Here is a 57,671-nt window from a genome sequence, read left to right on the forward strand (position 1 = left end):
CGATGATCTTCGCGGCAATCGCCGCGGCTTTCTACACGGTCTTCCTGGCCATCCAGACGACGCGGCACCAAGCCTTCTTCGCCCAGCCCGTGCCGGAGGACGCCGAGGAGGATGCGCTGGCGCCGGTGATCCGGGAATCGGAGTCTCACGGGCTGCTGTTTCACATCCCCATGCTGCTGGTTACCCTGCTGCCCATCGTAATCCTCGCCGAGTATCTCGCCGTGATCATCGATTTCGGAATCGAGAAGAACGATCTTCCGGACGCGCTGGGCGGTATTGTGGTGGCCTTGATCGTGCTGACGCCGGAAGGGCTGACCGCCATGCGCGCCGCGGCGAACAACAAGCTGCAGCGCTCGGTCAATGTCTGCCTCGGCTCCTCCCTCGCAACCCTCGGGTTGACCATCCCGGCAGTGCTCGTCGTGGGGCTGATCGCCAACACGGATATCCATCTCGGCCTCACCGGGCTGGAGACGGTACTCCTGGTACTGACCCTCGGGCTTGCGGCGCTCACCTTCGGCGGCGTGCGGACCACGGTGTTGCAAGGGCTGGTGCATCTGTTGATGTTCGCCTGTTATCTTGTGCTGGTGTTCAGTCCCTGACGTTTTGCGAGGTCAGTCGCACTTGACGAAACCTATCCAGCCTCCGGCCTCCCCGGAGCAACCCACACGGCGCCGCCGCAAGCGGGGCGCGCCGACGCCGGCCCTGCATATCGGCTGGCGGGAGTGGGTCGGTCTGCCCGAGCTGGGCGTTCCCATGGTCAAAGCGAAGATCGACACCGGCGCGCGGACCAGCGCGATCCACGCCTGGAAGATGGAGCCGTTCCAGCGGGACGGTCAGATCTGGCTGCGGTTTGAGCTCCATCCGGAGCAGCGCAGCAAACAGGGCGCCGTCACCTGCGAAGCGCCGGTGGTCGACCGCCGACAAGTGAAGAGCTCCGGCGGCCACGTGACGAACCGCTATGTCATCAGGACGACACTTACCCTTGGAACGGGGAGCTGGCCGATCGAGTTGACACTCACCAACCGGGACCAAATGGGGTTCCGGATGCTGCTCGGTCGAACCGCGCTCAAACATGGTGTGCTCATTGACCCGGCGCGCTCGTTCCTGGCAAGTGCCGACCTTGTTCCGCCGCGCCGGAGACCGCGCTCGAAACCGCCCTCCGATTAACCCACTCACCCCACTTCCACGAGGCCTTCGATGAAAATCGCACTTCTGGCGCGGAACGCGAACCTTTACAGCCACAAGAGGATCGTGGAGGCCGCCGAGGCGCGCGGTCACGAGATCGAGATCATCAATACGCTGCGCGTCTCGATCAATATCAGCTCAGGGCGGCCGATGCTCTATCACCGGCTGCAGCATCCGCTGGAAGAGTTCGATGCGGTCATCCCGCGTATCGGCGCCTCGGTCACGGCCTACGGTCTTGCGGTGCTGCGCCAGTTCGAGGTGATGGGCATCTACCCCATGAACGAATCCGTCGCCATCGGCCGCTCGCGCGACAAGCTGCGCTGCATGCAGCTTTTGGCGCGCAAGGGGATCGGCCTGCCGAGCACCGCCTACACCAACGATCCGAAGCAGGCGGAGGACGTTATCAAGCTGGTGGGCGGCCCCCCGGTGGTGATCAAGCTGATCGAAGGCACCCAAGGCATCGGCGTGGTGCTGGGTGAGACCATGCAGTCGGCCAAGTCTGTGATCGAGGCGTTCCAGGGCGCCAAGGTGAACATCCTGGTCCAAGAATACGTGAAGGCGGGCGGCATGGATATCCGCGCCCTGGTGATCGGCGAGAAGGTCGTCGCCGCCATGAAGCGTCAGGGCCCTCCGGGCGAGTTCCGCTCCAACCTGCACCGGGGCGGCCATGCCTCGGCGATCAAGATCACGCCGCAAGAGCGGGCGACCGCCGTGCGCGCGGCCAAAACCCTGGGGCTCAATGTCTGCGGCGTCGATATGCTGCGCTCCGAGCACGGGCCGATGGTCATGGAGCTGAACTCGTCGCCGGGCATCGAGGGCCTGGAAAACGCCAGCGGCAAGGACGTCGCTTCGCTGATGATCGAGTTCCTGGAGCGGAACGCCAAACCCAACAAAACCCGTACCAGGGGTAGAGGCTAGCCGTCGAAAACGTATCAGAGTCGAGGGGAGCTTTTCGCACTGCGAAAGGCATGCTGCGTTTTCCACAGACTTTCCAGAGCCGAAAAACGGCCGTTTCTAAGGGGTTTCGGTCCAGCGAAAATAAATTCGCAAATGGATGAAACCGCCGGTCTCGGTCTGCGTTAATCTGCTCACCAAGCCTTGCGCCGAACTCTGTCTGATTGTGCGGCGCAGCACATAAGATGCTTGGCGAATGCGTCTACCTCTACGTAAACTGTTGTTTCGTCCGATGGGACGACCAGCGGAAAAGGAGGCTTCCGATGGAACTGACACAAGCCCTTACGGCGATAACGGCGCTGGGTTCGTTTGGCTTTCTGGCCGCTGTTATCATCGGAATCGTTTAAGGTTGGGGACATCTAGGCCGGGGCGCTAAACCAAAAGCCCCGATGCCGGATCAGTGGGTCTCTCGCAAGGTAGCGAGAGGCCATTTTTTTTGCCCATCTTCCATAGTCCGTTGCGGTACTGGCCTGCCCCTGCCCGCTATGCGAACAAGGCCGCCGAGATTTGGGGCCGAAGTGGGAGCGGATCGTGACGCGGTGTCTGATGCTCGACGTCGACGGGGTGGTGGTGAATGGCCGCCCCGAGGACGGGAAACCCTGGGCGACCGATATCGGGCGCGACCTCGGGATCGAGCCCGCTCTGCTGCAGGAAAAGTTCTTCGCGCCCCATTGGACAGACATCGTAATCGGGCGGAAGGATCTGCTCGAGGTGCTCGCGGCCTGCCTCCCTGTCCTGTCGCCCTCCGTCAGCGCGGAACGCTTCATCGCGTATTGGTTTGAGAAAGATGCGCGGCTGGATGAATCCGTTCTGGCAGCATGCGATACACTGCGTGACGAGGGCTGGCGCATCTTCCTGGCGACCAACCAGGAGCATCTGCGGGCCCGCCATCTGATGGAACAGCTGGCATTACGCGATCACGTCGACGGCATGGTCTACTCGGCCGCGGTCGCGGCGCGAAAGCCGGAGCGTGCCTTCTTCGATGCCGCTTCGGAACGTAGCGGTGCCGACCCAGACAAGATCCTTCTCGTGGACGATTCCGAGGCGAATGTCGTCGCCGCCCGCGACGCCGGCTGGGCCGCGCGTCACTGGTCAGAGGGTGACGACCTGCTAGCGCTCCTTGAGCAGCAGCAGGCCGGCTGACTCTTACGCCGCGTCGGCTTCTTGCGCGATCTTCGCTGGATCGTAGTTGAGGATCGGCGCGAGCCAGCGCTCGGCCTCCTCGACCGTCCAGCCCTTGCGGGCGGCGTAATCCTCGATCTGATCCCGGCCGATCTTGCCCACGCCGAAATAGCGGCTTTCAGGATGGGAGAAGTAGATGCCGGAGACGGCAGCGCCCGGCCACATGGCGTAGCTCTCAGTGAGATGTAGGCCGATCTCCTCCTCCGCGTTCAGCAGGTCGAACAGCGTACCCTTCTCCGTGTGGTCGGGCTGGGCTGGATAGCCCGGCGCCGGGCGGATGCCCCAATACTCCTCGGCGATCAGCGCTTCGTTGCTGAGCTTCTCATCGGGCGCATAGCCCCAAAGCTCCTTGCGCACCTTCTCGTGCATGGCTTCGGCGAAGGCTTCCGCCAGCCGGTCGGCCAGGGCCTTCACCATGATCTTTGAGTAGTCGTCATTGGCCAGTTCGAACCGGTGGGCGACCTCCTCCTCACCGATGCCTGCCGTGACGGCGAAGCCGCCGATATAGTCCGGCGCCTCGCCTTCTGGCGCGACGAAATCGGAGAGCGCCAAATTCGGCTTGCTCGACTCCTTGGACATCTGCTGGCGCAGCGAATGGAAGGTCGTCAGCTCGTCGGTACGCTCGTCGTCCTTATAGAGCACGATGTCGTCGCCGCGGGCGGCGGCCGGCCAGAAACCGACGACAGCATGGGCGGAGACCCAGTTCTCGGCGATCATCTGCTTCAGCATGGCTTGCGCATCCTCGAACAGGTTGCGCGCCGCTTCGCCGTACTTCTCGCTTTGAAGGATTTGCGGATACTGGCCCTTCATCTCCCAGGCCTGGAAGAACGGCGTCCAGTCGATATAGCGGGCCAGATCGGCGAGGTCGTAGTTCTTGAAGACCTTCGTTCCGAGGAAGCTGGGTTTGGGCGGCGTGTAGCCGGACCAATCGATCTTGGGGGCGTTGCCGCGGGCTTGCGCAATGGAGGCGCGCTTCTTCTGCTCCTGACCGCGGGCGTGGGATTCCGCCATCTTGATGTAGTCCTCGCGGACACGCGCGATTGTGTTCTTGCGCTCCTCCGGGCTCATCAGGCTGGAGACCACACCGACGGCGCGGCTCGCATCGGTCACGTAGATCGCTTGGCTGCGGCTATAGTTCGGGCTGATCTTCACCGCCGTATGGACACGGCTTGTGGTCGCCCCGCCGATCAGCAGCGGCATGTCAAAGCCTTCCCGCTCCAACTCGGCCGCGACGTGGCACATTTCGTCGAGCGATGGCGTGATAAGGCCGGAGAGGCCGATGATGTCGACCTTCTCTTCACGGGCCCGGTCCAGGATCGTCTGGGAGGGCACCATGACGCCGAGATCGATCACCTCGTAATTGTTGCACTGAAGAACCACGCCGACGATGTTCTTGCCGATGTCGTGCACGTCGCCCTTGACGGTGGCGAGCAGCACCTTGCCGGCCGCATCCCCTTGGGTGAGGCCGAGCTCCTCCTTCTCCTTCTCCATGTAGGGCATGAGATAGGCCACGGCCTTCTTCATGACGCGGGCCGACTTCACCACCTGGGGCAGGAACATCTTGCCGGCGCCGAACAGGTCGCCGACCACGTTCATGCCGGCCATGAGCGGGCCTTCGATGACATGGAGAGGACGCTCCGCCTTCTGGCGGGCCTCTTCGGTGTCTTCTTCCACGTAAGTCGCGATGCCGTTCACCAGGGCATGGGTGAGGCGCTCCTCGACTGGCTTCTCACGCCAGGAGAGATCCTTCTCCTTGCCGGCCGACGCCCCGCCCTTGTAGCGCTCGGCCGCTTCCAGCAGTCGGTCGGTCGCGTCGTCGCGGCGGTTGAGGATCACGTCCTCGACCAGCTCGCGAAGCTCCGGCTCGATATCGTCATAGACGGCGAGCTGGCCGGCATTGACGATGCCCATATCCATGCCCGCCTGAATGGCGTGATAGAGGAACACCGAGTGCATGGCCTCGCGCACCTGCTCGTTGCCCCGGAAGGAAAACGACAAGTTGGAGACGCCGCCCGACACATGGGCGTAAGGCAGGTTTTCCTTGATCAGACGCGTGGCCTCGATGAAGGCGATGCCGTATTCGGCGTGCTCCTCGATGCCGGTGGCGACGGCGAAAATGTTGGGATCGAAGATGATGTCTTCCGGCGGGAAGCCCACCTCCTTCGTCAGCAGCTCATAAGCACGCTTGCAGATCTCGAACTTGCGCTCAATCGTATCGGCCTGACCCTCCTCGTCGAAGGCCATGACCACGACGGCGGCACCATAGCGGCGCACCTTCCGCGCCTGCGCCAGGAACGGCTCGACGCCCTCCTTCATGGAGATGGAATTCACGATGGATTTGCCTTGGGCGCATTTCAGCCCGGTCTCGATCACCGACCATTTGGAGGAGTCGATCATCACCGGCACGCGGGAGATATCCGGCTCGGCCGCAATCAGATTCAGGAAGGTCTGCATGGCCTTCTCCGAATCCAGCATGCCCTCATCCATGTTGATGTCGATGATGGCGGCGCCGTTCTCGACCTGCTGTCGCGCGACCTCGAGCGCTGCCGGATAATCGTCGGCCTCGATCAGCTTCCGGAACTTGGCGGACCCCGTCACATTGGTCCGCTCGCCGATCATGATGAAATTCGTTGCGGCGTTATTGGTCATTACTCACTCTTTAGGCGTCGCCGGAGTCCCTCTCCCCGTCGGGGAGAGGGTGGCGCGAAGCGCCGGGTGAGGGGGAACAATCAATAACCTCACCCAGGGCATGCATCACACCTTCAATGTTCTCCAGCACTTCGTTATTCCAAATCCGGACGACAGAGAATCGCTGCTCTTCCAGATGCTGAGTTCGCTCTTCATCGGCTCGCTTGGTCAGTTCGGCGTGTTGTCCCCCATCAACCTCGATAATCAAGCGGAGCTCTTTGCTCATGAAGTCAGCGATATAAGGCCCAACTGGTACCTGGCGCCGGAACTTCACGCCCTTGAAGCGACGGTCCCGCAGTTCGAACCACAACTTCGTCTCCGCCGCAGTCATCTCTCTGCGTAGCCGTTTGGCAGTAGACGTGAGCTTCGTTTCCATCCCCCTCACCCAACCCTCTCCCCGAGGGGAGAGGGCATCGCGGTAAGTGCTGAACTTGCAGGATCCCCCTACCCCGCCACGAAGGGTTCCAGTCCCGACAGGCGCAGCTTGTGCTCGGGCTCCGGCATCTTTCGGGGCGCGAAGCCCTCGACCGCATCGGCGATGGCCTTGATGTGCTCCGGCGTGGTGCCGCAGCAGCCGCCGACGAGGTTCAGCATACCGTGCTTGGCCCACCCTTCCAGCAGATCTCCCATCATCTCGGGCGACTGGTCGTACTCGCCCATCTCATTGGGGAGCCCTGCGTTGGGGTAGGCGCTGACATAGGCGTCGGCCACGTGCGCGATATCGGCCACGGCCGGGCGAAGCTGCTCGGCGCCGAAGGAGCAGTTGAGCCCGATGGAGAACGGCTCCAGGTGGCGCATGGAATACCAGAAGGCTTCCGGCGTCTGGCCGGAGAGGTTGCGGCCCGACAGATCGGTGATGGTGCCGGAGATCATCAGCGGCAGCTTCACACCCGTCTCGTCGAAGACCTGCTCCACGGCGAAGCCGGCCGCCTTGGCATTCAGCGTATCGAACACCGTCTCGATGAGGATCATGTCCACGCCGCCCTCGATTAGCCCGCGCACCTGATCCGAATAGGCCTCGACCAACGCATCGAAGGAGGTGTTGCGATAGCCGGGATCGTTCACGTCCGGCGAGATGGACGCGGTGCGGTTGGTCGGGCCGATGGCGCCCGCCACCAGGCGCGGCTTGTCCGGCGTCTTCTCGGTCATGGCGTCGGCGGCCTCGCGGGCGACCTGCGCGGCCACGACATTCATCTCCTTGGAAATGTCCTCAAGGTGATAATCCGCCTGGCTGATGGCCTGGGCGTTGAAGGTGTTGGTGCCGATGATGTCGGCGCCCGCCTCCATATAGCCGGCATAGATCTCCTTGATGATCTCCGGCTGGGTGATCACCAGCAGATCGTTGTTGCCCTTCAGGTCGTGGGGGTGATCGGCGAACCGCTCGCCGCGATACTCTTCCTCGGAGAGCTTGTAGCTCTGGATCATGGTTCCCATGCCGCCATCGAGGATGAGGATGCGCTTCTTCACCTCGGACTTCAGATAGGCGATGCGTTCTTCGCGGGTCACGAGACTACCTCCGCTTGTTTTTCTTGTTCGGCCGCCGTCGGCCGCAGGCCCAGCAGGTGACAGATGGCATAGACCAGCTCGGCCCGATTGAGGGTGTAGAAGTGGAAATCGGTGATGCCCTGGTCAACCAGCTCCAGCACCTGCTCGGCGGCCACCGCGGCGGCGACGAGGTTCTGGGTCACCGGATGGTTCTCCAGCCCCTCGAAGCGCTGGCCCAGCCATTCGGGCACGTAGGTGCCCGACCGGGTGGCGAAGTTGGCGACCTGCTTGAAATTGTGAATCGGGATGATGCCCGGCGTGATGGGGATGGTGATGCCGCGAGCGCGCACCTTCTCCATGTAACGGTAGAAGACCTCGTTATCGAAGAAGAACTGGGTGATGGCCGCGTCGGCGCCAGCGTCGATCTTGGCCTGGAGATTGTCGATATCCGCCTCGACAGTGGGCGATTGGGGATGCTTCTCCGGATAGGCGGCGACATGGACCTCGAAGGGGGCGATTCTCTTGATGCCGGCCACCAGATCCGCCGCGTTCACATATCCGCCGGGGGTCGGCTCATAAGGCGCACCCACGCCGTCGGGGGCGTCGCCGCGAAGCGCCACCATGTGGCGCACGCCGATCTCCCAGTAATCGCGGATGATCTCGTCGATCTCTTCCTTCTTGGTGCCGACGCAGGTGAGATGGGCGGCGGGTTTCAGATCCGTCTCGTTCAGCACGCGCTCGATGGTGGAATGGGTACGTTCGCGGGTGGATCCGCCGGCACCATAGGTGACCGAGACAAAGTTCGGATGAAGTGGGCAGAGGGTGCCAATGGACGACCACAGGGTCTTCTCCATCTTCTCCGTCTTGGGCGGGAAGAACTCGAACGAGACGTTGATGTCGCCGTCGCACAGGGCGCGGCTTCTGTGATGATCGCGGTGAAGCATTACGCGGCGGCCTCCTCGACCGATGACGCAGTGCCGTCTTTGGCAGCTGATTTCGACTTTTCTTCGGACGCTGCGGCTTGCGATTTCTCGGCGAGCCACAGGGAAACGGTAAGCTTGCTCTCGTCACCCGCCTCGCCCGGCGCAAGATCCCGATGAGTCTTCAGATCGAGCCCGGCCTCGTCGCACCAGCGGCCGATCTGATCCGAGGCGAGCCCAAGGCGGCGATGCGCCTGCTCCTCGCGCAGAAACTCCAGCTCATGGGGTGCGAAATCCACGATCAGAAGCTTGCCACCGGGCTCAAGCACCCGGGCGGCCTCGGCGATGGCGACGGCCGGCTCCTCCAGGAAGTGAAGCACCTGGTGCAGCACGACCGCATCGGCCTCGCCATCGGCCAGCGGCAGATGAAACAGATCGCCATGGCGGACTTGGGCGTGGGCGAGCCCCGCCCCTTCCAGCTTCATGCGGGCATAGGACAGCATCTCGTGGCTGACATCGAAGCCGAGGGCGCGATCCGCTTGGCGCGCGAAGAGCTCCAGGATGCGGCCCGTGCCGGTGCCGAGATCGACCAGCAGGTCGAAGGGGCCCTGGCCCAGCGCATCCATCATGGCCTGCTCGACCTGGGCCTCGGCAACATGGAGGCTGCGGATGCGGTCCCATTCCCTGGCGTGGGCCTTGAAGTAGTTCTGAGCGGCTTCGGCGCGCGCCTTCTGGACGGCGGTGGCTCGAGCGGCATCGAGCTGGAGCACGGAATCGTCGGAATCGAGCCCCGCAACGATGGAGGCGGCGAGGCGCGCCTCGGCTGAGCCTTCGGCCAGACGGAAGAAGACCCAGCTCCCTTCGCGGAAGCGTTCGATCAGCCCGGCTTCCGACAAAAGCTTCAAGTGACGGCTGAGCCTGGGCTGGCTCTGGCCAAGAATCTGAGTCAGATCCTTGACGTTGAGCTCGCGCCCCGACAGCAGCGCCAGAATGCGCAGACGCGTGGATTCCCCCGCCGCCCTAAGGGCAGAGAGCGCGGGCTCCAGACTCAACGTCTTGTCGGCTGCATCTGACATAAAGATATCTTTATGCCTTTTGGCGAAGCGGGACAAGGGGGATTTCTTCGTGCGGCGACGGTGCGCGACATCACCGTGTCATTGCCCGGCTCGACCGGGCAATCCAGTAACCACTGCCCTGCCCTGTTCGCACAGCCAGGGGTTACTGGATCTGCAAATGCAGCCTTAAACGTGGATGGCCGGGACAAGCCCGGCCATGACGTTCTATGTGGATGCGGAGCGTGAAGCCCTGCCCCTAGTTCCGGGTCAGTTTCTTGTACTTGATGCGCTTCGGGACAATGGAATCGTCGCCCAGGCGGCGCTTCTTGTCTTCCTCGTACTCGGCGAAGTTGCCCTCGAACCACTCCACGTGGCTGTCGCCTTCGAAGGAGAGGATGTGGGTCGCCATGCGGTCGAGGAAGAAGCGATCATGGCTGATGATCACGGCGCAGCCGGGGAAGTCTTCCAGAGCGGCTTCCAGCGAGCCCAGGGTCTCCACGTCGAGATCGTTGGTGGGCTCATCGAGCAGGATCAGGTTGGCGCCCGACTTCAGCATCTTTGCCAGGTGCACGCGATTGCGCTCACCGCCGGAAAGCTGGCCGACGCGCTTCTGCTGATCCGGTCCCTTGAAGTTGAACCAGCCGACATAGGCACGGCTCGGGACCTCGCGCTTGCCCAGCTCGATCATGTCATTGCCGTCGGAAATCTCCTCCCAGACGGTCTTCTTCCCGTCGAGGTCGTCGCGGGACTGATCGACATAGCCGAGCTTCACGGTCTCGCCGACGCGGATCTCGCCCTCGTCCGGCTTTTCCTCGCCAACGATCATTCGGAACAGTGTCGTCTTGCCCGCGCCGTTGGGGCCGATGACGCCGACAATACCGCCGGGGGGTAGCTTGAAGGTGAGGTCGTCCACCAGCAGCCGGTCGCCGTAGGCTTTCGTGACGTCGTCGGCCTCGATCACTACGCTGCCGAGGCGCGGGCCTGGCGGGATCTGGATCTGAGCGTTGCCTTGGCTTTCCTTGCCGGCTTCGGCGACGAGATCCTCATAGGCGCGGATACGGGCCTTGGACTTCGCCTGGCGGGCCTTGGGGCTTGAGCGGATCCATTCCAGCTCGCGGGCCATGGCGCGTTGCTTGGCCTCGTCCTGGCGGCCCTCCACCTGGGCGCGCTTCTGCTTCTGCTCAAGCCATTCGGAGTAGTTGCCCTTGTAGGGCACGCCCTCGCCCCGATCGAGCTCCAGCGTCCAATCGGTGATGTTGTCGAGGAAGTAGCGGTCATGTGTCACCATGACGACGGTGCCGGGATACTCCTGGAGGAAGTGCTCCAGCCAGGCGACGGTCTCGGCGTCGAGATGGTTGGTGGGCTCGTCGAGCAGCAGAATATCGGGCTTCGACAGCAGCAGCCGGCAGAGTGCCACGCGGCGGCGCTCACCGCCGGAGAGCTTGGAGACATCCGCATCGCCCGGCGGGCAGCGCAGCGCATCCATGGCCTGCTCCACCTGGGAATCGAGATCCCACAGATCGTTGCTGTCGATCTCGTCTTGAAGCTCGGCCATCTCCTCGGCCGTCTCGTCGGAATAGTTCATGGCGAGCTCGTTGTAGCGGTCGAGCTTCGCCTTCTTCTCTCCGACGCCCTCCATGACGTTGCCCATGACGTCCTTGGAGTCGTCGAGCTGGGGCTCCTGGGGCAGATAGCCGACATTGATTCCGTCGGCCGCCCAGGCCTCGCCCATGAACTCCTTCTCCTCACCCGCCATGATCTTCAACAGCGTCGACTTGCCCGCGCCGTTGGGGCCGACCACGCCGATCTTGGCGCCGGGGAGGAAAGACAGGGTGATGTCGTTCAGGACCTTCTTGCCGCCGGGATAAGCCTTGGCGAGATCCTTGATGACATAGACGTATTGCGGGTTGGCCATGGGTCGCCAGCTCGTCTTTCTAAGAATGAATAGGAAAAGAGATATGCCTCGCCGCACTCTCTAACGAGGTCGCGCGCCCGAATCCAGCCCTGTTCGACGCTCAGCCGGAAAGCAGCTCCGGCAGGCGCTCTTTCAGCTTCGCGGCCAGGGCATCGAGGGGGTTCTCTTCGATAGGCGTGATCTCCGCGAGGTTCGACGCCAGCCGCTCCGGCGTCAGCTCGGCGATGGGCAGGACGCGGTACCAGTTCCGGTGCACGAGTAGGTCGCGATAGGCGCTTTCATCCTCCGGCAGGTGGGAGGCTTTCGGCGTGAGCCCCACCACGGGAAGGCGCGCGGAGATGGCTTCCGAGACCATGGAGCTGGAATCGGCCGTGCAAAGCACGATTTCGGCGCGGGAGAAGATGTCAGGCAGCGTGCTCGGGCCGGCCGTGCGGAAATCGACGAAGCGCTCGACGGCCCGTTCGTCCTTGGCGAAGTCGGCCAGCATGTCCGCCACGTAGTCGGGGGTGCGGCGGGAGGTGGAGATCATCCAGCGCGTGCCCCAGCGTTGCGAGATCTCTCCGATGCGCGCGATGAGATCCTTCCACTCCCCGCGTCCGAACCGGAACGAGGCAGCATTGCCGCCGATCAGGAGCGCCGCCAGCTTGGGCGTGCGGTCCGGGCCGAACTGGATGACTTCATCGGAGCGGCCGAGGCTGTCGGGGTCCATGGGTGATGGCTTCAGGGTCACCATGTGGCGGGGCGCATCGGCGTCGCGCTCATAGGACGAGATGACGAGGCTAAATTCCTTCGCGTCGAGATCGCGAAGGGACCCGCAGAAGATGCTCGGCCGGTCCAGATACCGGCTCACGCAGATATTGGGCATCAGGGTCTCGCCGCCGGCGGAGATGACGAGATCGGCTTGCGGTAGTTCCTCGGCCTCGATGCGATAGGCCATGCGCAGCATGCGGGGCGGAAAGAAGCTCTTGGCGTGGATGCGGGCGCGCAACCAGCGGGTCGGCACGATCCATTTGCGCCGAATCTCGATGCGGGTCACCTGGACGTCGCGAAGCCGCTTTAACGCCGCAATAACGCCTTCCGATAGGTGATAATGTCCAGGTCGCGTATCTGCGAGGAACAAGACTTTGAGGGGCGGCATTGACCTACAAAAAGCCTCTCAACCGGGAGAAAACAAACAAGAGGGTCGTTGGACCCAATAATAGGGTCTTGGGAACCGCACTCTGCCTCCCCAAGTGAGGCGAGTCGATCAGAAGCACGGAGATCGAGATGACGGATACGGCGCTCAGGCTCGGCAGCGAATGGATTTTGAAGACCATGGTCGCCATGGCCAAGGCGGATGGAAATCTGGACCTGGACGAGATCGACCTGATCCAGCGGCTCTATAGAGACCATGCCAAGGAAGATGTCGAGACGGACGAGATCAAGCGCATGGCCGAAAAGGGAGTCGGCGACGACTTCTACACCGACCTCGCCCGAGCGGGAAAAAGCCTCGACGAGCACAGCAAGGAAGAGATCGTCCGCTGTGCCTATCTGGTGCTTCTGGCCGACGGCGAAATCGCTGGCGCGGAGCGCAAGACCCTGCAGGAGATCGCCGCGGCCCTGAAGATTCCGGAGATCCATTTCGGCGCCATCTTGGAAGACCTCTCCATCTGGATGGCGGCCCAGCGGGCGAACGGCAAGGCGGTCGGCTAGAGCCGCGCGATAGGCCACCCGATTCAGATCTTCCCGCTCGCCCGATCACCGGCAAGTCTCTCTGTCCATTCAAGTTCCGAATCCGTAGCGTTTCGGCACCTCGCGCAGGAAGGCCTGCAAGGGCTCGGTGTCCTGATGAGCGACGTTGAAGCGAAACCAGATCGACTCGGGCGGCGAAACGCAGAAGAAATCTCCCGGCGCAAGGACCGTATCTTCCCTTAGAGCGTCTTCTGCGATGCGCCGAGCATTGCAGGTCTCTGTCGGTGTCACCTGCCAGCCGGCTGTCAAAAACATTCCGCCATCGGGTTCGGTCAGCAACTTCAGCCCGGCATTCTCCAGAACGAGCTTGTAGGCTTCCCGCGCTTGGGTCAGACGGGTAGATATCTGATCCACCGACCGTCGATGGTCCGGATCCGAAAGCACCTCCAACACGATGCGCTCGGTAATCTCCGAAGTGGTGAGGCCGGTCAGCATCTTCGTCTGAAGGATCTCATTCGCCAGAGTTTCGTTGCAGGCCAGGTAACCGGACCGCAATGAAGGCGCGATCGTTTTGGAATAGCCGTTGACCGATATCACACGGGACAGGCCGTCCATGGCGGCGAGCCATGGGTCGTATTCCGTGCCGAATTTGCGTGCGATATCGTCTTCGATCACCAGAAAATCGAATTGCTCCGCGAGCGAAAGAAGTCGAAAGGCATCCGTCGGGCGCAGGGTCGTGCCGAGCGGATTTTGCTGCACGGTGGTGACGAACATCGCCTTCGGCCGATAGGTTTCGGCCAGTTCCGCTGCGGTTTCGAGGTCGAGACCATCGGCGCCACGGTTCACAGGCAGCAACTTGCAGCCATGGCGTGAGGCCAGATTGTTGAAATTCGCATAACCCGGATTCTCAACCAGCACCGCGTCGCCGGGCCGGAGGCAGGTCCGCACCACCAAATCAATCGCATGGGTCACCCCATGGGTCAGCACGATCTGATTTGGCGAAACGGTCAGGGAGCGCTCGCTCAGCTCACGCGCAATATGCTGGCGCAGCCGGTCGAACCCCGCAGGATGCCCGTAATTGACGAGATGGTCGGTCTTCGACCGCGCAACGCGCCGCAAGGCATCGCCAACCACGCTCTTTTGCGAATACCAGGCGGAGGGCAACCATCCGCAGCCCGGCGATGCCAGCCGACGCCCGTGGGTGAACACATCGGAGCTTAGCCAGGAATCGCTGACGGTGGTGGCCTTCATGGGACGCACCGGGACGGGCATCGTGCGCCCATGCTGTAGCACAAAGTACCCGGCGCCACGGCGCGCCGCGACCACGTGCCGGGTGGTGAGCAGTTCGTACGCGGAGGCCGCGGTAAACGCGCTCACGCCCAGTTGCTTGGCGAGTTTGCGTACCGACGGAAGCTTCGTTCCAGCCGCCAGCGTGCCGCGCTCGGCCGCCTCTTCGATCTGGCTGCAGATCTGCTCCACGAGCGGATGATCGCTGTTCCGGTCGATGTCAACGAACACCGGCGGCAGTCCATGGCCGAGACGTGCGCGTCCAATCTCTTGGGCCGGTGCCGATTGGCTCTGCTTTTCCGTCTTGTTCGTCGCGACGTCGCTCATGGGAACCCACTCCTCTGCCCCGATACATCGCATGATATAGACCGGTACAGTTTGCTGCAAATCGTCGATCTGTACTGGCTTACTGTATTGGTTATGTCTGCTCCTAAGATTAGTGTTCCTGCGTGCTGCAGTTCATTGCTGCAGTAAGGACAGGTTGCAGATAGCTAAGAAAGAGGCGGCCGGAGATGATCATCGGCGTTCCAAAAGAGATCAAAGTCCAGGAGTACCGGGTGGGCCTGGTGCCCGCCAATGTGCGGGAGCTGACCGACCGCGGCCACAAGGTGCTCATCGAGACGGGCGCCGGCGCGGGCATCGGCGCGGCCGACGAGCATTACGAAGCGGCCGGCGCGCGGATCGTTTCGACCGCCGAAGAGGTCTTCGGCGAAGCGGACATGGTCGTGAAGGTGAAGGAGCCTCAGGCCGTGGAGCGCAAGATGCTCCGGCCCGGGCAGATCCTCTTTACCTATCTGCATCTGGCGCCCGATCCGGATCAGACCAACGACCTGATCGCCAGCGGCGCCACCTGCATCGCCTATGAGACGGTGACGTCGGCCAAGGGCACCCTGCCCCTGCTCGCGCCCATGTCCGAGGTGGCAGGGCGCCTCTCCATTCAGGCCGGCGCGCATTTCCTCGAGAAGGCCCATGGCGGAAGCGGCACGCTGCTCGGCGGCGTGCCCGGCGTGGAGCGCGCGAAGGTGCTGGTGGTCGGCGGCGGCGTTGCCGGGACCCATGCGATACAGATGGCGCTCGGACTGGGCGCCGAGGTGTGGTGCATGGACCGCGACGTGGACGTGCTGCGGAACCTTTGGCGGCAGTTCGGAAGCCAGCTCAACACGCTCTACTCCACCCGGGAAGCGCTGGAGGAGCATTGCACCACGGCCGATCTGGTGATTGGCGGTGTGCTGCTGCCGGGTGCCGCCGCGCCCAAGCTGATCACCCGGGACATCATCGACAACATGAAGCCCGGCTCGGTGATCGTGGACATCTCCATCGATCAGGGCGGTTGCTGCGATACCTCGCGGCCGACCACCCATGACGATCCCAGCTATCGGGTCGGCGAGGTCGTCCATTACTGCGTCGCCAACATGCCGGGCGCGGTGCCGCGCACCTCGACCTATGCCCTGAACAACGTGACGCTTCCCTTCGTGCTTGCGCTGGCGGATGGCGGGCTGGAGGCCTTGAAGGCCGACCCGCATCTTTTGAACGGCCTGAACGTGCATGACGGGATGGTGACCAACGAGCCTGTCTCGCTGGCTCTCAATCATCCCTATGTGGCGCCAATGATGGCACTGAAACCGCTGGCCGCCTGATCCAAGCCGCCTGATTTATGGAGTGATGTCTTGAACGAACAGATCCCAGCTTCCAGCAACAGGGACGGCCTGGAGAATTACTGGCTGCCATTCACGCCGAACCGGTATTTCAAGCGGAACCCGCGCATCATCGCCTCCGCCGAGGGCGCCTATTACACCCTGGCGGACGGACGCCGCGTGTTCGACTGTCTGTCGGGCCTGTGGTGCTGTCCGCTTGGCCACGCCAATCCGGAAATCGCCGAGAGCGTCAAGCGCCAGGCCGAGACTTTGGACTACGCGACGGCGTTTCAGATGAGCAATCCGACGACGCTCAGCTTCGCGGCACGGGTTGCGGATATGGCGCCGGCCGGTCTTGACCATGTCTTCTTCGCCAATTCCGGCTCGGAGTCGGTCGACACGGCGCTCAAGATCGCCGTCGGCTATCACCGCATGAAGGGCGAGGCCCACCGGACCCGCATCATCGGCCGCGAGCGCGGCTATCACGGCGTCGGGATGGGCGGCATCTCCGTCGGCGGCATGACGGCGAACCGCAAGATGTTCGCACCGCTCATGCTGCACGGCGTCGATCACCTTCCCCACACCTACGACCGCGCGCAGATGGCGTTCACCCATGGGCAGCCCGAATGGGGTGCTCATCTGGCGGAGGATCTGGAGCGGCTCGTGGCGCTGCACGATGCCTCGACCATCGCCGCGGTGATCGTGGAGCCCATGCAGGGCTCGGCCGGCGTGGTGGTGCCGCCGGTCGGCTATCTGGAGCGTCTGCGGGAGATCTGCACCAAGCACGGCATCCTGCTGATCTTCGACGAGGTAATCACCGGGTTCGGCCGGCTCGGCGCGAATTTCGCGTCCCAGCGCCTGGATGTGGTGCCCGACATGATGACCTTCGCCAAGGCGGTCACCAACGGCGTCATCCCCATGGGCGGCGTGATCGTCGCCGACGAGATTTACGACGCCTACATGTCCGGTCCGGAAGAGGCGGTGGAGCTCTATCACGGCTACACCTATTCGGGTCATCCCATGGCGGCCGCGGCGGGTCATGCGACCCTCGACGTCATGGAGCGCGACGGGCTTATCCCACGGGCCGCCGAACTGGCGCCCGTGCTGGAAGGCGCGGTGCACGAGCTGAAAGGCGCGGACGGGGTCTGCGACATCCGCAATTTCGGACTCGCGGCGGCGGTCGATCTGGAGCCCTTCGAGGGAAAACCGGGACTGCGGGCCATGCGGGTCTTCGAGCGTGCGCTTCAGACCGGGATGCTGGTGCGCTTCACCGGCGACACCATCGCCATGGCACCGCCCTTCATCTCGACCGAGGACGAACTGCGCGTCATGTGCGCAACGCTTGGCGACGCGATCGCCAGCGTCACGAGCCCCGACGCCTGACGCTCGACGCGATTTTTGAGCAACGCAGGCCAATAGACGGGTGCATCCGATGTGCGCCCGCAATGCCAATGAGGAGATTTGCAATGTCAGTGCAGGACGAGGTCCGCCCGACGGACAACGCTGCGGACGACGCCCCCGGCTACCGGGTCACCCATTACATCAATGGCGAGCGGATCAAGTCGTCGTCGGACCGCACGGCCGATGTGTTCAACCCGGCGCTCGGCAAGGCCGTAGGCCAGGTCGACATGGCCGGCGAGAAAGAGATCGACGACGCCGTCGCGGCGGCCAAGGCCGCCTTCCCCGCCTGGTCCCAGGTGCCGCCTGTTTCACGCGCCCGGGTCATGTTCCGCTTCCTCAATCTGCTGCAGGAGCACCGCACCACGCTGGCCGAGCATATCGTGCGCGAGCACGGCAAGGTGCTCGCCGATGCGCTGGGCGAAGTGGCGCGCGGTATCGATGTGGTGGAGTTCTCCACGGGCATGCCGCAGCTCCTGAAAGGCGAGTACACCGAGCAGGTCTCCCGCGGCATCGATGCCTGGTCGATCCGTCAGCCGCTCGGCGTCTGCGCGGGCATCACCCCATTCAACTTCCCGGCCATGGTGCCGCTCTGGATGATCCCGATCGCGCTGGCCGCCGGTAATACCTTCGTGCTCAAGCCCTCCGAGCGCGACCCCTCGCCGAGCTTGGTCCTTGCGGACCTGCTCGCCGAGGCCGGTTTGCCGAAAGGCGTGTTCAACGTGCTTCAGGGCGACAAGGTCGCCGTGGACGGTCTTCTGACGCACGACGATGTCGACGCCGTCAGCTTCGTCGGCTCCACGCCGGTGGCCGAATACATCTACGCGACCGGCACGTCCCACGGGAAGCGCGTGCAGGCGCTGGGCGGTGCGAAGAACCACATGGTCGTCATGCCCGATGCCGATCTCGACAAGTGCTGCGATGCGCTGATGGGCGCGGCCTACGGCTCGGCCGGTGAGCGCTGCATGGCGATCTCCGTTGCGGTGGCCGTCGGCGACACGGGCGACAAGCTGATCGAGAAGCTCGCCCCGCGCATCCGCGACATCAAGATCGCCGAAGGCAATGTCGATGGCGCGGAGATGGGCCCGGTGATCACCGGCGCCGCGAAGGAGCGCATCGAGAGCCTCATCGCCAAGGGCGTGGAGGAGAAGGCCGAGCTCGTGGTCGACGGCCGCGGGCAGACGGTCGAAGGCTATGAGGACGGTTTCTTCTGCGGCGGCACTCTGTTTGATCGCGTGACGCCGGAGATGACCATCTACAAGGAAGAGATCTTCGGCCCCGTGCTATGCGTGGTCCGCGTGCCAGACCTTGCGACCGCCGTGGAGGTCATCGAGGCCAACGAGTACGGCAACGGCGTCGCCATCTTCACCGCCGATGGCGGGGTGGCCCGGGAGTTCACCCACAATATCAACGTCGGCATGGTGGGCATCAACGTGCCGCTGCCGGTGCCCATGGCGTTCAACTCGTTCGGCGGCTGGAAGCGGAGCCTGTTCGGCGACCAGCATATCTACGGTCCCGAAGGCGTGCGCTTCTACACTCGCCACAAGGCCGCCATGCAGCGCTGGCCCGACAGCATCTCTAAGGGCGCCGAGTTCGCCTTCCCGGAGATGAAATAAGCGTCTTGATTTTCGAGGATTGGCTTTGAGGGGTGAGTGTTTTGCTCACCCCTTTTTTGTGGCGGCGCCCCTGCCGTGCAACGCAACGACTCGATGGGTCGCGGGGCACCCGGCAGAAGTGCCCATCGCCTCCTCGTCAGCGGGTGCGGCGCTTGGGCGGCATGAGATCGGTGATGGTGCCGTCGAACATCTCCGCCGCGAAGGCGAAGGTTTCCGACAGGGTCGGATGGGGGTGGATGGTGGCGGCGATGTCGATGGCGTCGGCGCCCATCTCGATGGCGAGCGTCGCTTCGGCGATTAGATCGCCCGCATTGGTGCCAACGATCCCACAGCCCAGGATGCGATCGGTTTCGGGGTCGAACAGGGTCTTCGTCATCCCCTCGTCACGCCCGAGCGACAGCGCGCGACCCGACGCGGCCCAGGGGAATTTCGCCTTCTCGTAGGCGATGCCCTTGGCTTTCGCTTCGTTCTCGGTGAGCCCCACCCAGGCGACCTCAGGATCCGTATAGGCCACGGACGGGATGACCCGCGCATCTAAGGCGGCTTTCTTTCCTGCCGCCACTTCCGCGGCGATCTTGCCCTCATGCACGGCCTTATGAGCCAGCATGGGCTGGCCGACGATATCGCCGATGGCGAAGATGTTGGGCGTCGCTGTGCGAAGCTGCGCATCGACGGGGATCAGTCCCCGCTCATCGGGTGCGATGCCGGCCGCTTCGAGGTTCAAAGCGCCGCTATTGGGCGTGCGCCCGACGGCCACCAATACCTTGTCGAACTGATCAATGTCCGGGGCGCCCTTGCCGTCGAAACGGACGGTGAGCGTTTCGCCTGTCTCGATCGCGGTGACCTTGGTCTCCAGATAGATCGCCGCGTAGCGTTCCTTGATGCGCTTCATCAGCGGAGCCACGAGATCGGCATCGGCCCCGGGAATGAGCTGGTCCATGACCTCGACGATGGTCACCTGACTGCCGAGGGCATGATAGACGGTCGCCATCTCCAGGCCGATGATGCCGCCGCCGATCACCAGCAGCCGCTCCGGGACATCGGCGATCTCAAGCGCGCCGGTGGAATCGAGGATGCGCGGCTCGTCCACAGGAATGAAGGGCAGCGTCGCGGGGCTGGAGCCAGCGGCAATGATAGCCTGCTCGAAGCGAATGCGCGACGTGCCGCCCTCGCCCGCCACCTCAAGCTCGCGCGACCCGGCGAAGCGGCCGGCACCGTGCACCACCTTCACCTTGCGCTGCTTGGCGAGCGCCATGAGCCCGCCGGTGAGCTTCTCTACGACCGACTCTTTCCAGCTCCGCAGTTTCTCAAGCTCGATCTGCGGCGCGGCGAAGCCCAGCCCGTGCTCGGCCATGGCTTCGGCGTCCTCGATGACCTTCGCGGCATGAAGCAGCGCCTTAGACGGGATGCAGCCGACATTAAGACAGACTCCGCCGAGCATCGGCGACCGCTCGACCAAGGTCACGGACTTGCCAAGATCCGCCGCGCGGAAGGCAGCCGAATAGCCACCGGGGCCTGCGCCCAGAACGAGGATCTCCGTTTCGATATCGTCGGTGTCGGTCATGGGTGAGCGTGCGGGACTGGAGACTGCGGTCAGAGAATGAGCTGGCGGATATCGCCGAGCAGCTCGGTGAGGCGCTTGGTGAAGCGGGCCGCATCGGCGCCGTCGATGACGCGATGGTCGTAAGACAGGCAGAGCGGCAGCATGAGGCGCGGCTCGAAGTCCTCGCCGTTCCAGATCGGCTTCATCTGAGCGCGGACCACACCGAGGATGGCGACCTCCGGTGCGCTCACGATGGGCGTGAAGTTGGTGCCGCCGATACCGCCCAGGCTAGAAATGGAGAAGGTGGCGCCCTGAATGTCAGCCGGAGCGATCTTGCCGTCCCGCATGCGTTGGGAAACATCGGACAGCTCCTCGCTCAGCTCAAAGATGCGCTTACGGTCGACATCCTTGATCACGGGCACCACCAACCCCTCCGGCGTGTCTACGGCCACGCCGACATTGAAGTAGCGTTTGAGGATCAGCGCGTCCTCGTCTGGAGAGAGCGACGCGTTGAAATGGGGGAATTCCTTCAGGGCGACAGCGCTCGCCATGAGAAGGAAGGAGAGCATGGTGACGCGATAACCCTTCTCGCGGGCTTCAGCGTCCAGCTCCTTGCGATAGGCGTCGAGGGCGGTGATGTCCGCCTCGTCCGTGTGGGTCACATGGGGGACGTTGAGCCACGCCCGGTGCAGATGCGGCCCCGAGAGCCGTTTCAGCCGGGAGAGCGGCACGGTCTCGGTGGGACCGAATTTCGCGAAATCCTGGGGCGGCACTTTCGGGATGCCGGTGCCCTGCCCGGCCGCGGCCGCATCGCCGGCGAGTGCGCGCTTCACATCATCCTTGGTGATGCGGCCTTTCTCGCCCGTGCCCTTGAGCTGGGTGAGATCGATGTCGAGCTCCCGGGCAATCCGGCGCACGGTCGGACTCGCATGCACCTCGCCTGGAATGGGCGCGACTTCCGGCGGAGCGCTCTCGGCAGATGTCTCGGGAGAAGGGGCCGAAGGGGGAGCCGCCATGTCGGGTCGGGAGGCAGCCGCCCGCGCATCCGATTCCTGCTCGTCATTCTCGTCCGGCGCGTTCCGATTGACGTCGGCAGAGTCTTGAGCAGGTTCGGACGGCGCTCCCCCTTCGGCTTCAGCGACGGCGTCGAGGGTCAGGATGGGAGCCCCCTCGCTCACCGAGTCGCCAATCTTGACGAGGAGCTCGACTACCTTCCCTGCGGAGGGGGCGGGAACTTCCATCGTCGCTTTGTCGGATTCCAGCGTGATCAACGGGTCTTCCGGCGCCACCACATCGCCGGGCGAGACCAGAATTTCGACCACAGGGACGTCGGCGAAATCGCCGATATCCGGAACTTTCACTTCGATCATTTGACCGTGAACCTCTGTCGGATGGTCGGAACGGGAGCGCGGATGCGTGCGTCGCTACACCGTCACCGGATTGGGCTTGTCGGAGTCGATGCCGTAGCGGGAAAGCGCTTCCTCGACGGTCTTGCGCGGGATCTTGTCCTCGCGCGCCAAGGCGCTGAGTGCGGCTGCGACAACAAAATGCCGGTCGACCTCGAAGTGGAAGCGCAGCTTGCGGCGGAAGTCGGAGCGGCCGAACCCGTCGGTTCCCAGCACCCGATAGGCGCCGGGGACATAGGCGCGGATCTGCTCGGCATAAGCCTTCATGTAATCGGTGGCGGCGATCACCGGACCTCGTCCCTTGGACAGCTCTTCGGTCACGAAGGGCGTGCGCTCTCGCTCCTTGGGATGAAGCAGGTTCCAGCGATCGACCGCTTGTGCCTCGCGGGCAAGCTCGGTGAAGCTGGTGACGCTCCAGACATCGGCGGCAACGCCGAACTCCTCCTTCAGGAGATCGGCGGCGGCGATCACCTCGCGCAGGATCGCGCCTGACCCTAAGAGCTGGACGTTGAGAGGTCCCCTCTTCCGGCCGGCCTTGAGCCGGTAGATGCCCTTGATGATGCCCTCTTCTGCACTGTCGGGCATGGGCGGGTGCTGATAGTTCTCGTTGAGGAGGGTGAGGTAGAAATAGACGTCCTCCTGCTCCTCCACCATGCGCCGGAGACCGTCGCGCACGATCACCGCGACCTCGTAGCCGAAGGTCGGATCGTAGGAGACGCAGTTTGGGATGGTGGCGGCGATGAGGTGGCTGTGGCCGTCCTCGTGCTGCAGGCCCTCGCCGTTCAAGGTGGTGCGGCCTGAGGTGCCGCCGAGCAGGAAGCCCCGGGCGCGGCTGTCGCCGGCCGCCCAGGCCAGGTCTCCGACACGCTGGAAGCCGAACATCGAATAGAAGATGTAGAACGGGATCATGGCGACGTCGGAAGTCGAATAGCTGGTCGCCGCAGCGATCCAGGACGACATGGCGCCCGCCTCGTTGATCCCCTCCTGGAGCATGCGCCCCTTGCGGTCTTCCTTGTAGAACATGAGCTCGCCGGCATCGGACGGCCGGTAGAGCTGCCCCACCTGGCTGAAGATGCCGAACTGGCGGAACATGCCTTCCATGCCGAAGGTGCGGCTTTCGTCGGGCACGATGGGCACCACGCGCGGGCCCAGGGTCTTGTCGCGCAGCAGGCTGGAGAGGATGCGCACGAAGCTCATGGTGGTGGAGATCTCGCGGTCGCCGGAGCCCTTGAGCTGGCCTTCGAACAGGCTCAGGGGCGGCACCTCCAGAGACTCGGTCTTTGTGCGCCGGGCCGGCAGGGGACCACCCAGCGCCTCGCGCCTGGCGCGCAGGTAGCGCATCTCCTCGGAGTCCTCGGCGAAGCGGATATAGGACAGGGTCTCGATGTCCTCGTCGCTCGCCGGCACCTTGAAGCGGTCGCGGAAATGGCGCAGCGCCTCTTTCCCCATCTTCTTCTGCTGATGGGTGATCATCTGGGCTTCGCCCGCCTCCCCCATGCCGTAGCCCTTGACGGTCTTGGCGAGGATTACAGTCGGCTGGCCCGTATGCTCCACGGCGGCCTTGTAGGCGGCATAGACCTTCTTTGGGTCGTGACCGCCGCGGGTCAGGCGCCAGATCTTCTCGTCGGACCAGTCGGCGACCATGGCAGCGGTCTCCGGATACCGGCCGAAGAAATTGTCGCGGATATAGGCGCCGTCCTTGGACTTGAAGTCCTGGTACTCGCCGTCGACGCATTCCTCCATCAGCTGATGGAGCTTGCCGGTGTGGTCGCGGGTCAGGAGCTCGTCCCAGCTGGTGCCCCACAGCACCTTGAGGACGTTCCATCCTGCGCCGCGGAAATTGCCTTCCAGCTCCTGGACGATCTTGCCGTTGCCACGCACCGGCCCATCGAGGCGCTGCAAATTGCAGTTCACCACGAAGATCAGATTGTCCAGGGCCTCGCGGCCCGCCAGGGAGATGGCACCGAGACTTTCAGGCTCGTCCATCTCCCCGTCGCCGCAGAACGCCCAGACGTGACGGTTCTCGGAGTCCGCCAAGCCGTGGGCGTGCAGGTACTTCAGAAATCTGGCCTGATAGATGGCCATGATTGGACCGAGCCCCATGGACACGGTCGGGAACTGCCAGAACTCCGGCATGAGCCAGGGGTGGGGGTAGGACGAGACGCCCTTGCCATCCACCTCCTGGCGGAAGTTCTCAAGCTGCTCCTCGGTCAATCTTCCTTCGAGAAAGGCGCGGGCGTAGATCCCGGGAGAGGAATGGCCCTGAAGGAAGATGAGATCGCCGCCATGGTCTTTCGACGGCGCATGCCAGAAATGATCGAAACCAGTATCGTAGAGGGTCGCCGCCGACTGATAGCTCGCGATATGACCGCCGAGCTCCGACGACTCCTTATTGGCACGCAGCACCATGATGGCGGCGTTCCAGCGGATGGCGGCATGGATGCGCCGCTCGATCTCCGGGTCGCCCGGATGGGTCGGCTCCTGTTCCGGAGAGATCGAGTTGACGTAGGCGCTCCGCGCGGCGAAGGGCAGATGAGCACCGCGCTGGCGGGCCGTCTCCACCGTGCCGCTCAACAGCGCATCGGCCCGGTCGACGCCTTCGAACTTGAGGACGGACGAAATCGCATCCGTCCATTCCTGCAGCTCTTCCCGCTCGTCCTCGGAGCCTTGCGTCTCTTCGGCGATGGAATCTTTCGCGATGTCCTGCATGCCCTCGGTGCCTTTTCGGTCTTACCGGCGCTGGTGCGTTCCCCCTCGGTCAGGCGTGCTCCCTTGAGGGGGCTTGGCCTGTTAGGGGTGGTAAAGCACAAAGCGTGCCACGCTCTCCGCGGCTCAAAACGGATTGGTGAAATACTTCGCAATGCATTGAAATCATTGACTTATTTGAATCCCTCGTGAAGCCGCGCGATTGGGGCTCCAACGAAAGGGCTGTCCGCCACCCTTGAGGTGTGACACCGCGGCGATACGGGGGTGACAAGCCGGAAAGGGCCGGACGCGCAGGCTTCGAGAGCGGTTGGGATCGGGGCCGCCCGGCTTGGCTCAGTCGTTGCCGACGAGAAGCAGATGGACGGCCTTCGGGCCGTGGGCGGGGCGGACGATGATGCCGCCGACATCGGCCGTCCGGGACGGGCCGGCGATGACGTTCATGGCGCGGGGCCATCCGTTCGACTCGTCTCGGAAGCGCTGCCAAGCCTCTTCCGGATAGGTGACGATATCGGCGGTCCGCAGCACGACCACATGGATGTCGGGCAAGAAGTTCAAAGTGGCCGGGCTATCCGGACCTGACCGGAAGATCACGCTTCCCGTCTCGGCGATGCCGGCGGCGGCGAGGGTCACGCTGATATGCTCTTCGAAGCGGCCGGCGCCGATATTGGCGAGCCAAGGCTCAGGCCATGGAAGGTCGGCGAGAGCTGGCGCGATGCTGATATCGGTCGATACGCCCGCATCGCTCATCACGCGTCCGACGGCCGGCACCAGAAGATCCAAAGAGACGATGGGCTCGACGGTCAGTCCGTTTCCTTCCGCCTTCGCGATGAAGCGGGAGACGCCATCGTCGTCGAGCGCCGGAAGCGGACCGGATTGGGGCGATGCGAGCCGCCCTTCCAGCTCGGCGCGGGAGGCCCGGTCCGCACTGCCCTCCCCGACGGCGTTGCGGATGCGGGAGAGGATATGGTCGCGGGACCGCTCGCTCACGACCGCTTCGTCTGGTTCGACCAGGCTGCGAGGAAGGTCTCGGATTCCGGAGCCGGGAAATCCCGGGTTGCGGTCCATCCGCCGGCGAACGGCAAATGGCGGAAGCGTCCGCGCTTGTGTCCGAGCAGACCGAGCATCTTCACGCCCAGCCGGGTCAGTCCGTGATAGAGGCGCGGGCGGGCCGCAAGCCAGGCCCAGAGCCCGATGCCCCACCGGACGGTCTGTTTGGTGAACCCCGCCTCCCACTGTTCGTGGCGCAGCCGGCGCAAAAGATCGGGGAGCGGAATGTCGACGGGGCAGACCTGCTGGCAGCGTCCGTTCAGGGTGCAGGCGTTGGGCAGATCGCCCGCCTCCTCCAGCCCGGCGATCATCGGAGTCAAGACAGACCCCATGGGTCCGGGATAGACCCACCCATACGCATGGCCGCCCGCCGAGTGATAGACCGGGCAATGATTCATGCAGGCGCCGCAGCGGATGCAGCGCAGCATGGGCCGGAACTCGCTCTCCAGCATCTTCGTCCGGCCGTTGTCGATCAGCACTACGTGATACTCTTCCGGCCCGTCGAGGTCGCCAGCGCGCTTCGGCCCCGTCATGAAGGTGGTGTAGGCCGTGGTCTCCATGCCGAGCGCGCTGCGCCCCAGCATGCGGAGCAGGACGCTGACATCGTTCAAGGTCGGCACGATCTTCTCGATCCCCACCGTCACCACATGGACGGGCGCGAGCATGGAGGCGAGGTCGCCATTGCCTTCATTGGTGACGATGACGTTGGAGCCGGTTTCCGCGACCAGAAAATTGGCGCCCGTCAGGCTCACATCGGCGGCGAAATATTTCTGCCGCATGACGTGGCGCACCTGGGCGATCAGCGCCGCCGCATCCGTCTCCCGCTTGTCGAAGCCGTAGACGCGATGGCGCTCGTAGAACAGGTCGGCGATCTCCTCCACCGTCTTATGAATCGTGGGCGTCACGATGTGGCTCGGCGCCTCGTGGGCGAGCTGCACAATGTATTCGCCCGCATCGGTCTCCAGAACCTCGCAGCCTTCTGCCTCGAGCACGGCGTTGAGACCGATCTCCTCCGACACCATGGACTTGCCCTTGGTGACGACCTTGGCGTTCGCATCCCGGCAGATATCGCGGATGATCGCGCAAGCCTCGTCGGCATCCGCCGCCCAGTGGACATGGCCGCCTTGGGCCTTCACGGCACTCTCGTAGCGTTCCAGATAGAAGTCGAGATTCGCAAGCGTATGGGTCCGAATATCCCGGGCGGCGTCCCGCATGGCAGCGTATTCGGGAAGTTCCGCGACGCGCTTGGCCCGGGCGGCGACGAAGCCGCGTTTCAGACCTTCGGACGCTGCGCGAAGGCTGGGGTCGAGAAGCGCTTCCGAGGCGCGTTCGCGAAACCGGCTGCTCTCCACCTGCATCATGTCTGCTCCGGCTCCCCGATCGCAGGAATGTCGGTCATGCCGGCCAGGACTTCGGCGGCATGAAACACCTTGGTGGGCTTTTCCAGACGCTTCAAACGCCCGGCGATATTGAACAGGCAGCCAAGATCGCCACCGAGCACCGTGTCGGCCCCGCTCGCCTCCACATTGGCGACCTTGTCGGAGACCATGTGGGTGGAGATCTCCGGATACTTGACGCAGAACGTGCCGCCGAAGCCGCAGCAGGTTTCGCTGTCCTGGATCTCGGCGAGGCTCAACCCTTCCACATGAGAGAGAAGCTCGCGGGGCTGGTCCTTGACGCCGAGTTTACGCAAGCCAGAACAGCTGTCGTGATAGGCCGCACGGCCCTGATAGGTGGCAGGGGCCGGGGTGGCGCCGAGCACATCGGTGAGGAAGGACAGGAGCTCGTGGCTGCGCGCGGCGAGATTCTGCGCCGGCGCCTTCCATTCCGCATCGTGCGCGAACATCTCCGGATAGTCCTTGCAGATGGTCGCCATGCAGGACCCGGACGGTCCCACCACGTAGTCGAATTCGGAAAACGCCGCGATCACCTGCTTGGCGATGCGCCGGGCGCCTTCGTCGTCGCCGCTGTTATAGGCCGGCTGGCCGCAGCAGACCTGCTGGGGCGGAACGGTGACGCGGCAGCCCGCATCCTGGAGTAGCTTGACGGAAGCGAATCCGACATTGGGCCGAAACAGATCGACGATGCAGGTGACGAACAGGCCGACATGAGGCCCTTCTGCAAGCCTCTCCCCTGCGCTTTCGGGCGACGTGCCCTGCCCCTTCGAGCTGCTTCCAGATTGCACCATGGCTTCGACTCCCGGCGGCCGCACAGCCTGTCGACGAATAGATACGAAAAGCCGGGCCATCACCGGCGCGCCCGCTACGTTTGGAGCAGCGCAGCTCTGGTAAAAAAAGTAGACCAAGCTTGATCGCTGGTCCAGTCTGTAACACCATAGTCATATTCAAGCCAAGGATTGACCGTGAAATCTTAGGGTTGCCTTGGCGCATGAATGGTTGGGATGATCGTGAGATGGAACCGATAAGGCAGCCGAAGATCGCCGAGGCGATCGCCGATCACATCGAGAAGCTCGTCCTGCAGGGCGTGCTGCGCCCCGGCGAACGCCTTACGCCCGAGCGCGAGCTGGCAGAGAAGCTCGACGTCTCACGGCCCTCCTTGCGCGATGCGATCGAGCGGCTGGTGGATCGCGGTCTCCTGACCCGCTCCAAGACCGGCACCTTCGTGGCGGAGTTCCTGACGCCGCTGCTCAAGCCCCTCGCCTCGCTCATGGAGAACAATGTCGAGGTCACGGAAGACTATTTCGAATTCCGGGAGATGATGGAGCCGCAAGCCGCGCGCTATGCGGCGCTCCGGGCTTCGGAGGTCGACCGTGAGGCGATCGAGGCTTGCATCGCGCGGATGAAGGAGGCCCACGCGCTCGAGGATCCCGAGCAGGAGGCCCAGGCCGATGTCGATCTGCATCTACTGATCTACGACGCCGCTCACAACGCCGTGCTGCTCCATTTCATGCGGGCTCTGGTCGAGCTCCTGCGAAACAACATCTTCTACAGCCGCCAGCAGCTCTATCAGCGCCGCTCCGTGCGTCCCCAGCTGCTCGCCCAGCATCTGGCCATCGCCGAGGCTGTGCTATCAGGCGATGCGGAATCGGCCGAGCGCGCCGCGGCGGAGCATGTGCGTTTTACATACGAGAATGTGAAGGCGATCCGTCGGGACAGCTTGCGTCTGCAGGCATCGCTCCTGCGCGTCGATCGGGAGGATTACGTCGCGCGATAACAACCAAACGCCCAAATCAAACCAATTAGAATCCAGGGAGGGGCGACATGAATGAAACAGGCACGAAGCAGGATGAGCTGGTGAAATCGCGAGATCTCGCCTGCTTCAGCAATTTTGGCGATGCATCGCTGCAGGAAGAAGGCTTGAGGAGCCAATGCGCTCACCTCATCGAGACCTCCTGGGAACGGTGCGTCAGCGAGTACAAGCTCGATCGGAGCCGCCACAAGGGGCCTGAGATCGTCACGGCGGTCGAGTATCGCAGCGCTGCGGATCCGCTCGATCTTCTGACCCATGTCGCGCGCCCGCATATCGAGCGCCTGCTGGGGCGCCTCTCCTCCTCGCCTTACGTCGTCATGCTCTCCGATCCGAACGGCATTGCGCTGGACGTCCTGGGCGACTCTCCGCCGGACAAGGCAATGCGGCGCATGGGTGTGTGCACCGGCGCGCTGTGGGGCGAGGATTTCGCCGGAACCAACGGCATCGGCACCTCGCTTGCGACGCGCTCGCCGGTCACCATCCACCGGGATCAGCACTTCTTTCCGAGCTACGAGGGGCTCACCTGCACCGCCGCCCCGATCTTCGGCTCCGATGGAGAAATCATCGCAGCCCTGGATGCGTCATCTATCGCCGACCTTCCCCACGAGATGCAGTTCTTCATTCTCGATTTGGTGATGCGGACCACCCGGCATATCGAGCGCAGCTATTTCCTGGAGCGGAACCGAGACCGGACGATCCTGCGCGTGGAGGCGGGGCTGGCCCGCGCCGAGGAAGGCGTCGGTCTGATGCTTGCCTTAGGCGACGATGGATGCCCGCTGGAAATATATGACGGGCACCGCCCTGGCTCGCCAATGCTGGACCGCCAGCGCATCATCGGCAATCCGCTCTCCGGATTCCTGGAAATCACATGGCAGGACGCCAGCCCGCCCCCTGGCGAGAACGCCGACGCCTTCGTCGAGCGGATCGGTATTGCGCATGTGAAGGATACCGGGCAGCCCTGCTTTGCCAGCATGATCACGCCGAAACGCCGGCGGAGCCTCGGCAAGCCGGCCAAGCCATCGTCCCAGGCCCTTGCCGTGAAGCGCCCTACCCTGGGTAAGAACGGCGGACTGGATCTCGACACCCTGGCCGGCCGCGATCCCGTCATGGGCAACAATGTCCAGACCGTCCGGAAGCTGGTGGACAAGCGCCTGCCGATCCTGCTGCACGGCGAGACCGGAACCGGCAAGGAGGAGTTCGCGCGCGGCATTCACGAGGCCGGGCGCCGGGCGAACGGTCCCTTCGTCGTCATCGACTGCTCGTCGATTCCTGAGAACCTCATCGAAAGCGAGCTGTTCGGCTACGAGGCCGGCACCTTCACCGGTGCGCGCCGGGGCGGCCGGACGGGCCGCATCGCGGAGGCCAATGGGGGTACGCTGTTCTTGGACGAGATCGGCGACATGCCCCTGACCCTGCAGACGCGGCTGCTGCGCGTGCTTGCGGAGGGCGAGGTTGTGCCGCTGGGCACCGCCAAGCCGATCAAGGTCGATTTCAACGTCATCTGCGCCACCCACCGGGACCTCGCTGAGATGGCGGCCGATGGTCGGTTTCGCCAGGACCTCTATTACCGGCTGGCGGGCATCCGCCTGAACCTTCCGCCGCTTCGCGACCGCGCCGACCGGGCGGACGTCATTCTGGGAGCTTTGGCGATCGAAGCCGCCCAGATGGAATTCGACGCACCGCCTCGCCTGTCCGACGAGGCTCTGGAGATCCTTCTCGCCCAGACCTGGCCCGGCAATATGCGCGAGCTGCGGCTTGCCATGCGCTATGCCCTCGCCTGCACGAACGAGGCCGAAATCGCGCCGGAGCGCCTTCCGCACTGGCTCAAGACGGGGCCTGAGAAGAAGTGCGAGGCTCCCAGGACCACGGCGCCTGCCGCGGACGATCTGGAGGACGTGCTGATGCGCAACGATTGGTGCGTTTCCGACGCCGCCAGCGAGCTCAATGTCAGCCGCCAGACGCTCTACCGGTGGCTCAAGCGCCAGAATATCGAGCGCCCTGAATAAGGGCCCGCGCTCCCACTTCCATCTTCGCTTCTCCAAGCTCGACACCCGGCAATAGCCGCGCGTGCCGAACTGCGCGCGTCGGCCGCTTTCTACTGTCTGCCTTCCAACTGAGCGACCGCAGACACAAAAAAAACCTCCCCGGCGAGAGCCGCCGGGGAGGCAGAGGTTGAGCGAAGATACGAGGTATTATTTTTCGTCGGGAAGTGCGAACACCCAGACGGAACCGCCTTCAGGAACCGACTCTTCCCAGCCGGCCTGCTTGGCCATCTTGCCCTGGATCCACTGAGCGTCGACGCCATAGCCGGACACAACGGCGATGTACTGCTTGCCGTCGATTTCAAAGCTGCTGGGGGGCGAAATGATGCCCGACGGGGTCGGGAACTCCCACAGCAGGTCGCCGGACTTCGCATCGTAAGCGCGGAACATCCGATCGTTGGTGCCGCCGACGAAGATCAGATCGCCCGCGGTGGTCAGGATCGAACCGAAGTTCCACGATCCGGCATAGGTCTCTTTCCAGACCTCTTTCCGGTCGTTGACGTTCCAAGCCTGGACGCCGCCGATATACGGGAAGTCCTTGTCGGCTTTCAGGTCGAGCTTGTTGATGTCCACGCCCGCGGACCACTGGCCGGGAATGATCGGCTGAACCAGACCGGTCAGGGTCATGCAGTGGTTGTCGTTGAACGGGATGTAGAGCATCTGGGTCTTCGGGTTGTAGGCCTGGTAGAACCAGTCCTTGCCGCCCCAAAGGCTCGGGCAGTATGTGGCCGTCTTGCCGGTGCCAACCTTGGCTTCTTCGTTGTAGGTCGGACGCCCGGTCTTCGGATCGAGCTTCTCGAACACGTTGTTGTGCACGTACGGAACGGCATGGTCGAACGTGATTTCGCCGTCCTCAGCACGGTCGAGCCAGTAGAGGTAACCGTTACGCTGGGCCGAAATCAGGCCAGAGACCTTCTTGCCGTCTTTCTCGAACTCGACGAGAGACGGTGCGTTCATGGCCGCCCAGTCCCAAGAGTCGTTCCAGTGATACTGGAAGTGGCCAGCGATCTTGCCGTCGTCCGGATTGATGGACAGAACCGACGTCAGATAGAGGTTGTCGCCGGGGCGCTGATCGCCAGGCCAAGGCGCGCCGTTGCCGACACCCCAGTAGATGACGTCGTTTTTGACGTCGTAGTTGCCCGGCATCCACATGGTGCCGCCGCCGTCTTTCCAGGCGTCTTTCCACTTGCCGTCCTGGGGCCAGGTGTCGTGACCCGGCTCGCCCGGTCCGGGCACACTGTAGGTGGTCCAGAGTTCCTTGCCGGTCTCGGCGTCGAAGGCCTTGATGAAGCCGCGCACACCGAACTCGCCGCCGGACGGGCCGACGATGACCTGGCCCTTCACGACCAGCGGTGCGGAGGTGATGTAGGCACTCTCGGTCTGCCAGTCGCAGACTTCAGATTCCCAGACCAGCTCGCCGGTCTTGGCATCCAGAGCCTGGAGCATGCAGTCGATGCTGGCGACATAGACCTTGTCGCCCCAAAGCGCGACACCGCGATTGGTCATATGAAGCGCGCCGAAGCCTTCGGGCATCTCGCGCGTGTAACGCCACAGGGTCCGGCCGGTCTTGGAGTCGAATGCCAGCACCTGATTTTCCGGCGTCGCGACGTACATGTAGCGGCCGTTGACGATGGCAGGAGCCTCATGGCCCTTGTCCTTGCCCGTGGCTGCGGACCAAACGGGACGAAGCTTGGAGACGTTCTCGGTCGTGATCTGCTCGAGAGGCGTGTAGCTCCAGCCCGCGTAGTTGCCCTTCGTCATGAGCCAGTTTTCCGGCTCGGGATTGGCGAGCCGTTCGTCTGTGACGGGCTTGTATTCCCCCGGCCCGTCTGCGGCGTGTGCCGCCGGGACCATCGCCACAGCAAGTAATGCTGCATAGGTCAGCGTTCTCATCAGGTTTCTCCTTGGCGTTTCCGTTGTTTTGCGGAGAGGTCTCTACGCCCCCTTCTCGCGCTATCGCGGTGGCCCCAGCCGACCGATAAAGTCAGCAGCCACCGTTAGTTCGCCAGCCCCCTCTTTCAGAGGAAGGATGGCCAGTCGTCGGGTTGCCGGCCCTTCGACAATCGCGCCGCGATTGCCCGCATCGAAAGTCGATCCATGGCAATTGCAGACGAATTCGTGTTCGGTCTCGTTGATGTCGGAAATCACGCAGCCGTTGTGGGTGCACACCGCCGAATAGGCGACGATCTCGTCTGCCGCCAAGGACTCGGTGTCCTTCTCCACGTCATCGGCAGGCAGGCGCGCCACCAGCAGCAGGTTCAGACGAGAACCGTTGCGGACCTCTTTGGTCTTCGGGTCCATGGGATATGCAAGCTTCGGCGGCTCGCCGACCTTGATATCGGCCGGATCGATAACTTCGTCCTTCGTCCCGCCGGTCAGGTATACAAGCGTGTCACCGATCTGCGGCAGGATGCTGTTCGCGTCGGTCGAGGCTGCGACACGCGAGGCGCCAAGCGGAGCAACCGCCAAGGTCAACGCGCCGAGCATCAAGTTCCGCCGGCCGCAATTGATGGGGGCTTCGTCTTCGTGGCTTTGCGGAGTCCGGTCCGCAGCCTTTCTCTTCTCACTCACCGTACGTTTCCTCCAACTCTTATTCCCGGGGCCATCGGCCGTGTCCCAACACGCCGGCTCCGGTGCTCTACGAAGGCTCCCGGATAGCACAGGCCGAGGGCCTACTTACCGGGGTGCGACCTTGTCGCGAGCGTCTTTATGACGCTTATTTAGCAATTCGCGTGCCAATGACGTTCATCGTGGTGAATCATAGGGTTATCTGAAGTCTTTGCCCTTAAATCGTGCTTCTGAGCGGCTGATTTCACACTGGGTGACACTTCGCCGTGTCACATCGGGGAAGCCCGTCACACGAATGTGCGGGACAGCCGCGGTTGCGGCCGCCCCGCACCGTCTACCTAGCCGTGCTTGAGGTAGACGACTTGGGTTTCGGTGTATTCGTAGAGACCGTGCTTGCCGTCTGCGCCACCGATGCCGGATTTGCGCCGGCCGGCGTGGAAGCCCTGCATCGCCTCGAAGTTCTCGCGATTGATGTAGGTCTCGCCGTATTGCAGGTCGCGAACCACACGGAAGGCCGTGTTCAGGTCGTTGGTGTAGAGAGACGAGGTCAGCCCGTATTCGGAGTCGTTGGCCAGAGCCACGGCCTCTTCGGCGCTGTCGACCGTCTGGATGGGCAGCACGGGGCCGAAGATCTCCTTGCGCATGATCTCCATGTCGGACGTGCAGTTCGCCAGGACGGTTGGCTCGTAATGGAAGCCGCGTCCCCGGTCGGCAATGGCGCCGCCGGTGATCACCTCGGCCCCTTCCCGGCTCGCGGTGTTGACCATCTCGGCGACCTTGGTGAGGCCCACCTCGTTGACCAGCGGTCCCATCTGCAGATCCTCATCTGCCATGGGATCGCCGTAGCGCGTGCCGCGCATGAGCGCGGAGATGCGATCGATGAAGGCATCGGCCACATCCTTCTGGACATAGACGCGCTCGGCGCAGTTGCAGACCTGGCCCGTATTGATCACCCGAGAGTCGTAGATGGCCTTGGCAGCCAGATCGAGATCGGCATCCGCCAGAACGATGGCCGGCGCCTTGCCGCCGAGCTCGAGATTGACGCGGCTGAGATTCTTGGCCGCGGCTTCCATGATGCGCGTACCCGTGGCGACGCTGCCGGTGAAGCTCACCATGCCGACGTCGCTGTGGGAGGCGAGCGGCGCACCGGTATCGGCGCCAGTGCCGCTGACCAGGTTGAAGACGCCGGCGGGCAGATCGCTCTCGGCGACGAACTTCGCGAAGGCGAAGGCGTTGATCGGCGTCTCCTCGCTCGACTTGATGACAACGGTGTTGCCGGTCACCAGGGCCGGCGCCATCTTCCGGGCAATAAGAAAGAACGGGAAGTTCCACGGCAGGATGCCGGCCACGACCCCGATGGCCTTGCGCATCAGGAAGATGCTCTCGCCGGTCTGGTCGCTGGGAATGATCTCGCCTTCGATGCGGCGCGCCCATTCGGCCATGTAGTCCATATAGTCGGCGGTGAAGTTCACCTCCACGCGGGCGAGCGGCAGGATCTTGCCCTGCTCCCGGGTAATGACCTGAGCAAGCTCTTCGACATGCTCGCGCAGTCGTGCAGCGATGGCCCGCAGATGGCCTGCGCGTTCGATCGCCGGGAGCTTCTCCCACGCCGGCTGGGCACGGCGGGCGGCCTCGACGGCCTCGTCGACGATGGCGGCGGAGCTATTGGGAACGCTCGCCAGCACTTCCTCGGTGGCCGGGTTTAGGACGTCGATCGTCCCGCCGGCGCCGTCGGTGAAGCGGCCGTCGATGAAATTCTGATACTGATTGGTCCCTTCGTGCACCAAGGACATTTCTGCCTCCCTAGATTTTTCGAGTGCGGCCGACGCTCCTGTTTGAAGATCGATTTTTCGGAGTCGCCGGAGATTTGTTGGCGCCGCTTCTTTCGTGGCGGCGCGGTTCGTTGCAGGCGTTTCGATGTGCGATTGGATTTCGCGGGCTGGAGCATCGCTCTACGGCGAAGCCAGCCTCCCTTGCCCAGAACCGGATGTGCGCTCCCGGCTCCGGGCAAGGGTCGACCGGTCCTCTACCAGAGGTAGATGTATCTCAGGTTCCAGCTGTCATTGTACGAGTGGTTCTCTCCTTCCAGGCTCTTGGAGTAGCGCAGGGTCAGGGAGTGGTTTTCGTAGTAGCTGACCATGAAGCCGAGGCCGCCATCCAAGGTCCAAGCCTCGGGCACCGTGTCGAACGCGTTGGTGTGCTCGTAGTCGAGGCCGACGAAGGGCTCGAACCAATCGAACAGCTGATAACCGAAGCGGTTGTTGGTGTGGAAGGTCGTGCCCGGCGTCACGCCGTTGTCCTTGGTAGACTGCCAGACAAAGCCCGCATCGCCGGTCCAATCGAACTTGCCGATCAGAGGCGTGTACCAAAGCAGGCTGGTGAGGTTCTTCCAGTTGGTGTCGCTGACATCCTTGTCGCCCCACGGGATCTGCACGAAGGACTGGACACCAAGCGTGGATTCAGGCGTCGGCTTGAACCAGGTGGCGAAGCCGGTGATCGTGTCGCCGAAGCCGCTGACATGACGGCCATTCGGGTCTGCGGCTCCGCGATTGCGGATCGCGACCTCTGGCTGGATGATCTCAAACGCCATGCCGACCTTGTTGCTGAAGTTCGGCGTCCAGAAGTGGACGTATTTGGACAGGCCGGAGATCACCTGCGATCCGTCGCCGGCAACCTTGTTGCCGTTGCGGTCCCACACATAATCGTTGTCCTGGACGTAGGCGTATTGCACGAACACGTTGAACGGATCGAAGTCGACCGGCAGGTCGTATTCCTTCGGTCCGATCACATCGAATGTCGTCTGTGCCTGTGCCGGACTTCCGGCCCACATGAAGCCTGCGGCGACGAGTGCGTAGATCCCCGCTTTCAAACCCGCCGAGATCTTCGGCCTCCAAATCCTCGTGTTAGACATTCCCTTTAATCCCCCAAAATAGATCGTCACGTTTCGGTCTCGTAAGTGCCCGAAGGCCGGTTCGTTCGAGCCCATCCCCTCGGCCGCGATGGCGACCGCCGAGAGCCGGTTTATGGTTGGATTTCTTCCGGCACGGCTCTGGTGGCGCCTGTAAGCGCAAGGAGCGTGCCAGTCCTGTCAGAATGTCGCAGAAAGGCGCAGGAAGCGCCGTTAAGCTTTTGTTATGACTTTGTCTTTTTTCGAGGACTACAACCCGTCGCGACGCTCCGAGAGGCCGCGCAAAGCGTGTTGCACGCCCCAGGGTGACGTCACGCATCGGTGTAACATCGCCGCCCTGTCAGGGGCCGGACGCCGGGCTCAGAGTGCGTTGGGAAGACCGCGGGAGAAAGTGGTGGAGAGCCGAGCGGAGAAAGTGCGAACCGGCTTTTGGTGACTTTGGAGGTTGAACTCAGAGGTCAATCGGACTGTGTGGTGCAGGGCTGAAGCCAAGTGGCAGTGAGGCAGATGGCGCAACAGGCGCCTTGACTTAACAGTCCACCGGCAGCGTCACGCGGACCTCAAGCCCGCCGTGGGGGCCGTTTGCGATGCTGATCTCGCCACCATGCTTTCGGATGATCGAGCGGGCCGCCGTGAGGCCGAGACCATAACCTCCCTTCACCCGCTGGCGGGCTTGGTCGACGCGATAGAAGGGCTCGAAGACGCGCTCCAGATCTTCCTCCGCAATCCCCGGCCCCTCGTCCCGAATAAGGATCTGGCAAGCACCTGGAATCCGTGAGGCGTGCACCTTCGCGACGTCGCCGTATTTGACGGCATTTTCGATGAGATTGGAGAAGGCCCGCTTCAGAGCCAGATGGCGGCCCTCTATAACGAGACCGTGGGGCGCATTGATTTCGACGGGCCGACCTTCGTCCTGCGCATCGTTCGCAATGGTCTGGAGAATCGCTGAAAGATCGACCGGTTCGGTCCGTTCACTCGCGGCATCCTCACGGAGAAAATCGAGGGTCGCATCGATCATCGCCTCCATCTCGTCGAGATCGCGATTGACCGCCGCCAGATCGGTCTGATCGGGCGTGCCGTTGGTCCTGAGACGCATGCGCGTCAGCGGCGTGCGCAAGTCGTGGCTGATGGCGGCCAGCATCTGGGTCCGCTCGGTCATCATGCGCTGGATACGCCCATGCATCTCGTTCATCGCCGTTGCCAGCGTGCGGACCTCAGTCGTGCCCACTTCGGGAAGCTGGGTCGGGCGTCCTTCGATAAATGCGGCGCGCGCCCCTCTGGCCAGCCGATTCAACGGACGGGTCAGCCAGCGGCCAATGAGGATGGCGACAAGCAGCACCCCGATAGCGCCGATCGCCGTCGAGACCAGCACGCTCGGTGAGGTAAGCCGGGCTTGTCTCACCTGGGCCAAGGTTGCGTTCAGCCAGCTGCCATCCTGCAGCGCCATGGAGATCAGGGTCACGTGATGCGCATCCGCAGGCTTCGTCTCGCCATGCTGGTTCTGGATGGAGCGGCTCGTTCCGAAGACCAGGCCGGACTCTTGAAGCTCCGGCGCCCGTCGGAGCAACGTCGAGCGCAACCTTTCCGCCGGCGCGTCCAGATCCCCGCCGGGATTGGCGAGCGGCGTCTCGCTCCAATGCAGCTCGAGCGGGCCTCCCGACAAGCGATGAGCCGCAGCGTCGCGTTCGTCCGCCGGCACCGACTTTATCGTCTCGGCGAGCACGAGGAGCCGGTCTGCGATCCGATCAGCATTGGCGGCCCGAAGCTCGCGCTCGCTTGTCACCTGGTAGAGGTATTGAGCGAGGAGCAAGCTCCCGCCCAGGCCGAGCACGAGAACCAGGATCGTGCGGCCCGTGATCGTATCGAACAGGAACCTCATGACCGGGTCACGGAGGCGAGAAACATATAGCCGGCCCCGCGCACGGTCTTGATGAAGCTCTCTTCCGCATCGGGCGCGTCGATCTTCCGCCGCAGCCGGCTGACCTGAACGTCGATGCTCCGGTCGAACCCCGCCGCGGTGCGGCTCCGGCTTGCTTCCAGAAGATAGTCGCGATCCAGCACCCGCTGGGGCGCTTCGAGAAAGGTTGCGAGAAGGTCGTATTCGCCGGCCGAGAGATCGATGATCACACCGTCGGGATTGCGGAGCTCCCGGCGGAGCGTATCGAGCCGCCATCCTTCGAAACCGAGAACGCGGCCCAGCTTCGCGGCACTGTCACCCTGCATCCGGGACCGGCGAATGAGCGCCTTCACGCGCGCCAGCAGCTCAGGCGGGCTGAAGGGTTTGCTGATGTAATCGTCGGCGCCCATCTCCAGGCCGAGAATACGGTCGAGTTCGGAGCCCTTTGCCGTCAGCATGAGAATGGGAACGGTGGAAACCGTCCGCAGCTCCCGGCAAATGGTGAGCCCATCCGTACCCGGCAGCATCAGATCGAGGATCAGGAGATCGACATCGCCGGCCTGTACTCGGCGCGCCACCTCCCGCCCGTCCGGAAGCGCAGTAACGCGATACCCGTTGCTCGTCAGGAAATCGGTCAGCAGCTGGCGCAGCTCGATATCGTCATCGCAGAGCAAGACGTGAGCTTGCGCCAGCGCTGTATGCTCTCCCGCTTCCGAGGCCGTGCCAGGTTCCTGGTGCTCAGATTTCGGCACGATCAGGCTCCGGCTTTCTCATCTGTTGACCGCGATCAGTGCAAGGGGGTGAGACGCGCCTGGAGGCTCTCGCCGCCCACATCCTTCGTCTTCACGATGACTACCATGTCGTGATGATGGCCGAAATCGCCCTCGGCCGTGAGGGTATTCTCGCCCGACGGCTCGAAGTTGACCTGGCTGGTCTTGCCGTCCGCGAGGACCGTGCCTTGAGCGGCGCCGCCCTCGGTCGAGACCGGCTTCTCTTCCCCGTCGGTCACATAGAGAACCAGGGCGTCGTGATCGGCTACCAATTCCCAGTGCTGCACACCGCCGCCGGCGTCGATGATGTGGCCGCCATGGGGTCCCGGGTGGACTTCGCTTTCGGAGTGGGCGAGAGCCGGCGAGGTGCCGAGCAGCGCGAGAATAACGGCGATATATTTGAGCATTCCAAGTCTCCCTTCGGTGGTTTCGGTGGCTAGTAAGATGGCTGTTCCGCCTCCGGTATGGCGGCGGTTTCCCGCGCTTCACTGAGCCGCTTGATCGCAGGCTCGCCGAAGCGGAAGAACAGGATGGGGGTGAGCAGGCTGTCCAGCAGCGTGGCGCTGACGAGGCCGCCGAAGATGGTGATGGCGACGGGATGCAGGATCTCCTTGCCCGGTTCGCCTGCCCCAATCATCAGTGGCAGCAGCGCAAAGCCGGCCGAAAGCGCCGTCATCATGACGGGCACAAGCCGCTCCAGGCTGCCGCGCAGAATCATCTTGCGGTCAAAGCGCTCCTCGCCGCTCAGCACGAGATTGATGTAGTGGCTGATCTTGAGGATGCCGTTGCGGGAGCTGATGCCGGCCAGGGTGATGAAGCCGATCATCGAGGCGACGGAGAGCGGCTGCCCTGCGATCCACAGCGCGATGACGCTACCGATCAGGGCGAGCGGCACGTTGCCCATGACGATGAGCGCCAGCACCGGCGAACGATAGCGGCTGTAGAGCACCGCGAAGATCGTGCCCAGCGAGATGAGCGACAGCAGCAGGATTGTGCGGGAGGCGTCTTCCTGTGCCTGGAACGTGCCTTCGAGAGAGACGTAATAGCCTTCCGGCAGGTCCATCCCATCGATCACGTCGCGGATATCGCCGACAACGCGGGACATGTCGTCGGTGCCCGCGTTGGCCAGCACGGCGATGCGCCGGCGGGTGTTTTCCCGCAGGATCTGGTTGGGCCCTTCCGCCTCGCGCACATCGGCAAGGGTCGAGACCGGGATGGGACCGGATGGCGTCTCGATCTTGAGCTGGCGGACGCCTTCCGTGGTGCGGTCTTCCTCCCCGACACGCAGCACCACGTCATAGCGACGATTGCCATCGACTACCTGGGACATGACGCGGCCATTCAACAGCGTGGCCAGCGTCTCGGTGATCTTCGAGCTCGGGATGCCGTGTGCCTTGGCCGCCGCATGATCGACCTCCACGCGAAGCTGCGGAATTTGGACCTGGCGCTCCGTCTGGAGATCTACGATGCCGGGTACCTCACCGATCTTCGCCTGGAACTGGGCGGCGAGATTTCTAAGGGTCTGCAGATCCTCCCCATAGATCTTCAGGGCGATCTGCGCCCGGATGCCGGAGAGCATATGGTCTAGCCGGTGGGAGATGGGCTGACCGATATTGACGCTGGCCGGCAGCACCGCGAGACGCTCACGGATCTCGGCGACCACCGCTTCCCGGTCACGATCCGACTGCTTCATATCGACGTCGATCTCCGCCGAATGAACGCCTTCGGCGTGTTCGTCGAGCTCGGCACGGCCCGTCCGCCGGCCGACCGTCTTCACCTCCGGGACCTGAAGGATCAGGCGCTCTGCGATCATCCCGGCGCGATGGGATTCCTCTAAGGAGATCCCCGGCTTGAAAATCAGCGAGATCGTCAGCGTTCCCTCGTTGAAGGGCGGCAGGAAGGCGCGCGGCAGATAGAAGGCGGAGGCCGCTGTGACGACCAGCAGGGACAGAACACTCAGGATGACGATAGCCTGGTTCTTGAAACCCCAGTCGAGGACCCGGGTATTGGCCCATTTCAGCCCCCGCACCAGCGCAGTATCGCGATGGGCTTGGGAGGCGCTGCTGGGCAGCAGGTAGTAGCAGAGCACCGGGGTCAGCGTGATCGATGTAATCAGGCTCGCCAGGATCGAGACGATATAAGCGACGCCCAGAGGCGCGAAGAGACGCCCTTCGATTCCCGACAGCGCGAAAAGCGGCACGAAGACCAATACGATGATCGCCGTGGCGTAGACGATGCCTGAACGCACTTCCTGAGACGCTGCCGCGATGACCGAGATTACCGGACGTGGCTTCGACTTGGCGGCGTTCTCCCTCAGGCGGCGGAACACGTTCTCCACGTCGACGACGGCGTCGTCCACCAGCTCGCCGACGGCAATTGCCAGCCCGCCCAGGGTCATGGTGTTGATGGTGAGGCCGAAGAACTGGAAGACGATCAGCGTCGCGAAGATCGAGATCGGGATGGCGGTGAGCGAAATTGCCGTGGCCCGCCAGTTGAGCAGGAACGCGAACAGCACCACGGCGACCACGATCATCGCCTCGATCAGCACCTGCTGCACATTAGTGACCGAAGCCTCGATGAAGTCGGCCTGGCGAAACAGGACATCGACGGACAGGCCTTCTGGACCGGACTCGCGGAAGCCTTTGAGAGATTTCTCGATTTCTTCAGTCAGCGCCAGCGTGTCCGCGTTCGGCTGCTTCTGGACGGAGAGAATGACCGCGGGGCTCCCCATATAGCCGCCCTCACCGCGCTTCGGCCGCGGCGCGTAATCGGCTTTCGCGACCTGAGATAGAAGGACCGGCACGTCGTCGCGAAACCCGACGGCTAGGGAGCGGAGATCCTCAAGATCGGTGGTGCGCGCCAGATTACGGATCAGGAACTCGCTGCCATGCTGATCGACGAAGCCGCCGGGCCTGTTTCGGCTGAACTTCTGGACCGCGGTCTCGACCTCTTCCTGGGTGACGTTCAGTAGGTTCATCCGGTTCGGATCGAGGGTGACCCGGTACTGGCGCACCTCGCCGCCAATGGGAATCACTTGGGCCACGCCGGAGATCGCGATCAGCTGCGGGCGCAGCACCCAGTCGGCAATCTCCCGCAGCTCCATGGGGCTCGCCGTATCGCTCTTCAAAGCGATCAGCATGATCTCGCCCATGATGGAGGTTATCGGCGCCATCTGCGGCTGGATCCCGGCCGGGAGATCGCTGCTTACGACGCTCAGCCGCTCGCTCACCTGCTGGCGATTCCGGTAAATGTCGGTACCCCAGGCGAACTCCACATAGACGATGGAGAGGCCGGGCGCCGAGACCGAGCGCACCCTGGATACGCCCGAGATACCGCTCATGGCGGTTTCGATGGGGAAGGTCACCAGAGTCTCGACCTCTTCCGGCGCCAACCCTTCGGATTCCGTCATGAGGGTTACGGTCGGGCGATTGAGATCCGGGAAGACGTCAACCGGCAGCCCGCGCAAAGTCTGAATACCGGCGACGATCAGCACCAGGGCGCAGGCTAAAACGACGAGCCGATTGTGAAGGCTTGTTGAGACGAGGAGCCTGAACATCGCCGCCGCCTATCGCACCTGGCTCAAGAGATTAGCGCCGGAGGTCACGATGCGATCCTTGGGTCTCAGCCCAGCGGTGATCAGCAGATGCTCGCCGTCCAGCGGCATTGTATTGACCACGCGCGACTGGAACACCTCGGGCGCCGTCTTGACCCAGACAGCCGGCAGCCCGGCCGCATCCCGCGTGACCGCCGAGCTCGGCACCGCTACCCCTCGGCGCTCCTCGCCGAGGGTGAGGATGACGTGAGCGGTCATGCCTGCGGCAAGATCCTGGCCCGGCTGCACGATCTGGAAGGTGAGCAAGCGGGAGTGCTGTTTCAGGGCCGGCCCCTGCCCCAGATATTTCAGCTTCAGCGGTTCGAACCCCTCGATCACGGCGGTGGCCGATCGGATCTTGCCGATGGGGCCGCTTTCCGAGGCAACCGCTTCGATCCGGAGCGCGCTGGGATCGACAATCTCGAATAGCGTGTCACGGGCCTCCACCATCTGGCCCGCCGCCACATCCGCGATCGAGACGATGCCATCGATCGGCGCGACCAACGGTTCTTTCACCGTGAGGCCCGGCACCAGCTCTTTGCGGCGCTCGATGAGCGCCTGAAGCTCGCCGCGAACCTCATCCACCTTCACCTTGGGGACCGCGTTGGGAATGCTCTCGAAGCGGCCCAGGATGGTGCGGTTCTTTTCGATCCGGGCTTCCGTCTCAGCGATCTGACTGCGCAGATTGGCGCGGTCGGCGGCCTCGATATAGGCGTCGATATGGCCGAGGATCTGCCCCTTCTTTACCTCCATGCCGACATAGATATCGCCGTCGGCGGGCTCGAAGCGGCCCGGACGCGAGGCCTGCACCCGCCCGCGATTGCCGAGCGGCACCGTGACCAGGCCGGAGAGTTCTCGGGTCCGGGCAATCTTTTGTTCGGTGACGATCTCCGTGCGCAGGGACAGCAGATGCTGGGTCGGCTTGGGGAAGAAGATGCTGCCATCGGAAAGGCGCTGGGGCTGATCCATCGCCATGCCCGCCGGAAGAGCCGGCAACGCATCTATCGGCTCTTCCACGGCGAACGCCTCAGCTCTTGGAAAGGCGACGGCGCCGATGCAAAGGAGGATCACGCCTGCGGAGCGCCGCAGGGTTGTGACGCGGGACGGCTTCTTCTCCTCCCGCTCGACTTTCGTGTCGGCGGCGGACGCGTCTTCCGGCTCGCCGCTCGCCTCTTCGTTCTGACGGAAGAAAGACGTGGCGACGACGCCTGCAACGAAGGCGAGCACGGCCAGAACGAGAACGGAGAAAACGCTGAACCCTTCGGCCAATCCCGTGCCACCCGGCTCGTTCTCCGCAGCTTCCTCGCCACTCGGCGCAAGCTGGCCGGTCAGCAGATCCTGTCTGCCATCTTCCAAGGCGAGTGAGAAGATCAAATCCGCCGGCGGTGAGGCGGTCAGCCAGGGCGCCTCGGCGACGAAGACCCCTTCGCTGTCCGACTTCGCTTCGACAACGCCCCCATCGCCTGAGACGGAAAGACTCGCGCCGGTTACCGGCGCGCTGGTGTCGAACGTGCTGAGGAAGACGATCAACTCCCCCGGCGCCGAGAGCACACCCACCAGCTCGAACTGGGGCGTCATGGCAACGACCCGCGGCGCCACGGGAACCATCAAAGGCTTGGGCTCGTCGTGGACATGTCCCTCGTGGGCCAAGACCGGTCCGACGAAGACAGACCCCACGAGGACCGGCACGGCGAAGAGCACCGCCACGGTCAGAAGAAGGCGCAGGAGCGAATGAAGCATTTGCGAATCCGACAAATCGAATGCCGCAAAGGTCGCCTACCCGCGTGTCCCTTCGATTTCCGGATTGTTACGGAGTGTAACTGGCGGTCCTAATCGCAGCCGCGCTTATGCATGCTGGGGAGAAACTTGGGAAGTGGTGGAGCCAAGCGGAGAAACTGCGAACCGGCTATTGCGGGCGATGGGAGTGATCGAGGAGCAATTTCGATCCCACAAAAACCGGTAGCGGACGCACAGCAAGTCGATGAGGCCAGGTTTTGAACCTGCGACCTTTAGGATATGAGACTAATTCCGTGACGCAATCGACCTGAGCACGGCCAACTCAGCCCGGCCACCTTCACGACCCGAGCGACACATAAATTTGGAGAAGGAGGCCCTTAGTGGCGCAGAGCGATCACTTGCCAACCGAGATTGCAGATCGCTTTACCACGCCATTTGCCCAATTCGTCAGGATTGAAGCGGCCGCCGGTGTCCTGTTGCTCGTGGCGACCGTCTTAGCGCTTATCCTCGCTAATTCACCGCTGTCCGAGCCATATCTAGGATTCTGGGAAACCTCAATCGGCCTTCATCTTGGCCCACTGGATTTCAGTCGTTCGCTGCGGCACTGGATCAACGACGGGTTGATGACGTTCTTCTTTTTTGTGGTGGCCCTTGAGCTCAAGAGGGAGCTCATTCTGGGTGAACTGCGGAATCTTCGCATGGCAGCGCTACCGTTCGCCGGTGCGCTGGGTGGCATGGTTTTTCCCGCGGGCATCTATCTCTTGCTGATGAGCGGTGAACCCGGGGCCCATGGCTGGGGAACCGTGATGGCCACCGACACAGCGTTCGTCATGGGATGTCTGGCGCTCTTTGGCTCCCGTATCTCGCCAAGTCTTCGCCTTTTCCTATTGTCTTTAGCGATCTTCGACGATGTAGGGGCAATTTTGATTGTCGCGGTGATCTATGGCGCAGCTTTGAACTGGAGCGCTCTAGGGCTCGCGGCGCTGGGGCTCGCTACAGTCGCAGGGATTGCATGGCTGGGAATTCGGAATATTCCGATCTACTTTTTCCTCGGGGCAGTGATCTGGCTTTGCTTCGATGGATCGGGAATCCACGCCACGCTAACCGGCGTCATCCTCGGTCTGATGACCCCAACTCGGGTTTGGGTAAGCGACGTTCGGCTGCGCGCCGCATTTGAACGGGTGCTCTCCTACCCAGTCGGTGAGCACTGGAGCGGAAACACGCTAGAGCGTCGTGATCTTCAGCGAGCGGGCGTCGCGGCAACTGAATCCTTGTCTCCTCTCGAGCGCCTCGAATTGATGCTCCACCCATGGGTGGGGCTTGTCGTGATGCCTCTCTTCGCTCTCGCCAACGCTGGGGTGCCGTTCGCTGGGGCAGAGATTACGCAGCCTGTCATCTATGCAATTTTTGCGGGGCTGGTCGTTGGAAAGCCATCAGGCGTTCTCATGTTCACCTGGATCGCGGCTCGACTCGGTATTGCGCTCCGGCCAACCAGCCTGAGCTGGAGATTGCTGACGGCCGGGGCCTGTCTGACCGGGATCGGCTTTACGATGTCGCTATTCATTGCAGGCCTTGCCTACGCTCCTGAAACGCTCCAAGCGGCAAAGCTCGGTATCTTGTCTGCCTCCGCAGTCGCGGCCACAATGGGAGTGTTGCTTCTGATCACCATTCGTCCTCGCGCCACCTGAGATCGCAACGCGAAGCGTTACGAAGAAGAAAGTTTACTGGCGTTGGCTGGCCGGTGCGTCGGCGCACCTCGCCCTCTCCCTTTAAAGACGCTTCGGCATCGCCTGCCTCTTTTCCGAACCGGCCCGGCCCTTGCGCAAAACCGGTAACAATCCGCCTCAGATCTCACGCTCGGAAGAGCTCAACCCCCAAAAGGATGCAATGTGGCCCGTAGAGGAGATATGCACATCCAGCATGTAGTCGCCACTTCTGCCGCAGCCGTCGCGGCCACCCGTGTCGAGCGGTGTGCCGTGGCCCATCCCGATGATGCTATATTCCTCCATTAGGTCTTGACCCTTGGAGTCGCTCCATACCCGCCGAGGGTAGCCATCGACGAGGTGAGTGCGGCTCGGCATCCGTCCAAGCTTGAGAAGCGTGCGCCACTGGCGGATGATAGCTTCGACGTTCGACGGATCGACTGTGTCGTCGCCGCTGCCGTGCCAAATCGAGATCGTCGGCCAGGGTCCATCATGCTCGGAGGCGTCGCGCAGGCGTACCGCAAGTTGTCGCCCTGTCGGTCCTCCTTGGCCGCGCATTCGACGAAAAGCAGCTGGAATGGTACTGGCGCACCCGTATGGCAACCCCGCGATAATTGCACCGCCGGCAAAGACTTCCGGATAGGTCGCAAGCATGACGGAGGTCATGGCCCCGCCTGCCGACAAGCCCGTGATAAAGATGCGGTGCAAGTCGATGCCATGATCGGCTACCACCTGTTCGACCATCTGCCGAATCGACAGGGGTTCGCCGGAGTCTCGGCGGCTGTCGCGTGGCTCGAACCAGTTAAAAGCAAGAGACCAATTGTTCGAGTGCCGCTGCTCGGGAAACAGCAACGCAAATCCATGCCTATCGGCAAGATCGGACCAGCCTGAGCCGCGATCATAATCCTGCGCCGTCTGCTTGCAGCCGTGCAGCACGATCACAAGGGGCGCGCCCACAGGCAAGCCTTTCGGTATGTAGGTCCAAGCCCGCAGGAATCCCGGATTTGTTCCAAATTCGTCTAGCTTCGAAAGGCGATCAATTGCGTCGCTGCATCCTCCTCCCATATACGCGAATGGGTTCATCAGATTTAACATGATGCGTTCCTTCTGCGGCCGGCGCCTCAAAGCGCCGCCACGTTCTTTTCTGGAAGCACGCTCCAACGCGTGGTTCTCGCTAACTGAATGGTGAGGGCCTATGGCTGCGCAGTGCGAGGCTAAGCCAGCGCCGACTTGAAGGACTCGTGGGCGATCGAGACCGACGTGCCGCTTGACCCCATCGAGACCTCCGCGCGTCCTTCAAGCTGTTTGGCGAGCGCCCTGACGATGCCTGTGCCCAGTCCGGGCTTTGCATTGTTATGGGGACTCGCTGAGTTCCCCATCCCATTGTCGGCAACTGTAAGCCGCCAGCCCGGTTCGGCGACCTCATAGGTGACAACGATCAGGCCGGCCGCAGTATCGGGATTAAACGCATGCTTGAGGGCGTTGATCACCAATTCGGTCACAATGAGACCGATGCTGACCGCGGTGGCGGACGGTACTGTGGTCTCGTCGACGTCAGCCCGGATCGAAATGGGACGACTGGCGCCGATCAACGAGGCGGCTAGCGTCTCGCAAAGCCGCGACAAATAGGAGGGGAGCTCGATCTGTTCTCCGCGCCGTCCGATGCCGAGTTGCTGCTGTACGGCCGCCACCGACATGATCCGCTGATGAGTATCCTCGAGGTGCATTCGCGCCTCCTCCGACTGCACCGCGCGCGCCTTCATGAGAAGGATGCTGGCGATGATCTGGAGGCTGTTGGCGATACGGTGCTGCATCTCCCGAACAAGGGTCTCATTCTGACGTAGCAGCTCCGCCGTCTGCCGTTCATCGGCGCAACGCCCACTGATGTCTTCGATCGTTAGGAGCACCAGCGTGCGGTCGTTGCTCTCGTCCAACAGCTTGCGCGCATTCAGCAGCAGTGTGCGGCGTCCGATCCCCGGGACGTCTGCTTCAACTTCGCAGACCTCTTTCGCCAAGAGATTCGTAAGCAGGAATGTCAGCTTGGGGATATTCCACCGCCCACCATCCAACGCGTAGAATGATCGACCTTGAACCTCCCGCCGATCGACGACGAACATGCGGCGGAACGCACGATTTGCTTTGACCACGCGCAATTCTTTGTCGAGGACCAGCAGAGGGTGGCGGATCGTTTCCATAACAGCCTCAGCCAACGCTGCTCTTTTCATCCCATTCCAGGGAGAACCGATGCTCGGCGCAAGATGGCGATATGGCCTGATTGGGGGCGCAGGCCGGTATTGCGTATTCATTTGAACTCTCCAGCAACAAGCCCCATGCCGTCCCCTCAGGTGTGCGGGGGAGCGTGACCGTCCGAGACTGATGGGGGAGCCTTCCATGACATGATGGTACGCTCGTGCCGGGATGCCGGCTGAGCAGAATTGATCACGTCGCAAAGGTGCGGTGTTCAGGGCTCGATGTGCGGCTGATCGTGCAGGACAGCGTTCAACAGCGAGCTGTGGACTTCGATTCCGCCGTTGTAGGAGATAAAGCCAAGTTTCCGGAATTTGTTCATGAAGAAGCTCACACGCGACCGCGTCGTTCCGATCATTTGCGCGAGTGTCTCCTGGCTGATCTTCGCAATCATCGGTTCCGGCTGTTCATCCTTACCGAAATTCGCCAGCAGCAGGAGCAGCCGGGCAAGTCGCTTCTCACTCGAATTGAACAGCTGGTCGACCAGGTCCGCTTCGACCCGAACGGCCCTGGTCAGAAGATGAGCGATGAACAGTTCAGAAAATGCCGGCTCCTCCTGCATAACGCGGAGGATCGCCGCCTTCTCCAACCGCGAGATGATGGCAGGCGTTATAACCTCGACTGTCGATATGCGCTTTACCTGTCCGGCCAGGCATCCCTCGCCGAAGAATTCGTTCCTGCCCAGCATGGCAACGACGGCTTCTTTGCCCTGTTCTGATACGACGGTCGCTTTCACCTTGCCCTTCTGGATGTAAAAGACCGCGTCCGCTGGCTCACCCTGCGAAAAGACGACCTGGCCCGCATTGTAGTTGCCGACGCTCCGGCCCTTTCCGACGCGGGCGAGAAACACTTTCGGATCGAATTTCGGCTGCGGCTCCGTCGTCACGGCAGGTCCTTCCTGTAACGGGTCTCTCGACTGTCCTGAATCAAGAAGGACGTCGTATGTATGTGAACCGCCAGATCGCAAGAAAGATCAAAAGTTTCGGGCTCGATGCGCGTGTGGCTCCCCAACCTGGACGGAGTCGCGCGTGTGCAAAAGTGCTCAGACGTTGAACGACATGGTGCCTAATATTGTCATCGCGACTGCCGCGATCTCGCCTGCCCCTTAAGATCACTTCCCTCCCTGCCGCGCCCTCAGGTGGTTGCGGAAGTCCAGGTGGCTCTCGTTCGCGGAGGGCGCCATCCTCCACGACCACGGCATATGATCCCGATGGCCCGTGACTTGCGTACCGAGCCAGCTAGAGAGGCCGTAGATGACCGAAAATCCCAACGCTGACACCACGCTCGATTCTCGTGCATTGATACGAGATCTTGCTGCCTACAGGGAACCGAACAACGCGCGTAGCGCGTTCGAACTGGTTATTACGGCGGTGCCTTTTGTGCTGCTTTGGACTCTCATGTGGGCTGTGCTGGACGCCGGCTATTGGATCGGTCTACTTCTCTCCGTTCCCGCGGCAGGCTTTCTCGTTCGTCTCTTCATGATTCAACATGATTGCGGCCACGGTTCATTCTTCCGTCGGCGTGTCGCCAATGATTGGGTCGGCCGCACCATCGGCGTCGTGACGCTGACGCCTTACGGCTTCTGGCGGCGAAGCCACGCACTGCATCATGCCAGTTCCGGCAATCTCGACCGTCGCGGTATCGGCGACATCGACACGCTCACCGTCGATGAGTTTCGGGCTCTGACGCCATGGCGTCAGCTCCTTTACCGCCTGTACCGACACCCGATCGTGATGTTTGGTCTGGGGCCGGCATATCTGTTCATTCTGCGCCACCGGTTGCCGATGGGGCTGATGCGCAACGGTTGGGGGCCTTGGGCAAGCGCAATGTCGACGAATGCGGCGATCGCAATTCTGGTCGCAGCGCTCATCTGGCTGGTAGGCGCCGGTCCATTCCTGCTCGTGCAGCTGCCAATCACGCTTCTCGCCGCCTCAATCGGGGTCTGGCTCTTCTACGTCCAGCATCAGTTTGAGGATACTCTTTGGGAGCACGAGGAAGGGTGGTCTGTGCATGAGGCGGCGCTGCATGGCAGTTCGCATTACGATCTACCGGGCGTCCTGCGCTGGTTCACCGCCAATATCGGGGTGCATCATGTGCATCACTTGTCGAGCCGGACGCCATACTACCGCCTGCCGGAGGTGCTTCGGGACCATCCCGAGCTTCGGAATGCCGGTCGCCTTACCCTGCTTCAAAGCCTCAAAGCTGTGCGGCTCGTACTTTGGGACGAAGAGAAGCGGCGCTTAATTTCCTTCAGCCAAGCAAGTGGTAAATCGGCGATGGGCCAACGATAAGTCATATCACGATCAAGAGCATTGCTCTCTCGACGTTTCCTCTTCGAACTATCTGTCGCGATCGCTCTCGAACCGGGCAAAGCAGGAGAATCGGATCGTCTCATGCGTGAGCCACTGCGCTGGGAAAAACCTGGGAGAAAGTGGTGGGCCCGGGAGGACTCGAACCTCCAACCAGACGGTTATGAGGCGTCCGCCCTCGGCAAGCGATCGCTAGCCGAGAGAAGCCAATTCTCCCAGCAAGCGTCTGTTATACGTATACAAACTCCGACGTCCGCCAAGCGTACCCTAGCTAGCGCTAGCCGCGAAAAGCCGCTAAGGTAAGGCCGTTTTAAGGTCAACACTGATGGGGCGGGTATGGCGAAGATCTTGACCGACGCGGTCGTGCGGAAGGCGACGCGTCCGGGGATTATCTGGGACGGTGCGGCGACGGGGCTCGGGCTGAAGGTCCTGCCCAGTGCCAAGCGGGTCTGGGTAATGCAACTCGTCTGGCCGGGTCAGAAGACCCAATCGCGCAGGCGCCTCGGGCACTACCCGGCGATGAGCCTGGCCGATGCACGCGAGAAGGCGCAGGAGTTCTACGCTCTGGCGAAGTCCGGTGTAGATCCCTTCGCCAAGGCGGAGGAGGAGCGCGCCGACGCCGACGCCAGACGTCGTGCTGAGGAACTCGCCGCGCGCACGTTCGGTGACTTCGCCGAACAGTTCATCACAGAGCGCTCTGGCAATCGCCGGGCTAAGACTGACGCGCGCGAGATACGACGCAATCTCATTTCTATCTGGGGAGACCGCCCCCTCCGCAGCATCACGCCGCGCGACGTCCGCGAGCTGATTACCGCGCTCAGGATGCGGGCGCCCTACGAGGCGAAGAATGCCTGGACGCACACAGTCGGCATCTTCAAGGCGGCAGTCCACGAGGAACTTATCGAAGCGAGTCCCTGCGCCTCGCTGGACAAGCGTCTGCTCTTCAAAGATGCGGGGATCAGTCCACGCGACCGCATTCTAAGTGAGGACGAGGTGTTCGCCCTGTGGCGGGCGGCTGGGCGCATCGGCCATCCTTATGGTGACTTCTACCGGCTCCTCCTTCTGACCGGCCTGCGGGTTAACGAGCTCGGCAGAGCGCGGTGGTCGGAGCTGCATCCTCAGCTGAGGAGCGTGATCCGCGATGCTGGAAAGAAGGGCGCGCAGATCGACTGGACGCGCATCAAAGACGAGACGAAGTTGCTCACCATTCCAGCGGCGCGGTTCAAGTCAAAGTTGGAACACCTTGTGCCGCTTAGCGACGACGCCTGCCAGATCCTGGCTGATCTGCCTCGTTTCGCCGATTGCGACTTCTTGTTCACTACCACCGGGACCGTCCCTATCAACGGCCACTCGAAGGCCAAGCGTGCGCTTGATGCAAGCATTGTGAGGACCCTGCGGGCGATGGCAAAGCAGCGCGGCGACGACCCGAGAAGTGTCACGCCGGAGCGATGGGTGCTTCACGACCTGCGGCGCGTTGTGCGAACGAACCTTGCGGCACTCCAAGTAGACGATCACGTCGCGGAGATGGCGATCGGGCACGGCCGCACCGGACTGCAGAGAGTGTACGATCAGCACAAGTACCTACCCGAGATTCGTCAGGCGATGATCGCCTGGGCTGTGCGGCTCGGTGAGATCACCCAGCCCGCGCCGACACCTCCCCTCGAGCCGTCCAAGGTCGTAGCCTTCAATGGTCCGCGGCGGGCGGCAATCTGATGGCCGATGACGGCATAGAATTGTCGCCGCGCGACAAGAGAGAACTGGCGCGGCTCATTGGCAAGTACGGCCGCGAATTCGTCGTCAAAGTCGCCCAGAAAATTCGCTACCCACGTCGTGGCTCACCCGGATGGGGAGCCAGCAAGTGGGATGACGTCGAGTGGATAGAGGCGCGCGCGGACGAGCTGCGCAATGAAGGTGTAGCTTTGGGTGCGCTCAAGAAGGCGACCACCGAACGGTTCCTGATGATCACTCCGCAACTGAAGCAAACGGCTGAGAACCTGAAGCGGTTCGAAAAGCGCATCAAGAACGCTCGGGACGAGTGGTCAAAGGCCGAGCGCCTAATCAAGGCAGCACGCACAGATGCGCGCAAAGAGGGACGCGTCGGCAAGCGCCGAAGCCGAACGTAGAACAGCCTAACAATCCACGCTGATTTACGAGGCGGTGCACCCGCTAGGGAACGCGCGTGGCTCGCCGGTATGGTTTGGCTAGCAAGCAATAGCTGGAGCTAGCCGAATGAGTACGACTGAGGCCCCTGAGGTCCTGCCGGATTACTTTTATACCGCGGATCAGATTGCTGCGCGCTGGGGCGTTCACCCGATCTCAGTTTGGCGGTGGGCCCGCTGGGGGCGAATACCCAAACCGATAAAGCTCGGCCCTGCCACCACGCGCTGGCGCGGCGCCGACATCCTCGCGCACGAAGCTCACCTGCAGGCAGCAGCCGATGCCTAGCGCAGCACGGGATGCTGGTACGATCCCTCTCAGCCGTGCCGAGAAGCGCGACCTGGGCAAGTTCCTGCACAAGTGGACGGAGTTCGTCCGCGCCAACTCAAAGATACCCGCCGGGGCCAGGCTCCTGGCGTGGTGCCTGACGGACTACGCGACGATGACCGACTCTGCGGAGCGCTTCGCTGAGACTGGGGTGGTCGAAGTCTTCCCCAGCATAAAGAGACTCGCTGGGATGACCGACGTGGACCGGCGAACGGCCCAGCGCGCGCTCCGCACCCTGGAGGAGGCGGGCGTAATCGAGACGCTGCGCTCGGAAGGCGGTTCTGAGACTAATCGCTACAGGCTGATGATGGATGATGCGACTAGCAGGGGCGGCAGCCACGCCGCCCCTGGGGGGCGGCAATCTGGGTCCGAGGGGGGCGGCAATCTGGGTCCAATAGGGGCGGCAGCGCTGCCGCCCGAATCCCCTACTAATAGGGGATATGAATCCGCGCGCGCCCGAGGCGGCGCCGGTCTGAGAAGCGCGACGACGGTCGCGGGGATCAGGGGTACTTCGACATGATCGAGCGGATGGTCCCAGCCGACGACGACGAGCTGTCTCCCTCCCAGGTAAGGAAGATCGTTGAGGACGATCCTGACCTCAGTGTCGAGAGGTTGCTCCAGCTTGCTCGGGCGATTCCCGACGCCACCCCCAGAGAGTTACTCGAAGAGCTGCGGGAGGATCTGGCCCAGGAGAAGGCTGACGCGGAAGCGGAGCGTTCCAGCCAAGGCAGACGCAGTTGGAGAGGGAGACGAGCCCGTGGTTGCTAGACGACGCCCCGCACCCAAGCTGACCCGCGGAGAAGCGAACCGCGTAGCCGACGACCTGGCGCGGATCGAATCCGCCCGTGCCGGTCTAACGGAAGCCCTGCGGCTCCTGAGCGTCACCATCCGCCGTGAGAAGCACGACCGGGTCCGAGAGGCCTTCGCAGTCTTCCTAAGCGAGGGCGGCGTGACCTCGACCGACTGGAGGGCGTTCGTCGACGGCGAACCCATCAGGGGGTGCAGTACGCAGCGCCGCCACCTCCGCCTCGTCGCCGACAATACCGAAACCAGACCGAAGCGTTCGCGAAGGAAGCTTACCGCCGCGCGCCGGTAAGAAGTCCCCAGGCGCCCGAGGGGCGTTGCGGGTAACGCGGGTCAACGACTGAGGACCCAGGATTTCCAGTAATAGCACAGGAGAGACAATTCGATGACGAACGAAAATAGCGTCTTCAAGGAAAAGAACATCTTCCCCGAGCTGGCGAAGCTGGAGAAGACCCGCCGCAAGTTGGAGACCATCCATCCGCGCACCAGCCACCCCTGGATGAGCCGCGACGAGCGTGTCGCCTACGACGAGATCGAGTTGCTGCTGGACGACGTGGAGGAGCTGATTGCGGCGAGGCGGCGCGATTTCCCGGAGCACTTTAAAGTATTCGAGGGGATGAGGATTGAGAATCGGGGAATACCGGTAAGACCCGAAGAAGGCAGGAGGCTACTAACGCTGGTCAAGACCGAAGACCACCACGACAAGCAGGGACAGAAGGATAGATAGTATGAGTAGCAACTGGATTTCAGCAGAGCCCGGATTTTCACTCGTCGGGTGGTGTGGCCAGGAGTTCGACGAGCCCATCGTCGCCTGGCGCATTTCCGCCCGAGACATGACGGAAAAGGATGAGCTATCCGCTTACAGCGTCGAGCCTCTCACCGTCACCGGATATCTCTATGCCGGAAGGGATAAAGCAACCATCGCCCTCCGCTGGCCTGACGGGACGGTGGAATTTGAGACGGAGAGGTACGTGAGCGTGGCAGACTGGCGCGCATCTGGTGCGTGGAGAGACGCTGTCCAGAAGAACCAGGATAAGTTCCGCGAACGGCGAGGATTCTGACTACCGCGGCCCCTACCCTACGCGGTCCCACCCAAATTAGGTGACGTGGCACGCCCCACGTCACCCCCCCTTCCCGGCAAAAACTCAGAGCACCAATACAGCAGACCGATTAGATGACCAGACGGTTTATGACCGTTCGGCCTAACCCTTTACCCTGGCCTGAGAACCGGCTATATTCAATGCTTACAGCGCCTTTCGCGTGGCTGACCGTAGGAGCAAGTATTGAGTAACGGCCTTAAAACCGACCTTACAAAGGACGAAAAGACGCGCCCGCGACGTCGCCGGGTCTCAAGTATCTCACTGACCAACCGCAGCCGGATCACCAACGGCTCTGCGCTGTGCGAGTACGTTGACGGCCGGTCGAGCTGGGCGCGCCGCTTCCGGGACTTGATCGCCGCCTACTCCAGCGACCTTGGCGGCGACGATGCGCTCTCCGAGGGACAGCGGGCGATCATCCGCAGGGCGAGCCTGCTCCAGGTGGAGCTGGAGTTCATGGAGGCGAAGTTCGCTAAGACACACGATGACGGAGACCTGCCGCACCCTGGGCAGATTGAGACCTACCAGCGTACGGCCGGGGCGCTTCGCCGCCTGATCGAGAGCGTCGGCCTCCACGAAGGTCGGCAGGCCCGAGACGTGACGCCCGATCCCCTGAGCTACGCTCGCCGGCACGCCGAAGCCGAAGGGGAGGCCGCGTAGCCGTGAACATCCTCCAGGCCATAGACGACCCCGAGGTGTTCGGCAGGCACTTCGCCGACGCCGAAAGCTGGGAAGCGTGGCGAGCCTTCGTGGCGGCTTTGTTCGGTCTGGAGATGACGTCTGAGGAGCGGGCCATCTTTCGCGAGTGCACGGGCCGCGCCAGCGCGCCCAGCGATCAGGTCGCCGAGGCGTGGCTGGTAGTCGGCAGGCGCGGCGGCAAGAGCTTCGTCCTGGCAACCATCGCGGTCTTCCTCGCCTGCTTCCGGGACTGGCGCCCGCACCTCACGGCGGGCGAGCGCGCGACCGTCATGGTCATCGCCGCCGACCGAAAGCAGGCCCGCGTGATCTTCGGCTACGTGATGGGCCTGCTGAAGAGCACGGCGATGCTCGCCGGTACGATCCAGGCGGAGCGGCAGGAGGCCGTGGACTTGTCCTGCGGCGTGACGGTCGAGATCCAGACCGCCTCGTTCCGCACGGTGCGCGGCTATACGGTCGTGGCCGCGCTGCTCGACGAGGTGGCGTTCTGGCGAGACGAGACATCCGCCAATCCCGACGCAGAGGTGATCGCCGCCCTGAGACCCGCCATGAGCACGGTACCGGGCGCCATGCTGCTCGCTGCCTCCAGCCCCTACGCCAGGCGCGGAGCGCTGTGGAGCACCCACCGAAGGCACTTCGGGAAGGACGGTCCCGTGCTCGTCTGGCAGGCGGACACGCGGCGCATGAACCCGCGCGTTCCCCAGTCGGTGATCGACGCGGCGTATGCGGACGATCCCGCCAGCGCGGCCGCAGAGTATGGCGCGAACTTCCGGTCGGACGTCGAGACCTTCATCAGCCGAGACGTTGTCGACGCGTGCACCAGCCGAGGCGTTCGGGAGCGTGCACCGCTGAGCAACCAGACCTACCAAGCCTTCGTCGATCCCAGCGGCGGTTCGGCCGACAGCATGACGATGGCCATAGGCCACCGCGAGGGGGACAGGGCCGTGCTCGACTGCGTCCGGGAGGTTCGCCCACCCTTCTCACCCAGCTCGGTCGTGGAGGAGTTCAGCGAGCTCCTGAGGGCCTACCGCGCTCGGACCCTCACGGGTGACCGATACGCCGGAGAGTGGCCGCGCGAGCAGTTTGCCAAGCGCGGCATCACCTATCGCGCAGCCGCGAAGCCGAAGTCCGATCTCTACCGCGAGATGCTGGCGCCGATGAACAGCGGCCGCGTCGATCTGCTCGATCACGACCGCCTCGCCAGCCAGCTCAGTGCCCTTGAGCGGCGCACGGCCCGCGGCGGGCGAGACAGCATCGACCACGCCCCCGGCGCCCACGACGACGTAGCCAATGCCGTCGCTGGTCTCGTCTTCACTATTACGACCGCCGCCGCTAGGAGGCCGCGAGTCTCTACCTACGGTGGGCAGGTGTTTCGCGGCGGTACGCGCATCCACGGTGACGCCTTCGTCGCCACCGGCGGCCACTTCTCGCCGCCCTGGGAGACCGCGGGCGAGAACGACGACGGCCACGAACCCAGGAGGACGATCAGGAGAAGGCGGTCCACCGCCTAGGCCAGCTGGCCCCCAGACGACCGCCGTGATGGCGGCCGAGCCCAGACAGAAGGAGATGACTGATGCTTCTACCCCAGACGACTTTGAGAGAGCGACTTACCGCTCGGATGCGCGAGAAGAAGGCCGCCGCCGTGGAGGCCGCAGCCCAGCGCGCCAAGAAGCCCAAGCCCGACTTCGAAGCGCTCGACAGGCAGGCCGTGAAGGACGAGCTGCGGGCCGTCGATCAGCACCGGAAGGCGCTTAAGGCGAAGCTCGCCGGAGCCTCAAAGTCGACCTCAGCGGTCCGGTCCTTCGAGGAGCAGGAGCTCCGCCGCGAGCTCGACGAGCTGGCCCACCTCCGCGCGGAGCTCGCCCACGACGCCGACCACCCGATTACCCACAACCGCGAAGGTGCCTCGCTCACT

General features: G+C 63.1%; 47 protein-coding genes and 1 pseudogene (1 of these 48 cut by a window edge). 22 read left to right on the top strand and 26 right to left on the bottom strand.

Translation table 11 applies throughout. The features are described 5' to 3' along the window. From ACFQ2F_RS11745 to ACFQ2F_RS11760, 4 genes and pseudogenes are all read left to right on the top strand, one after another. Positions 1-599 (top strand): annotated as a pseudogene (locus ACFQ2F_RS11745) (calcium:proton antiporter); the annotation flags it as partial. Positions 600-621: 22 nt separating this feature from the next. Further along, positions 622-1,167: an ATP-dependent zinc protease family protein gene (locus tag ACFQ2F_RS11750; protein ID WP_379090056.1), complete on the top strand. Its 546-nt coding sequence runs from the start codon at positions 622-624 to the stop codon at positions 1,165-1,167. 30 nt (positions 1,168-1,197) lie between these two features. After that, positions 1,198-2,103, top strand: a complete 906-nt coding sequence (gene rimK / locus ACFQ2F_RS11755) for a 30S ribosomal protein S6--L-glutamate ligase (protein ID WP_379090058.1) — start codon at positions 1,198-1,200, stop codon at positions 2,101-2,103. A 567-nt stretch (positions 2,104-2,670) separates the two neighbouring features. Next, positions 2,671-3,282 carry an HAD-IA family hydrolase gene (locus tag ACFQ2F_RS11760; protein WP_379090060.1) on the top strand — a complete coding sequence of 204 codons (612 nt, stop codon included), beginning with the start codon at positions 2,671-2,673 and terminating at the stop codon, positions 3,280-3,282. A 3-nt stretch (positions 3,283-3,285) separates the two neighbouring features. Here the strand turns inward: ACFQ2F_RS11760 and metH are convergent, their stop codons facing one another. The 7 genes from metH to ACFQ2F_RS11795 form a co-directional block, all read right to left on the bottom strand. After that, positions 3,286-5,919 (bottom strand): methionine synthase, encoded by a 2,634-nt coding sequence (gene metH / locus ACFQ2F_RS11765; RefSeq protein ID WP_379090704.1) that lies wholly within the window; start codon positions 5,917-5,919, stop codon positions 3,286-3,288. A gap of 61 nt (positions 5,920-5,980) precedes the next feature. Then, the gene (locus tag ACFQ2F_RS11770) at positions 5,981-6,385 is read right to left on the bottom strand and encodes an endonuclease domain-containing protein (protein WP_379090062.1); all 405 of its coding nucleotides are present in this window, start codon (positions 6,383-6,385) and stop codon (positions 5,981-5,983) included. A 68-nt stretch (positions 6,386-6,453) separates the two neighbouring features. Continuing rightward, entirely contained in the window at positions 6,454-7,515 is a 1,062-nt protein-coding gene (locus ACFQ2F_RS11775) for a homocysteine S-methyltransferase family protein (RefSeq protein WP_379090064.1), read from the bottom strand. Beyond that, complete coding sequence (gene metF, locus ACFQ2F_RS11780; RefSeq protein ID WP_379090066.1) at positions 7,512-8,438, bottom strand: methylenetetrahydrofolate reductase [NAD(P)H]; 927 nt, start codon at positions 8,436-8,438, stop codon at positions 7,512-7,514. Before metF ends, ACFQ2F_RS11775 begins: the two co-directional genes overlap by 4 nt. Continuing rightward, entirely contained in the window at positions 8,438-9,490 is a 1,053-nt protein-coding gene (locus ACFQ2F_RS11785) for an ArsR/SmtB family transcription factor (protein WP_379090068.1), read from the bottom strand. The genes metF and ACFQ2F_RS11785 overlap by 1 nt, the downstream gene beginning before the upstream one ends. 235 nt (positions 9,491-9,725) lie before the next feature. Continuing rightward, positions 9,726-11,384, bottom strand: coding sequence for an energy-dependent translational throttle protein EttA (ettA, locus tag ACFQ2F_RS11790; RefSeq protein ID WP_379090070.1), 1,659 nt, complete (start codon positions 11,382-11,384; stop codon positions 9,726-9,728). Positions 11,385-11,484: 100 nt separating this feature from the next. Next, positions 11,485-12,522 carry an ELM1/GtrOC1 family putative glycosyltransferase gene (locus ACFQ2F_RS11795; RefSeq protein WP_379090072.1) on the bottom strand — a complete coding sequence of 346 codons (1,038 nt, stop codon included), beginning with the start codon at positions 12,520-12,522 and terminating at the stop codon, positions 11,485-11,487. Between the two features lie 128 nt (positions 12,523-12,650). On the opposite strand from ACFQ2F_RS11795, the gene ACFQ2F_RS11800 reads away from it, so the two are divergent. Further along, complete coding sequence (locus ACFQ2F_RS11800) at positions 12,651-13,076, top strand: TerB family tellurite resistance protein (RefSeq protein WP_379090074.1); 426 nt, start codon at positions 12,651-12,653, stop codon at positions 13,074-13,076. 69 nt (positions 13,077-13,145) lie between these two features. On the opposite strand, the gene ACFQ2F_RS11805 is transcribed toward ACFQ2F_RS11800, so the two are convergent. Further along, entirely contained in the window at positions 13,146-14,669 is a 1,524-nt protein-coding gene (locus ACFQ2F_RS11805; RefSeq protein WP_379090076.1) for an aminotransferase-like domain-containing protein, read from the bottom strand. Positions 14,670-14,854: 185 nt separating this feature from the next. On the opposite strand from ACFQ2F_RS11805, the gene ald reads away from it, so the two are divergent. The 3 genes from ald (at position 14,855) to ACFQ2F_RS11820 (ending at position 18,990) form a co-directional block, all read left to right on the top strand. Beyond that, positions 14,855-15,979, top strand: coding sequence for an alanine dehydrogenase (gene ald / locus ACFQ2F_RS11810; protein WP_379090078.1), 1,125 nt, complete (start codon positions 14,855-14,857; stop codon positions 15,977-15,979). Between the two features lie 30 nt (positions 15,980-16,009). Next, positions 16,010-17,359: an aspartate aminotransferase family protein gene (locus ACFQ2F_RS11815; protein ID WP_379090080.1), complete on the top strand. Its 1,350-nt coding sequence runs from the start codon at positions 16,010-16,012 to the stop codon at positions 17,357-17,359. A gap of 83 nt (positions 17,360-17,442) precedes the next feature. Next, on the top strand, positions 17,443-18,990 hold the full coding sequence (locus tag ACFQ2F_RS11820) for a CoA-acylating methylmalonate-semialdehyde dehydrogenase (RefSeq protein WP_379090082.1): 1,548 nt from the start codon (positions 17,443-17,445) through the stop codon (positions 18,988-18,990). A 136-nt stretch (positions 18,991-19,126) separates the two neighbouring features. Here the strand turns inward: ACFQ2F_RS11820 and lpdA are convergent, their stop codons facing one another. The 6 genes from lpdA to ACFQ2F_RS11850 all read right to left on the bottom strand — a co-directional run bounded on the left by lpdA (position 19,127) and on the right by ACFQ2F_RS11850 (position 27,880). Continuing rightward, entirely contained in the window at positions 19,127-20,554 is a 1,428-nt protein-coding gene (gene lpdA, locus ACFQ2F_RS11825; RefSeq protein ID WP_379090084.1) for a dihydrolipoyl dehydrogenase, read from the bottom strand. 29 nt (positions 20,555-20,583) lie between these two features. Continuing rightward, entirely contained in the window at positions 20,584-21,903 is a 1,320-nt protein-coding gene (locus ACFQ2F_RS11830) for a 2-oxo acid dehydrogenase subunit E2 (protein WP_379090086.1), read from the bottom strand. A gap of 54 nt (positions 21,904-21,957) precedes the next feature. Continuing rightward, the gene (gene aceE / locus ACFQ2F_RS11835) at positions 21,958-24,648 is read right to left on the bottom strand and encodes a pyruvate dehydrogenase (acetyl-transferring), homodimeric type (RefSeq protein WP_379090088.1); all 2,691 of its coding nucleotides are present in this window, start codon (positions 24,646-24,648) and stop codon (positions 21,958-21,960) included. Positions 24,649-24,978: 330 nt separating this feature from the next. Continuing rightward, positions 24,979-25,632, bottom strand: coding sequence for a LutC/YkgG family protein (locus ACFQ2F_RS11840; RefSeq protein WP_379090090.1), 654 nt, complete (start codon positions 25,630-25,632; stop codon positions 24,979-24,981). Continuing rightward, positions 25,629-27,053, bottom strand: coding sequence for a LutB/LldF family L-lactate oxidation iron-sulfur protein (locus ACFQ2F_RS11845; protein ID WP_379090092.1), 1,425 nt, complete (start codon positions 27,051-27,053; stop codon positions 25,629-25,631). The genes ACFQ2F_RS11840 and ACFQ2F_RS11845 overlap by 4 nt, the downstream gene beginning before the upstream one ends. Beyond that, positions 27,050-27,880, bottom strand: coding sequence for a (Fe-S)-binding protein (locus ACFQ2F_RS11850; RefSeq protein WP_379090094.1), 831 nt, complete (start codon positions 27,878-27,880; stop codon positions 27,050-27,052). Before ACFQ2F_RS11850 ends, ACFQ2F_RS11845 begins: the two co-directional genes overlap by 4 nt. A 224-nt stretch (positions 27,881-28,104) precedes the next feature. Between ACFQ2F_RS11850 and ACFQ2F_RS11855 the strand changes: the two genes are divergently transcribed. Together ACFQ2F_RS11855 and ACFQ2F_RS11860 are read left to right on the top strand one after the other, a co-directional pair. After that, a complete protein-coding gene (locus ACFQ2F_RS11855; protein ID WP_379090096.1) occupies positions 28,105-28,866 on the top strand; it encodes an FCD domain-containing protein in 762 nt (253 codons plus the stop codon). Between the two features lie 47 nt (positions 28,867-28,913). Further along, complete coding sequence (locus ACFQ2F_RS11860; RefSeq protein WP_379090098.1) at positions 28,914-30,908, top strand: sigma-54-dependent Fis family transcriptional regulator; 1,995 nt, start codon at positions 28,914-28,916, stop codon at positions 30,906-30,908. Between the two features lie 186 nt (positions 30,909-31,094). Here ACFQ2F_RS11860 and ACFQ2F_RS11865 read toward each other — a convergent pair whose 3' ends face one another. The 9 genes from ACFQ2F_RS11865 to ACFQ2F_RS11905 form a co-directional block, all read right to left on the bottom strand. Next, on the bottom strand, positions 31,095-32,837 hold the full coding sequence (locus tag ACFQ2F_RS11865; RefSeq protein ID WP_379090100.1) for a PQQ-dependent dehydrogenase, methanol/ethanol family: 1,743 nt from the start codon (positions 32,835-32,837) through the stop codon (positions 31,095-31,097). A gap of 60 nt (positions 32,838-32,897) precedes the next feature. Further along, on the bottom strand, positions 32,898-33,431 hold the full coding sequence (locus ACFQ2F_RS11870) for a QcrA and Rieske domain-containing protein (RefSeq protein WP_379090102.1): 534 nt from the start codon (positions 33,429-33,431) through the stop codon (positions 32,898-32,900). 419 nt (positions 33,432-33,850) lie between these two features. Further along, positions 33,851-35,305, bottom strand: coding sequence for an aldehyde dehydrogenase (aldA, locus tag ACFQ2F_RS11875; protein ID WP_379090104.1), 1,455 nt, complete (start codon positions 35,303-35,305; stop codon positions 33,851-33,853). A 233-nt stretch (positions 35,306-35,538) separates the two neighbouring features. Continuing rightward, entirely contained in the window at positions 35,539-36,423 is an 885-nt protein-coding gene (locus tag ACFQ2F_RS11880) for a transporter (protein WP_379090106.1), read from the bottom strand. A 526-nt stretch (positions 36,424-36,949) separates the two neighbouring features. Continuing rightward, positions 36,950-38,299 carry an ATP-binding protein gene (locus ACFQ2F_RS11885; RefSeq protein WP_379090108.1) on the bottom strand — a complete coding sequence of 450 codons (1,350 nt, stop codon included), beginning with the start codon at positions 38,297-38,299 and terminating at the stop codon, positions 36,950-36,952. Beyond that, positions 38,296-39,069, bottom strand: coding sequence for a response regulator (locus tag ACFQ2F_RS11890; protein WP_379090110.1), 774 nt, complete (start codon positions 39,067-39,069; stop codon positions 38,296-38,298). Before ACFQ2F_RS11890 ends, ACFQ2F_RS11885 begins: the two co-directional genes overlap by 4 nt. A 35-nt stretch (positions 39,070-39,104) precedes the next feature. Continuing rightward, the gene (locus tag ACFQ2F_RS11895) at positions 39,105-39,494 is read right to left on the bottom strand and encodes a hypothetical protein (protein ID WP_379090112.1); all 390 of its coding nucleotides are present in this window, start codon (positions 39,492-39,494) and stop codon (positions 39,105-39,107) included. A 29-nt stretch (positions 39,495-39,523) separates the two neighbouring features. Beyond that, positions 39,524-42,643 carry an efflux RND transporter permease subunit gene (locus ACFQ2F_RS11900; protein WP_379090114.1) on the bottom strand — a complete coding sequence of 1,040 codons (3,120 nt, stop codon included), beginning with the start codon at positions 42,641-42,643 and terminating at the stop codon, positions 39,524-39,526. Positions 42,644-42,652: 9 nt separating this feature from the next. Continuing rightward, entirely contained in the window at positions 42,653-44,419 is a 1,767-nt protein-coding gene (locus ACFQ2F_RS11905; protein WP_379090116.1) for an efflux RND transporter periplasmic adaptor subunit, read from the bottom strand. Between the two features lie 377 nt (positions 44,420-44,796). Here ACFQ2F_RS11905 and nhaA point away from each other — a divergent pair, with 377 nt between their 5' ends. Then, a complete protein-coding gene (gene nhaA, locus ACFQ2F_RS11910; RefSeq protein WP_379090118.1) occupies positions 44,797-46,104 on the top strand; it encodes a Na+/H+ antiporter NhaA in 1,308 nt (435 codons plus the stop codon). Between the two features lie 156 nt (positions 46,105-46,260). Here the strand turns inward: nhaA and ACFQ2F_RS11915 are convergent, their stop codons facing one another. The 3 genes from ACFQ2F_RS11915 to ACFQ2F_RS11925 all read right to left on the bottom strand — a co-directional run bounded on the left by ACFQ2F_RS11915 (position 46,261) and on the right by ACFQ2F_RS11925 (position 49,252). Next, positions 46,261-47,214, bottom strand: coding sequence for an extracellular catalytic domain type 1 short-chain-length polyhydroxyalkanoate depolymerase (locus ACFQ2F_RS11915; protein WP_379090120.1), 954 nt, complete (start codon positions 47,212-47,214; stop codon positions 46,261-46,263). A 119-nt stretch (positions 47,215-47,333) separates the two neighbouring features. Then, positions 47,334-48,329, bottom strand: coding sequence for a PAS domain-containing sensor histidine kinase (locus tag ACFQ2F_RS11920; RefSeq protein WP_379090122.1), 996 nt, complete (start codon positions 48,327-48,329; stop codon positions 47,334-47,336). 251 nt (positions 48,330-48,580) lie between these two features. Beyond that, positions 48,581-49,252, bottom strand: coding sequence for a Crp/Fnr family transcriptional regulator (locus ACFQ2F_RS11925; RefSeq protein WP_379090124.1), 672 nt, complete (start codon positions 49,250-49,252; stop codon positions 48,581-48,583). 367 nt (positions 49,253-49,619) lie between these two features. Between ACFQ2F_RS11925 and ACFQ2F_RS11930 the strand changes: the two genes are divergently transcribed. From ACFQ2F_RS11930 to ACFQ2F_RS11980, 11 genes are all read left to right on the top strand, one after another. Then, a complete protein-coding gene (locus tag ACFQ2F_RS11930; protein WP_379090126.1) occupies positions 49,620-50,657 on the top strand; it encodes a fatty acid desaturase in 1,038 nt (345 codons plus the stop codon). A 354-nt stretch (positions 50,658-51,011) separates the two neighbouring features. Beyond that, entirely contained in the window at positions 51,012-52,388 is a 1,377-nt protein-coding gene (locus tag ACFQ2F_RS11935) for a tyrosine-type recombinase/integrase (protein WP_379090128.1), read from the top strand. Next, entirely contained in the window at positions 52,388-52,798 is a 411-nt protein-coding gene (locus ACFQ2F_RS11940) for a hypothetical protein (protein ID WP_379090130.1), read from the top strand. Before ACFQ2F_RS11935 ends, ACFQ2F_RS11940 begins: the two co-directional genes overlap by 1 nt. Positions 52,799-53,274: 476 nt before the next feature. Then, a complete protein-coding gene (locus ACFQ2F_RS11945) occupies positions 53,275-53,679 on the top strand; it encodes a helix-turn-helix domain-containing protein (protein ID WP_379090706.1) in 405 nt (134 codons plus the stop codon). Beyond that, positions 53,676-53,927, top strand: a complete 252-nt coding sequence (locus ACFQ2F_RS11950; protein ID WP_379090132.1) for a hypothetical protein — start codon at positions 53,676-53,678, stop codon at positions 53,925-53,927. Before ACFQ2F_RS11945 ends, ACFQ2F_RS11950 begins: the two co-directional genes overlap by 4 nt. Next, positions 53,917-54,255 (top strand): hypothetical protein, encoded by a 339-nt coding sequence (locus ACFQ2F_RS11955; RefSeq protein ID WP_379090134.1) that lies wholly within the window; start codon positions 53,917-53,919, stop codon positions 54,253-54,255. The genes ACFQ2F_RS11950 and ACFQ2F_RS11955 overlap by 11 nt, the downstream gene beginning before the upstream one ends. A gap of 93 nt (positions 54,256-54,348) precedes the next feature. Then, a complete protein-coding gene (locus ACFQ2F_RS11960; protein ID WP_379090136.1) occupies positions 54,349-54,690 on the top strand; it encodes a hypothetical protein in 342 nt (113 codons plus the stop codon). A 1-nt stretch (position 54,691) separates the two neighbouring features. Then, on the top strand, positions 54,692-55,024 hold the full coding sequence (locus ACFQ2F_RS11965; RefSeq protein ID WP_379090138.1) for a hypothetical protein: 333 nt from the start codon (positions 54,692-54,694) through the stop codon (positions 55,022-55,024). Between the two features lie 222 nt (positions 55,025-55,246). Beyond that, complete coding sequence (locus tag ACFQ2F_RS11970; RefSeq protein ID WP_379090140.1) at positions 55,247-55,720, top strand: hypothetical protein; 474 nt, start codon at positions 55,247-55,249, stop codon at positions 55,718-55,720. A 2-nt stretch (positions 55,721-55,722) separates the two neighbouring features. Next, the gene (locus ACFQ2F_RS11975) at positions 55,723-57,267 is read left to right on the top strand and encodes a hypothetical protein (protein WP_379090142.1); all 1,545 of its coding nucleotides are present in this window, start codon (positions 55,723-55,725) and stop codon (positions 57,265-57,267) included. Between the two features lie 62 nt (positions 57,268-57,329). Further along, positions 57,330-57,671 carry the 5' portion of a hypothetical protein gene (locus ACFQ2F_RS11980; RefSeq protein WP_379090144.1) on the top strand. It continues 198 nt past the right edge of the window, so only the first 342 of its 540 coding nucleotides appear in the window; it begins with the start codon at positions 57,330-57,332; the stop codon falls past the right edge of the window.

The organism is Methyloligella solikamskensis (genome assembly GCF_042676065.1).
Taxonomy (GTDB): Bacteria; Pseudomonadota; Alphaproteobacteria; order Rhizobiales; family Methyloligellaceae; genus Methyloligella; species Methyloligella solikamskensis.

Excerpts from the sequence above, each read along its gene's own strand:
- rimK (WP_379090058.1), top strand. The coding sequence starts at position 1,198 with ATGAAAATCGCACTTCTGGCGCGGAACGCGAACCTTTACAGCCACAAG.
- ACFQ2F_RS11770 (WP_379090062.1), bottom strand. The coding sequence starts at position 6,385 with ATGGAAACGAAGCTCACGTCTACTGCCAAACGGCTACGCAGAGAGATG.
- metF (WP_379090066.1), bottom strand. The coding sequence starts at position 8,438 with ATGCTTCACCGCGATCATCACAGAAGCCGCGCCCTGTGCGACGGCGAC.
- ACFQ2F_RS11785 (WP_379090068.1), bottom strand. The coding sequence starts at position 9,490 with ATGTCAGATGCAGCCGACAAGACGTTGAGTCTGGAGCCCGCGCTCTCT.
- ettA (WP_379090070.1), bottom strand. The coding sequence starts at position 11,384 with ATGGCCAACCCGCAATACGTCTATGTCATCAAGGATCTCGCCAAGGCT.
- ACFQ2F_RS11795 (WP_379090072.1), bottom strand. The coding sequence starts at position 12,522 with ATGCCGCCCCTCAAAGTCTTGTTCCTCGCAGATACGCGACCTGGACAT.
- ACFQ2F_RS11800 (WP_379090074.1), top strand. The coding sequence starts at position 12,651 with ATGACGGATACGGCGCTCAGGCTCGGCAGCGAATGGATTTTGAAGACC.
- ACFQ2F_RS11805 (WP_379090076.1), bottom strand. The coding sequence starts at position 14,669 with ATGAGCGACGTCGCGACGAACAAGACGGAAAAGCAGAGCCAATCGGCA.
- ald (WP_379090078.1), top strand. The coding sequence starts at position 14,855 with ATGATCATCGGCGTTCCAAAAGAGATCAAAGTCCAGGAGTACCGGGTG.
- ACFQ2F_RS11820 (WP_379090082.1), top strand. The coding sequence starts at position 17,443 with ATGTCAGTGCAGGACGAGGTCCGCCCGACGGACAACGCTGCGGACGAC.
- lpdA (WP_379090084.1), bottom strand. The coding sequence starts at position 20,554 with ATGACCGACACCGACGATATCGAAACGGAGATCCTCGTTCTGGGCGCA.
- ACFQ2F_RS11830 (WP_379090086.1), bottom strand. The coding sequence starts at position 21,903 with ATGATCGAAGTGAAAGTTCCGGATATCGGCGATTTCGCCGACGTCCCT.
- aceE (WP_379090088.1), bottom strand. The coding sequence starts at position 24,648 with ATGCAGGACATCGCGAAAGATTCCATCGCCGAAGAGACGCAAGGCTCC.
- ACFQ2F_RS11845 (WP_379090092.1), bottom strand. The coding sequence starts at position 27,053 with ATGATGCAGGTGGAGAGCAGCCGGTTTCGCGAACGCGCCTCGGAAGCG.
- ACFQ2F_RS11850 (WP_379090094.1), bottom strand. The coding sequence starts at position 27,880 with ATGGTGCAATCTGGAAGCAGCTCGAAGGGGCAGGGCACGTCGCCCGAA.
- ACFQ2F_RS11855 (WP_379090096.1), top strand. The coding sequence starts at position 28,105 with ATGGAACCGATAAGGCAGCCGAAGATCGCCGAGGCGATCGCCGATCAC.
- ACFQ2F_RS11860 (WP_379090098.1), top strand. The coding sequence starts at position 28,914 with ATGAATGAAACAGGCACGAAGCAGGATGAGCTGGTGAAATCGCGAGAT.
- ACFQ2F_RS11865 (WP_379090100.1), bottom strand. The coding sequence starts at position 32,837 with ATGAGAACGCTGACCTATGCAGCATTACTTGCTGTGGCGATGGTCCCG.
- ACFQ2F_RS11870 (WP_379090102.1), bottom strand. The coding sequence starts at position 33,431 with ATGCTCGGCGCGTTGACCTTGGCGGTTGCTCCGCTTGGCGCCTCGCGT.
- aldA (WP_379090104.1), bottom strand. The coding sequence starts at position 35,305 with ATGTCCTTGGTGCACGAAGGGACCAATCAGTATCAGAATTTCATCGAC.
- ACFQ2F_RS11880 (WP_379090106.1), bottom strand. The coding sequence starts at position 36,423 with ATGTCTAACACGAGGATTTGGAGGCCGAAGATCTCGGCGGGTTTGAAA.
- ACFQ2F_RS11885 (WP_379090108.1), bottom strand. The coding sequence starts at position 38,299 with ATGAGGTTCCTGTTCGATACGATCACGGGCCGCACGATCCTGGTTCTC.
- ACFQ2F_RS11895 (WP_379090112.1), bottom strand. The coding sequence starts at position 39,494 with ATGCTCAAATATATCGCCGTTATTCTCGCGCTGCTCGGCACCTCGCCG.
- ACFQ2F_RS11900 (WP_379090114.1), bottom strand. The coding sequence starts at position 42,643 with ATGTTCAGGCTCCTCGTCTCAACAAGCCTTCACAATCGGCTCGTCGTT.
- ACFQ2F_RS11905 (WP_379090116.1), bottom strand. The coding sequence starts at position 44,419 with ATGCTTCATTCGCTCCTGCGCCTTCTTCTGACCGTGGCGGTGCTCTTC.
- ACFQ2F_RS11915 (WP_379090120.1), bottom strand. The coding sequence starts at position 47,214 with ATGTTAAATCTGATGAACCCATTCGCGTATATGGGAGGAGGATGCAGC.
- ACFQ2F_RS11930 (WP_379090126.1), top strand. The coding sequence starts at position 49,620 with ATGACCGAAAATCCCAACGCTGACACCACGCTCGATTCTCGTGCATTG.
- ACFQ2F_RS11935 (WP_379090128.1), top strand. The coding sequence starts at position 51,012 with ATGGCGAAGATCTTGACCGACGCGGTCGTGCGGAAGGCGACGCGTCCG.
- ACFQ2F_RS11940 (WP_379090130.1), top strand. The coding sequence starts at position 52,388 with ATGGCCGATGACGGCATAGAATTGTCGCCGCGCGACAAGAGAGAACTG.
- ACFQ2F_RS11945 (WP_379090706.1), top strand. The coding sequence starts at position 53,275 with ATGACCGACTCTGCGGAGCGCTTCGCTGAGACTGGGGTGGTCGAAGTC.
- ACFQ2F_RS11950 (WP_379090132.1), top strand. The coding sequence starts at position 53,676 with ATGATCGAGCGGATGGTCCCAGCCGACGACGACGAGCTGTCTCCCTCC.
- ACFQ2F_RS11960 (WP_379090136.1), top strand. The coding sequence starts at position 54,349 with ATGACGAACGAAAATAGCGTCTTCAAGGAAAAGAACATCTTCCCCGAG.
- ACFQ2F_RS11965 (WP_379090138.1), top strand. The coding sequence starts at position 54,692 with ATGAGTAGCAACTGGATTTCAGCAGAGCCCGGATTTTCACTCGTCGGG.